General features: G+C 69.8%; 49 protein-coding genes, 3 tRNA genes and 3 pseudogenes (2 of these 55 only partly in view). 28 read left to right on the forward strand and 27 right to left on the reverse strand.

The window, feature by feature from the left end:
• On the forward strand, positions 1-28 hold the end of the coding sequence (locus IE096_RS29205) for a DUF2867 domain-containing protein (protein ID WP_189456804.1). Its footprint begins 575 nt before the window's first position; only the last 28 of its 603 coding nucleotides appear in the window; its start codon lies beyond the left edge, outside the window; the stop codon is at positions 26-28.
• A gap of 465 nt (positions 29-493) precedes the next feature.
• On the opposite strand, the gene IE096_RS29210 is transcribed toward IE096_RS29205, so the two are convergent.
• The gene (locus IE096_RS29210; RefSeq protein ID WP_229820691.1) at positions 494-1,123 is read right to left on the reverse strand and encodes a hypothetical protein; all 630 of its coding nucleotides are present in this window, start codon (positions 1,121-1,123) and stop codon (positions 494-496) included.
• 351 nt (positions 1,124-1,474) lie between these two features.
• Positions 1,475-2,497: a S1 family peptidase gene (locus IE096_RS29220; protein WP_308430392.1), complete on the reverse strand. Its 1,023-nt coding sequence runs from the start codon at positions 2,495-2,497 to the stop codon at positions 1,475-1,477.
• A 214-nt stretch (positions 2,498-2,711) separates the two neighbouring features.
• Between IE096_RS29220 and IE096_RS31930 the strand changes: the two genes are divergently transcribed.
• Complete coding sequence (locus tag IE096_RS31930; RefSeq protein WP_268248365.1) at positions 2,712-2,840, forward strand: hypothetical protein; 129 nt, start codon at positions 2,712-2,714, stop codon at positions 2,838-2,840.
• Positions 2,841-2,849: 9 nt separating this feature from the next.
• Here the strand turns inward: IE096_RS31930 and IE096_RS29225 are convergent.
• Together IE096_RS29225 and sigJ are read right to left on the reverse strand one after the other, a co-directional pair.
• A pseudogene (locus IE096_RS29225) lies at positions 2,850-3,460 on the reverse strand (IS5 family transposase); the annotation flags it as partial.
• 129 nt (positions 3,461-3,589) lie between these two features.
• Positions 3,590-4,513 (reverse strand): RNA polymerase sigma factor SigJ, encoded by a 924-nt coding sequence (sigJ, locus tag IE096_RS29230; RefSeq protein WP_189456808.1) that lies wholly within the window; start codon positions 4,511-4,513, stop codon positions 3,590-3,592.
• Positions 4,514-4,619: 106 nt separating this feature from the next.
• Here sigJ and IE096_RS29235 point away from each other — a divergent pair, with 106 nt between their 5' ends.
• Positions 4,620-5,012 (forward strand): hypothetical protein, encoded by a 393-nt coding sequence (locus tag IE096_RS29235; protein ID WP_189456810.1) that lies wholly within the window; start codon positions 4,620-4,622, stop codon positions 5,010-5,012.
• A 29-nt stretch (positions 5,013-5,041) separates the two neighbouring features.
• Here IE096_RS29235 and IE096_RS29240 read toward each other — a convergent pair whose 3' ends face one another.
• Positions 5,042-5,716, reverse strand: coding sequence for a TetR/AcrR family transcriptional regulator (locus IE096_RS29240; RefSeq protein WP_189456812.1), 675 nt, complete (start codon positions 5,714-5,716; stop codon positions 5,042-5,044).
• Between the two features lie 269 nt (positions 5,717-5,985).
• Here IE096_RS29240 and IE096_RS29245 point away from each other — a divergent pair, with 269 nt between their 5' ends.
• Positions 5,986-7,161 carry an MFS transporter gene (locus IE096_RS29245; RefSeq protein WP_229820692.1) on the forward strand — a complete coding sequence of 392 codons (1,176 nt, stop codon included), beginning with the start codon at positions 5,986-5,988 and terminating at the stop codon, positions 7,159-7,161.
• 72 nt (positions 7,162-7,233) lie between these two features.
• The gene (locus IE096_RS29250; RefSeq protein WP_189456816.1) at positions 7,234-7,713 is read left to right on the forward strand and encodes a hypothetical protein; all 480 of its coding nucleotides are present in this window, start codon (positions 7,234-7,236) and stop codon (positions 7,711-7,713) included.
• Between the two features lie 133 nt (positions 7,714-7,846).
• Here IE096_RS29250 and IE096_RS29255 read toward each other — a convergent pair.
• Both IE096_RS29255 and IE096_RS29260 read right to left on the reverse strand, forming a co-directional pair.
• Positions 7,847-7,935 (reverse strand) — tRNA-Ser (locus IE096_RS29255).
• A 110-nt stretch (positions 7,936-8,045) separates the two neighbouring features.
• A complete protein-coding gene (locus IE096_RS29260; RefSeq protein WP_189456817.1) occupies positions 8,046-8,873 on the reverse strand; it encodes an AfsR/SARP family transcriptional regulator in 828 nt (275 codons plus the stop codon).
• 704 nt (positions 8,874-9,577) lie between these two features.
• Here IE096_RS29260 and IE096_RS29265 point away from each other — a divergent pair.
• A tRNA-Ser gene (locus IE096_RS29265) sits at positions 9,578-9,666 on the forward strand.
• Between the two features lie 242 nt (positions 9,667-9,908).
• On the opposite strand, the gene IE096_RS29270 is transcribed toward IE096_RS29265, so the two are convergent.
• The 5 genes from IE096_RS29270 to IE096_RS29290 form a co-directional block, all read right to left on the reverse strand.
• A complete protein-coding gene (locus IE096_RS29270; RefSeq protein ID WP_229820693.1) occupies positions 9,909-11,582 on the reverse strand; it encodes a pyridoxal-dependent decarboxylase in 1,674 nt (557 codons plus the stop codon).
• A 132-nt stretch (positions 11,583-11,714) separates the two neighbouring features.
• Positions 11,715-12,692 carry a VlmB-like protein gene (locus tag IE096_RS29275; protein ID WP_189456818.1) on the reverse strand — a complete coding sequence of 326 codons (978 nt, stop codon included), beginning with the start codon at positions 12,690-12,692 and terminating at the stop codon, positions 11,715-11,717.
• A gap of 44 nt (positions 12,693-12,736) precedes the next feature.
• Positions 12,737-13,333: a flavin reductase family protein gene (locus IE096_RS29280; RefSeq protein ID WP_189456819.1), complete on the reverse strand. Its 597-nt coding sequence runs from the start codon at positions 13,331-13,333 to the stop codon at positions 12,737-12,739.
• Positions 13,330-13,821 (reverse strand): hypothetical protein, encoded by a 492-nt coding sequence (locus IE096_RS29285; protein ID WP_189456820.1) that lies wholly within the window; start codon positions 13,819-13,821, stop codon positions 13,330-13,332. Before IE096_RS29285 ends, IE096_RS29280 begins: the two co-directional genes overlap by 4 nt.
• A 43-nt stretch (positions 13,822-13,864) precedes the next feature.
• Complete coding sequence (locus IE096_RS29290; RefSeq protein ID WP_189456822.1) at positions 13,865-15,001, reverse strand: acyl-CoA dehydrogenase family protein; 1,137 nt, start codon at positions 14,999-15,001, stop codon at positions 13,865-13,867.
• A 306-nt stretch (positions 15,002-15,307) separates the two neighbouring features.
• On the opposite strand from IE096_RS29290, the gene IE096_RS29295 reads away from it, so the two are divergent.
• Both IE096_RS29295 and IE096_RS29300 read left to right on the forward strand, forming a co-directional pair.
• The gene (locus IE096_RS29295; RefSeq protein ID WP_189456824.1) at positions 15,308-16,321 is read left to right on the forward strand and encodes a bifunctional lysylphosphatidylglycerol flippase/synthetase MprF; all 1,014 of its coding nucleotides are present in this window, start codon (positions 15,308-15,310) and stop codon (positions 16,319-16,321) included.
• A 52-nt stretch (positions 16,322-16,373) separates the two neighbouring features.
• Positions 16,374-16,550 (forward strand): hypothetical protein, encoded by a 177-nt coding sequence (locus IE096_RS29300; protein WP_189456959.1) that lies wholly within the window; start codon positions 16,374-16,376, stop codon positions 16,548-16,550.
• A 71-nt stretch (positions 16,551-16,621) separates the two neighbouring features.
• Here IE096_RS29300 and serS read toward each other — a convergent pair whose 3' ends face one another.
• The 6 genes from serS to IE096_RS29330 all read right to left on the reverse strand — a co-directional run bounded on the left by serS (position 16,622) and on the right by IE096_RS29330 (position 21,495).
• A complete protein-coding gene (gene serS / locus IE096_RS29305; RefSeq protein ID WP_229820694.1) occupies positions 16,622-17,911 on the reverse strand; it encodes a serine--tRNA ligase in 1,290 nt (429 codons plus the stop codon).
• Positions 17,912-17,952: 41 nt separating this feature from the next.
• A complete protein-coding gene (locus IE096_RS29310) occupies positions 17,953-19,479 on the reverse strand; it encodes an MmgE/PrpD family protein (protein WP_189456827.1) in 1,527 nt (508 codons plus the stop codon).
• Positions 19,476-20,453 (reverse strand): diacylglycerol/lipid kinase family protein, encoded by a 978-nt coding sequence (locus tag IE096_RS29315; protein ID WP_229820695.1) that lies wholly within the window; start codon positions 20,451-20,453, stop codon positions 19,476-19,478. Before IE096_RS29315 ends, IE096_RS29310 begins: the two co-directional genes overlap by 4 nt.
• A gap of 59 nt (positions 20,454-20,512) precedes the next feature.
• Positions 20,513-20,603: transfer RNA gene (locus IE096_RS29320), tRNA-Asp, on the reverse strand.
• 123 nt (positions 20,604-20,726) lie between these two features.
• A complete protein-coding gene (locus IE096_RS29325) occupies positions 20,727-21,116 on the reverse strand; it encodes a cytochrome P450 (RefSeq protein WP_229820696.1) in 390 nt (129 codons plus the stop codon).
• 64 nt (positions 21,117-21,180) lie between these two features.
• Positions 21,181-21,495, reverse strand: a complete 315-nt coding sequence (locus IE096_RS29330; protein WP_189456829.1) for a DUF6545 domain-containing protein — start codon at positions 21,493-21,495, stop codon at positions 21,181-21,183.
• 24 nt (positions 21,496-21,519) lie between these two features.
• Here IE096_RS29330 and IE096_RS29335 point away from each other — a divergent pair, with 24 nt between their 5' ends.
• Positions 21,520-22,227: a hypothetical protein gene (locus tag IE096_RS29335; protein ID WP_189456831.1), complete on the forward strand. Its 708-nt coding sequence runs from the start codon at positions 21,520-21,522 to the stop codon at positions 22,225-22,227.
• 67 nt (positions 22,228-22,294) lie between these two features.
• On the opposite strand, the gene IE096_RS29340 is transcribed toward IE096_RS29335, so the two are convergent.
• Complete coding sequence (locus tag IE096_RS29340; protein ID WP_189456833.1) at positions 22,295-26,161, reverse strand: type I polyketide synthase; 3,867 nt, start codon at positions 26,159-26,161, stop codon at positions 22,295-22,297.
• A 243-nt stretch (positions 26,162-26,404) separates the two neighbouring features.
• Positions 26,405-26,497, reverse strand: a pseudogene (locus tag IE096_RS29345).
• 561 nt (positions 26,498-27,058) lie between these two features.
• Here IE096_RS29345 and IE096_RS29355 point away from each other — a divergent pair.
• From IE096_RS29355 to IE096_RS29375, 5 genes and pseudogenes are all read left to right on the forward strand, one after another.
• Positions 27,059-27,667, forward strand: coding sequence for an acyl-CoA dehydrogenase family protein (locus tag IE096_RS29355; protein ID WP_189456835.1), 609 nt, complete (start codon positions 27,059-27,061; stop codon positions 27,665-27,667).
• 72 nt (positions 27,668-27,739) lie between these two features.
• Positions 27,740-27,952, forward strand: coding sequence for a flavin reductase family protein (locus IE096_RS29360; protein ID WP_189456837.1), 213 nt, complete (start codon positions 27,740-27,742; stop codon positions 27,950-27,952).
• Positions 27,921-28,097 (forward strand): flavin reductase family protein, encoded by a 177-nt coding sequence (locus IE096_RS29365; RefSeq protein WP_229820704.1) that lies wholly within the window; start codon positions 27,921-27,923, stop codon positions 28,095-28,097. The genes IE096_RS29360 and IE096_RS29365 overlap by 32 nt, the downstream gene beginning before the upstream one ends.
• 150 nt (positions 28,098-28,247) lie before the next feature.
• Positions 28,248-28,493, forward strand: a complete 246-nt coding sequence (locus IE096_RS32215; protein ID WP_373298223.1) for a MarR family transcriptional regulator — start codon at positions 28,248-28,250, stop codon at positions 28,491-28,493.
• A gap of 373 nt (positions 28,494-28,866) precedes the next feature.
• Positions 28,867-28,959 (forward strand): annotated as a pseudogene (locus IE096_RS29375).
• A gap of 349 nt (positions 28,960-29,308) precedes the next feature.
• Here the strand turns inward: IE096_RS29375 and IE096_RS29380 are convergent.
• Positions 29,309-29,488, reverse strand: a complete 180-nt coding sequence (locus IE096_RS29380; RefSeq protein ID WP_189456838.1) for a hypothetical protein — start codon at positions 29,486-29,488, stop codon at positions 29,309-29,311.
• 1,014 nt (positions 29,489-30,502) lie between these two features.
• On the opposite strand from IE096_RS29380, the gene IE096_RS29385 reads away from it, so the two are divergent.
• From IE096_RS29385 to IE096_RS29430, 10 genes are all read left to right on the forward strand, one after another.
• Complete coding sequence (locus IE096_RS29385; protein WP_189456861.1) at positions 30,503-33,121, forward strand: DUF6603 domain-containing protein; 2,619 nt, start codon at positions 30,503-30,505, stop codon at positions 33,119-33,121.
• A gap of 7 nt (positions 33,122-33,128) precedes the next feature.
• A complete protein-coding gene (locus IE096_RS29390) occupies positions 33,129-35,330 on the forward strand; it encodes a hypothetical protein (protein WP_189456863.1) in 2,202 nt (733 codons plus the stop codon).
• Positions 35,327-38,770, forward strand: a complete 3,444-nt coding sequence (locus tag IE096_RS29395) for a hypothetical protein (RefSeq protein ID WP_189456865.1) — start codon at positions 35,327-35,329, stop codon at positions 38,768-38,770. Before IE096_RS29390 ends, IE096_RS29395 begins: the two co-directional genes overlap by 4 nt.
• Positions 38,771-38,816: 46 nt before the next feature.
• Positions 38,817-39,785, forward strand: a complete 969-nt coding sequence (locus IE096_RS29400; RefSeq protein ID WP_189456867.1) for a hypothetical protein — start codon at positions 38,817-38,819, stop codon at positions 39,783-39,785.
• A complete protein-coding gene (locus IE096_RS29405; protein ID WP_189456869.1) occupies positions 39,782-40,903 on the forward strand; it encodes a hypothetical protein in 1,122 nt (373 codons plus the stop codon). Before IE096_RS29400 ends, IE096_RS29405 begins: the two co-directional genes overlap by 4 nt.
• Before the next feature lie 32 nt (positions 40,904-40,935).
• On the forward strand, positions 40,936-42,699 hold the full coding sequence (locus tag IE096_RS29410; protein ID WP_189456871.1) for a hypothetical protein: 1,764 nt from the start codon (positions 40,936-40,938) through the stop codon (positions 42,697-42,699).
• Between the two features lie 130 nt (positions 42,700-42,829).
• On the forward strand, positions 42,830-45,715 hold the full coding sequence (locus tag IE096_RS29415) for a M91 family zinc metallopeptidase (protein WP_189456873.1): 2,886 nt from the start codon (positions 42,830-42,832) through the stop codon (positions 45,713-45,715).
• A gap of 393 nt (positions 45,716-46,108) precedes the next feature.
• Positions 46,109-46,531 carry a hypothetical protein gene (locus IE096_RS29420; RefSeq protein WP_189456875.1) on the forward strand — a complete coding sequence of 141 codons (423 nt, stop codon included), beginning with the start codon at positions 46,109-46,111 and terminating at the stop codon, positions 46,529-46,531.
• Positions 46,532-46,783: 252 nt separating this feature from the next.
• Positions 46,784-47,224: a hypothetical protein gene (locus IE096_RS29425; protein ID WP_189456877.1), complete on the forward strand. Its 441-nt coding sequence runs from the start codon at positions 46,784-46,786 to the stop codon at positions 47,222-47,224.
• Positions 47,225-47,621: 397 nt separating this feature from the next.
• Entirely contained in the window at positions 47,622-48,803 is a 1,182-nt protein-coding gene (locus tag IE096_RS29430; protein WP_189456879.1) for a cytochrome P450 family protein, read from the forward strand.
• A gap of 162 nt (positions 48,804-48,965) precedes the next feature.
• Here the strand turns inward: IE096_RS29430 and IE096_RS32220 are convergent, their stop codons facing one another.
• On the reverse strand, positions 48,966-49,346 hold the full coding sequence (locus IE096_RS32220) for a DUF6083 domain-containing protein (RefSeq protein ID WP_373298222.1): 381 nt from the start codon (positions 49,344-49,346) through the stop codon (positions 48,966-48,968).
• A 373-nt stretch (positions 49,347-49,719) separates the two neighbouring features.
• Entirely contained in the window at positions 49,720-50,313 is a 594-nt protein-coding gene (locus IE096_RS29435) for a PadR family transcriptional regulator (RefSeq protein WP_189456881.1), read from the reverse strand.
• A 147-nt stretch (positions 50,314-50,460) separates the two neighbouring features.
• On the opposite strand from IE096_RS29435, the gene IE096_RS29440 reads away from it, so the two are divergent.
• The 3 genes from IE096_RS29440 to IE096_RS29450 are packed head-to-tail and all read left to right on the forward strand — an operon-like array spanning position 50,461 to position 52,133.
• Positions 50,461-50,889 carry a nuclear transport factor 2 family protein gene (locus IE096_RS29440; protein ID WP_189456883.1) on the forward strand — a complete coding sequence of 143 codons (429 nt, stop codon included), beginning with the start codon at positions 50,461-50,463 and terminating at the stop codon, positions 50,887-50,889.
• Positions 50,886-51,053: an FAD-dependent oxidoreductase gene (locus tag IE096_RS29445; protein WP_229820697.1), complete on the forward strand. Its 168-nt coding sequence runs from the start codon at positions 50,886-50,888 to the stop codon at positions 51,051-51,053. The genes IE096_RS29440 and IE096_RS29445 overlap by 4 nt, the downstream gene beginning before the upstream one ends.
• Positions 51,054-51,092: 39 nt before the next feature.
• Positions 51,093-52,133 (forward strand): vWA domain-containing protein, encoded by a 1,041-nt coding sequence (locus tag IE096_RS29450; protein WP_189456890.1) that lies wholly within the window; start codon positions 51,093-51,095, stop codon positions 52,131-52,133.
• A gap of 72 nt (positions 52,134-52,205) precedes the next feature.
• Here IE096_RS29450 and IE096_RS29455 read toward each other — a convergent pair whose 3' ends face one another.
• The 3 genes from IE096_RS29455 to IE096_RS29465 form a co-directional block, all read right to left on the reverse strand.
• Positions 52,206-52,850 (reverse strand): hypothetical protein, encoded by a 645-nt coding sequence (locus tag IE096_RS29455; RefSeq protein WP_189456893.1) that lies wholly within the window; start codon positions 52,848-52,850, stop codon positions 52,206-52,208.
• A gap of 57 nt (positions 52,851-52,907) precedes the next feature.
• Complete coding sequence (locus IE096_RS29460) at positions 52,908-55,544, reverse strand: DUF6185 family protein (protein WP_189456895.1); 2,637 nt, start codon at positions 55,542-55,544, stop codon at positions 52,908-52,910.
• A 166-nt stretch (positions 55,545-55,710) separates the two neighbouring features.
• A complete protein-coding gene (locus tag IE096_RS29465) occupies positions 55,711-56,121 on the reverse strand; it encodes a hypothetical protein (protein ID WP_189456897.1) in 411 nt (136 codons plus the stop codon).
• A gap of 396 nt (positions 56,122-56,517) precedes the next feature.
• On the opposite strand from IE096_RS29465, the gene IE096_RS29470 reads away from it, so the two are divergent.
• Positions 56,518-57,357 carry a class I SAM-dependent methyltransferase gene (locus IE096_RS29470; protein ID WP_229820698.1) on the forward strand — a complete coding sequence of 280 codons (840 nt, stop codon included), beginning with the start codon at positions 56,518-56,520 and terminating at the stop codon, positions 57,355-57,357.
• Positions 57,358-57,437: 80 nt separating this feature from the next.
• Here the strand turns inward: IE096_RS29470 and IE096_RS29475 are convergent, their stop codons facing one another.
• Positions 57,438-57,671, reverse strand: the 3' end of a protein-coding gene (locus IE096_RS29475) for a 2'-5' RNA ligase family protein (RefSeq protein ID WP_229820699.1). The gene runs 327 nt beyond the window's last position; the window shows 234 of its 561 coding nt (coding positions 328-561); its start codon lies off the right edge, out of view; the stop codon is at positions 57,438-57,440.

The following is a 57,671-nucleotide window of genomic DNA, read 5'->3' on the forward strand; positions in this document are numbered from 1 at the left end:
GAACGCCGCCAGCCGGGTCGCGCGCTGACGCGGTGCCACTATGGCCTGTCCGGCGGGTCATAAGCGGAGTCAGAGGCGAATGGCAGCAACATTCACGGTACAGGTGCCGACGTGGCCCGCGAGCTCGAGACCGTCGCTGACCAACGCCGTTCGCAGCCGCTCGGTCCGCCGGTTGAACCGGCAGGTGAGCCCAGGTGCCTGCTCGGCGAACGCCTGGTGCGAACTGGAGCTCTCCGCGCGGGTGAACCGACGGGCCCGTGGTGGCACCACGATGTACTTGCCGGGCGCCGGCAGATCGCGGGGGAATCACAGGCGACGGACTCGACGGATTTCCAGATGTCCGGCTGGTTCGTCCCGGATGCGACGTCGATGGCTCTGGCCCTCCCTCGATCTCTATGCGAACTGCCTGGAGGAAGTCCCCGATGATGACGGTGCTCTGGCGCGTGAACGTGTCTGCGTATGCCACAGCGGCGCGGTGTGTGCGAGAACCGCCTCAAGGCCATCGAATGGGATAGGGGTGGGCGCGGGCAGCGTCGAAGAGGGGGTCGAGTGGGTCTCCCTCGTACCCGACGACGAGGCAGGCCGCAGCCACCAGTTCTCGGGAAAGCTCCATGAGCCGGGCCAGAGCCATCGTCTCGGATGGCAGTCCGGCCGGGTCGAAACCGAGTGCCCGGGCCACACGGTCGCGTCGCCGATCGAGGTCAGGCAGGTCCTCCCGGTCCTCGTCGGCGATTGCCCGGAGTTCTTCGGCTGTCCGACCGGGAGCGTCACGCCACCACGGCGCCACGAGACACAGCCGCACCAGCTCCGGGAGCCCGAGCGCGAGCGGGCCGGCCTCGCCGTCGAGGCTCACATATACCACTGGGCGTTCCTCGCCTCCCTCGTCTACGAAGCAGAACGCGTCCCCCGAAGCGGCCCGCGCGAACCGCTCCAGCCGGGCCCCGGAGGCGAGCCGGACCCCCTCCTCCAGCATGTGGGGAACCGGGTCCGTCACGTCCAGGTCTGCGACTCCGGCAAAGAACGCGACGGCCTCCTCGTCGGTTGCCAGGAGAGGCAGCGATGCCCCTGGGGCGTCCGGGCCGAAGGGTGCGCCAGGTCCGGCTGGTACGTTCGATACGTTCAAGCTGGAGCAAGCCGTCCGAGGCTGTCGACGGGCCAGCCCAGCCGGGCGGGATCGCCCTCGCCCGACACGCGGCGCGTATGCCTCCGGGCCGTGCGCGTAGGACCCGCAGGCGCCCCCAATGACGTCCGCGGCCGCGTACTCGGCGTGGCCGACGCGCCGGTTGGTGAGACCGACGGCCTCGTCGCCGGCTCTTTAAGACGTTGTTGCATCTGGCGGGTTCGTCAACCTTCGACCGTGATGATCAGGGAGCGTCTTGTCCCGGACGGGTTATGGGAGTTGTTCCAGCGGGTGGTGCCGGTGGCGCCGACACGTCCACAAGGCGGCGGGCGATGCTCTTGAGGCCTGTTCGGCTCAGGCGGCGTTGCGGGCCTTGCGGCGGTGTACGACGGCGGCCGGGCCGCCACCGGCGACGATCAGGGCGCTGGCCGCACCGGCGATCGCGGCGGTGTTGTCGTTGGTGCCGGTCTCGGCGAGTGCGGAGCTCTTGTCAGCCGTGCCGGTCGTGGCGGGGCTGGAGCCCTGGTCGGCGGCCGAAGGCGTGGTGGCCCGCGCGGGCGCGGGGGCGTTGGCCTTCATCGTCTTGGTGATCCAGTTCACGTAGGCGGGTGCGCTGGTGTAGAGGCCGGGGCCCTCGGAGCACGGCGCCTTCGGGGCGCCGGGCCCGGAGGTGACGCCGATCAGCTCCCAGCGGTCGCCCCGCCCCTTCTTGATCTGCGGTCCGCCGGAGTCGCCGAAGCAGGCCATGGACTTCGGCTTGGTGGTGATCGTGCACAGGCGCGTGCGGTCCGCGTAGCCGGGCGCGCATTCGGACTCGGCGCCCCTGCGGGTGTTCAGCTCCTGCAGCCGGTCGGGGAAGGTGAGTTTGGTGTCGCTGGTGGTACCGAAGCCCAGGAGCCGGGTGGGTGTGCCGGGCCGCCCGGGCTCGTCGGCGATCTTGATGGGCTTCTGGGTGACTGGGCGGTCCAGGCGTATCAGCGCGATGTCGTTCTTGTTGGCGGCCTTGTTGTCACCGTTGACGTAGCCGGGGTGGACGAAGGACCGGTCGATCTTGCGGACGGTGCCGCCGGACTTGCGGTGGTCGGTGCCGATGCGCACGATGCCGTCGAGTTCGATGCCCTCGACCGCGAGGCAGTGGGCCGCCGTCAGCACCCACTGCCGGTCGATCAGCGACGCCCCGCAGTTCCCGTCGATCAGCCCCTGCGACGGCGCCGACTCCGGGATGACCGCCATGAAGGGGTAACTCTCGCTGGAGTCCGACCCGTTGACGAGGGCTGTGGCGCTGCCAGCCATCACGGTGGTGCAGGCCGCGACGGCGAGGGCGCCGACGAAGGCAGTGCGGACGGTACGGCGGCCCAGGGGCTTGAAACTGAACACAGATGGTTCCCTTTTGCTTGGTGGATCTGTGCATTCAGCCTCGTCGTGCCGGGTCAGGCAGACCATCCGGGCAACGGGTCGGTCGGTCCTGTGGGCAGCCCTACCTGCGCACGGGGGAAACTCGGAGGCCGGAACAAGGAGAATCCGGCAGAGCACGGATCGGTGCCGGCATCTGCCGTGCTGCTACAACGAGTCCGGCATCGGGAACGCCAACGTGTCGCAGGTCGGTGAGCTGCGCGGTTACTGGGTTGCCAGCGGCGCCCAGTGGCATGAGCCGGAGCTGCGGCCGGCCGACTGGGATCTGCTGAAGCAGCTCGCCACCATTTCGCCCGGGTGGCGGTGATCCGGACCGTCAGGAGCACCCCGGCTTGGCGGGTCGGCGATAGCAGATGAGGGCGGCGGCAATGCCGGCGAAGGCTAGGAAGCGCTCGGCATTGCGCTCGTAGCGGCGATGCAGGCGGCGGAAGCCGCCCAGCCAGCTCACTGTGCGCTCGACGGTCCACCCGTGCCGGCCGAGGCGGGTGGAGGACTCTACCCCCCGGCGGGCGATGCGAGGCGTGATGTTGCGGGTGCGTAGCCATTTCCGCAGGTGATCGTAGTCGTAGCCCTTGTCGGCATGGAGCTTGGCAGGCCGGCGCCGCCGGGGACCTCCGCACGAGCGGATGGGCGGTATGCCGCGTACCAGGGGTTCGAGTCCGAGGCTGTCGTGGGTGTTCGCGGCGGAGATGCCGATGGAGAGGGGCAGACCGGTCCGCTCGGTAATCAAGTGGATCTTCGATCCGTTCTTTCCCCGATCGACAGGATTCGGGCCTGTCAGATCCCCCCTTTCATCGCGCGCATATTCACGGAGTCGATCGCGCACCGCGACCAGTCCAGATCGCCGCGCGAGCCCAGCTCGTCAAGCACCAGGCGGTGGAGCTTGCCCCATACCCGGGCCTGGCTCCACTCGGTGAAGTGCCGGTACACCGTCGGCCACGATGGACTGAACGTCTCCCCCGGTCCCCGTAGTGTCGTCGCCCGCCGCCTTGCGAACCCCGCCAGATCGCTGTCCTGGCCCGGCGGGAAGGCGGCCGGCCGCAAGTTGTGCAGCGGCTACAGCCGGCCGTGTCGTGTCCACGGCCCGAGCTTCTTCGGGCTGCGGATCGCCCAGATCCGGGTGACGCGGCCGTCGGAGACGTCGAACGAGGCTACGGTCATGACGACGCCGGCACGCTGGGCCACCAGGCCCGGCACACCGTTGACCGACCGCTCCAGGAGTTCGAGCCCCGGAGACTTGTCGGCAATGGCGATCATGTACTGGGCTATGCGCGCGCCGCCCTCGACGGGGCGCAGGACGGTGCCGACCATGCCGCCGCCGTCAGCGGTCATCACGGCGGCCGGATCGAGGAGGCCGACGAGGGCTGTGATGTCCCTGGCCTCCCATGCCTCTTTGACGTGCTTCACCACGTCGGCCTGACCGGTCGTCGTCATCGGAGCGCGCGCGACGCTCACTCGTCGCCGAGCGGAGGCCGCCAGTTGTTTGCAGGCCGCGGGTGTCCGGCCGAGAACGTCGGCGATCTCGGTGAACGGGTAGCGGAAGACATCGTGGAGAACGAACGCCACCCGCTCCGCGGGCGTCATCGACTCCAGGACGACGAGGAAGGCCATGGTCACCGATTCGTCCAGGACGATCTGGTCGGCGGGATCCGCAGGGCCGGTGGGGTCGACGTCGCCCGCATGGTTCCACTCGGTGCGGTCGGGCAGCGGCTCGGGCAGCCACGCGCCGACGTAGCGTTCACGGCGGACCCGCGCCGAGCCGAGCAGGTCCAGGCAGATGCGGCTGGTCACCGTCGTCAGCCAGGCGCCGGGAGACAGGATCTCCTCCCGCCGGCTTCGCGACAGCCCGTACCAGCGTGCAAAGGCATCTTGTACCGCGTCCTCGGCCTCGGTCACCGAACCGAGCAACCGGTAAGCGACATTGATCAGGTGACGTCGCTCGCCTGCTATCTCCTCTGCACTGCCTCCGGCAGTCCCCATACGTTCTTCCGCCCCCTCGCCTTACCTTTCGCAGGCCCGCGTCGTCGGGATGGTGAGACCTTATCGACCTACTGCCCGAAGGCAGGGCGGAAAAGGGGACTGCGACATGGCCACTCAGATGACGAAGACGGCGAGGGCGGCGAGGGCGGCGAACGCACGACGCAGCTCCTCGTTCCTGCGGATGGCGATCGCCCTGCAGACCCTGACCATCTTCCTTCAGGCAGTCTCTGCCGGGCTTCTGCTGACTTCCTCCTACGGAGAGACACTGCACAGTGTCGGAGCCCGGGTGATGTACGGGGCATCGATGTTGTACGTGTTCGCCGCGGTGCTGGCGTGGAAGTGGGGCGGCGGCTCGGCCCGGTCAATCTGGCACGCGTCAGGTTTTCTCGTGCTCGCTTCGGTTCAGGTCGTGCTCGGCATCGCGCATGTCCCGTCGGTCCATCTCCCCTTGGGCGTCTTGATGTTCGGCCTGAGTGTGCTGGCGCTGGTAAGACGCTGAGGTTCGATACGTGGCTGCCTGGGGTCGTCCTACGGGAAGGAAGTCCCGGTTTCCAGCACGGTGGGGTCGGCGGGGGCCTTCTGCCGGGGCAGCAGGCCGGGGCCGGGGTCTCCCAGGGCGCGGTGGGTGAGTTCCAGGACCATGGTGATGACCTTGTCGGCGTCGATGGCCTCGCGGGTGGAGATCAGGTCGTCGAGGAGGCCGTCCGTGGCGTGGTAGACCATGCGGAAGGCGGCGGCGGGGTCGGTGGCGTGGAAGGCTCCGGCGTGGGCGCCTCGGGCGACGAAGTCGCAGATGAGGTCGATGACGCGCTGGTTGGCCTGTTTGCAGATCTCCAGGGACTTGGCGTTGGCGGAGCCGTAGACGATGCGGTGCAGTTCGGCGTTGCGCACGGCGTGGTGGATGAGGGCGGTCAGGAGGCGGTCGATCGTGGGCCACCAGGCCGAGCCTTCGCCGAGGATGCTCTGGGTGGTGGTGACGATGGCATCGACGTAGCGCTCCCAGAGCGCTCCGAGGAGGTGGTCCTTGGAGTCGAAGTAGAGGTAGAACGTGCCTTTGCCGATGTCGGCGGCGTTGGTGAGGTCGGTGATGGTGGCTTGGTTGAAGCCGACGGTTCCGAAGACCTCCTCACCCGCACGCAGGATGTCCTCTCGGCGGTGGTCCTGGCTCTTGGTGACTCGCTTGCGTCGCGTGCGCGGTGTCATCGGCACACCTCCATCCGCTGTGCCCCATGAGGTTGGGACGATTTCGCCAGAACTATATCTGACCGACCGCCGGTCACACATGACTGACCGCTGGTCAGTGGTTGACTAGGCCCATCGATCCTGTTTGACTGACCGCCAGTCACTCAGGCGGATGCCTGCCGCCGAGCTGACCACCGGCCGGCCCAACCCCCGGGGCCGGCCGGGCATCATCACAGGTCACCCGCTCTCTTGAGGACGAGATGACAACGCAGCACGTCACACCCCCCGCAGTGGTACCCCAGCCGACCGGGAGCAGGGGGAGGTTCTGGGCCATCGCCTACACACTGCTGTTCTTACTCACCGGGACCAACGTCCCCACACCCCTCTACCGCGGCTTCCAGGAGCAGTTCGGCTTCTCGCCGCTGATGGTGACCCTGATCTTCGCGGTCTACGTGGCGGCCCTCGTCCCGTCCCTGCTGATCTTCGGGCCGCTCTCCGACGCCATCGGCCGGCGCAAGGTCCTGGTCCCGGCCGTGATCGTCGCCGCGCTCGGCTCCGCCGCCTTCGCCATGGCCACCAACGTCGCCTGGCTCTTCGGCGCCCGTCTGCTCCAGGGCCTCGCCGTCGGTGCGGCCTCCGGCGCGCTGACCGCCGCCCTCAACGAGGCCGAACCCACCGGCAACCGCCGCCGCGCCGCGCTGGTCTCCACCGTCGCCTCCGTCGGCGGCCTGGGCACCGGCCCCCTCCTCGCGGGCATCCTCGCCGAGTACGCGCCCGCGCCCTACAAGCTCCCGTTCATCGTCGAGATCATCCTGCTGGTGCCCGCGTTCATCGCCGTGCTGCTCCTGCCGGCCGCCCGCCCGGCCACCAAGTGGCGGCCCCGGCGCCCGTCGATCCCCCCGTCCGTGCGCGGCGTCTTCGGCACCAGCGGCACGGCCAGTTTCCTCGCCTTCACCGTCGTCGGGCTCTTCCTCGCCCTGGTGCCCACCTACGTCACCAAGCTCTCCGGCAGCACCAACCTCGCGCTCGCCGGCGGTGCCGTCACCCTCATGCTCGCCTGCTCCTGCCTCGCCCAGCTCCTCTCCTACGGCAAGCAGGCCCGCATCCTCCAGATCACCGGCCTCGCGCTCCTCGCCGGCGGCCTCGTCCTGCTCGCCGTCGCCGGAGGCATCTCCTCCCTGCCGCTGCTGCTCGTGGCCACCGTCATCGGCGGCGTCGGTCAGGGCATGGCCTTCCTCGGCAGCATCACCGAGGTCAACCGCACCGCTCCCCCGGACCGCCACGCCGACGTCATCTCCAGCTTCTACGTCGTGGTCTACCTCGGCGTCGGCGTACCCGTCATCGGCGTCGGCCTTCTCGCCCGCACCATCCCCCTCCTCCAGGCCGTTCAGTGGTTCTCCGCCGTTGTCGCCGTCCTCTGCCTCATCGACCTGATCGCTCTCTCCCGCCGCAAGCAGACCGCCTGACGACACGCATGCGGCCCCAGGCCGGTATCGATACCGGCTCACACGACTCCGAACTCCTGGAAGAGACAGCTGATGGACCTCACCGACCTCACCGACGCCTATCAAAGACTCGTCAAAGCGGCTGAAGGCATCACCGACGCCTCGCCGATCACGGACGCCGAGCGCGCTGACGTGGCATGGCTGCTGGCGCACATCGCTCTCAGCGATCGCGTCCTGACGACCGCGGCGCGCGAGCTGCTCGGCGGTGCTACCAGCGTCGTCGTCGACAACCAGCCCGCCATGGACACCCGGGCCATCGACGACCTGATCGCCGGCACGACCCACCTCCAGCGCATCGAGGTACTGCACCGCAACGCCGTGGAATTGATGGACCTGCTGGACCTGATGCCCAAGAGCGCCTGGAGCGCCGACGTCGAGCTGCGCATCCACGACCGCGACGGCCGTCATGTCTCGGACTCCCAGCTGACGTGGTCCGGCCTCATCGACATCCGCGCCAAGCAGAACATCCCCGGCCACGCCGTCCGGCTGGCCGAACTCGGCAATCGCGGGTGATCCCACCCGGCAGTGGGGCGACGCTCTCCGGCTTCGCCCCACTCCACCGCGCCACACAGAGAGTCCGGGTGGGTTCCCGACCCCTCTCCCGAGGACTGGGAACCCACCCGGACTGTCTGTATCGCCAACGCGGCGGAGAGGGCAGGATTCGAACCTGCGCGGGCCGGAGCCCGGCTGAGGTAGTACCTCGAGCCCCCGTTGGGCCACTTCGGGTACCTCTCCTTGTCGAGCCGTGGAACCACGAGTTGTGGGGGGTGCCAGTGGTTCCCCCGCCCGACCGCGGTCGGGCCGTCCGGCCCTCCCGCGTCATTCACTATGCCAACACTGTCTGATCAGCGGCTGACATGCAGCTGACGGCTGGACGTCGGACTCAGCGGCACCCCGCGGTGGGCCGGATCGACGCTGATGAGGACGGGATCCTGTTCGAGGACGGCCCGCTCGTACTCCCGCATGATCGGCGACGGCGTCAGTCCCAGGTCGTCGGACAATTGGTGCCGCAGGTCCTGGTAGACATCAAGAGCGTCCGCCTGGCGTCCGGAGCGGTACAGCGCGACCATCAACTGCTGCCGGAAGCGCTCCTTGTACGGGTGCTTGACGAGCAGCTCACGCAGTTCGGGGACGATGCGCTGGTGGTTGCCGTCCTCCAGCTCGCAGTCGAACAGCAGCTCCAGCGCGGAGAGGTAGGACTCCTCGTACAGACTGGCAGCCGCCTGCGCGATCGGCCCTCCTGTGAAACCGCCAAAGGCGGGACCTCCCCACAAGGCGAGCAGTCCGCGGGCTTCCCGGGCGATCTCGGCAGCCGGGCCTCGCTGGTGTCTCAGGCGCTCGAGCCCATTGAGGAAGGTGGCCACATCCAGCTCATTCTCTTCGACGATGAGCCGGTAGCCGGAGGGGTGGGTGATGAGCCTGGATACCGAGACCTCGGGCTCCAGGGCGGTCAGCTGCCGTCGCAGCCTGCTGACGTGGGCCTGCAAGGCGTTCTCGACCCGCTCCGGTGGGTTGCAGTCCCAGAGCTCGTCGATCAGCGTCTGGGTGGGTACCAGCTTGCTGGCATTGGCTAAGAAGGCCATCAGGAGAGACCTCTGCAGGGCTCCTTTGGGCCGCAGAGAGCCGACCGGCGAACCGATCTCGATGGCTCCCAGGATCCGGAAGTTCAGCATGATGCCTCCAGCGGCAAGAATCCGTGTGTGGGTATTCCGGCACGGTGGCATGAGCACCGTACGAACTCAGCGGGTCATGTCCGCTGAGCATCGACTGGTAGGGGGGTGGCCCGGCGCATACGTCATGCGCACGCCATGTGAACAAAAAGAGCGGAGCGGCTTCGGTCAAGCCTCGCTCGGTGGGAGAGGCGGCAAAGGATGAGCGGGCAGGGCACGGAAGTCCCCGCGGAATAGCCGGCGACCGAGAGATGGGGCCCGGGTATCCCCGCGAGCGGAGTCACGGGACCTGAACAGCGGCCCTTCGCGGTCGCGGCGTTTACAGGGTTCGGGCCGTCCCTGGCAGGACAGGCTGTGGCCGGCTCAACGCCGACGCCGCTCTCTTGTGCATCCCCCGCACCTCCGCGTCATATGACCGACCGCCGGTCATCGAATGGATAGTTGCATGGGCCGCACAGTCGGTCAAGCGAAAGAAGACCGCCCGTTCCGTTTCACACCGGGCCGGCGCCGTCGCCCGATCACTCATTCAACAAACGCCCTTGCAGGAAGCGGCAAAACGGCACAAGGCAGGGTGCTTGTCAGCTCGAAGTCAGCCAATGATCAGCGCGTGTTGGCATAGTGGGCGACGCGGCAAGGCCCCAACGGTCTGCTGCAGTTGAACAGGGATCATCGGGACTCCCCACCGCCGACGACCCCCGCTTCGACAAGGAGAGGTACCCGAAGTGGCCCAACGGGGGCTCGAGGTACTACCTCAGCCGGGCTCCGGCCCGCGCAGGTTCGAATCCTGCCCTCTCCGCTCCAGCGGTCGATACCACAATCGATACCGGTCCGGTTTATTCCGACCGGTATACGAATCCCGCCGCCCCACGCACTTTTCCGGCCTTGTTCCACTGCTGCGCCCATCCTGGATTCCGGGTGGGCGCATTGGCGGAACAAGGCCGGACCGCATACCCGTTCATGAGGCATTCCTGTGACACGTCCGTGCGTGGGTACAGCGGCGGCTCGCCGCCGTACCCACGCACGGTACGAGGTCAAGGATCAGGCGTCCGCGAAGGCTCCAGGCCGGCGGAGGTCCCGCAACAGGTCGTCGACCAGCTCCTCCGTGACGTGATTCATCGTGTAGAGGTGGACGTAGGGCCGCTCCTCGCCGTCGACGTGCAGGGTCTCCGAGGAGAGCGAGTACTTCCGGACGATGTCCGCGTTGGGCCGTCGGAACCGTACGGTCAGCGCCTGCGGGCTGCGGGCGACCCAGAGGTCGGCCGCCACTTCCTTCTGGAGGGCGAGAAGCCGGTCATGCACGTGACCGGCCATCCGCTGAGCGTGGACCGCCTTGCGTATCTGGTCGTCGTAGGAGTTCCTGGCGAGGTGGTCCCACAGGACGAGGGCCGACAGGCCGTTGCGGGATCCGGCGAACGTCGTGTCCGAGGAACCGATGTACTCCGCGGCCCTGGGCGGGATCATCTGCAGCCCCGTACGCGTCATGAACACACCGCACGGCCAGGGGGCACCCATCCACTTGTGGGCGCTCATGGTCAGGCTGTGGACCTCGGCGAGCCGGAAGTCGAAGACCGGAGGGGCCTGCTCGATCATGCCCGCGTCGCGGGCCATCTCCAGGAACGGGGCGTAGCCTGCTCCCAGGGCTCCGTCGACGTGGATCCAGTAGCCGGGGCGCAGGTCATAGGCGCTGTCCTGACCGCGACTGTGGTACACGCGGCGTTCGTCCAGGCCGTACTCGGCGCAGATCTCGCGAACGGTCCGGGCCGCCGTGGCGACGTCGTCGTAGGCACCCTTGAAGGTCGAGCCGTAGTTGAGGTTGACCAGGATCGGGTAGCCCTTGGCGGCGAAGAAGCGGACGAGCACGGCGAGCTTGTCCACGTCGATGGAGCCCGTGCCGTTCATGCCTCCGACCGAGGGCACCTCGGTAGGCCAGGGAGTTCCGGGGCCGAGCGGGTTCTCGTCCGGGTAGCGTGTGCTTCCCACTTCGTGGAAGGTGTCGATGCCCAGTACCCGTACTGCCTTGGTCAGGGAGTAGTGGGTGTCCTGGGAGAAGAAGGCCACGGGGTGGTAGGCGTGGGGGCTCTGGCCCTCCTGGCGGGCGGCCTGGGTGTAGACCGCGCCGGACGGGGACTGCGTGTCGGGGTCGACCTCGCGTCGCAGCAGCCTTCCGGACAGGAAGTCGCGGGCGTTCCACAGGCCGTAGAGGTTGCCCTCGCTCGATCCCATGGTGAGCAGGTAGCCCCAGTAGGAGTCGGGGTCATCGGCCCGGTGGGGCCACTTGGCGTTCCATAAGGAGGCGAAGTAGTCGAGGACGGCCCTCTCGAGGATCTTGGAGTTCGTGGTGAAGGCCCCCGACTGATAGGGGTCACCGACGTTGTTGATGTGCCGGTCGAGGTAGTGCCCGAGACGGTCCTTGAGACCGATGTCGTTGTTGATCTGGTAGCCGATGAAGTTCTCGGTCTGCCGGTCGATGTGGCTCCGGAAGAGAGCCTCTGCCTGTGCGTACTGTTCGGCGTCCAGACCGCCGGCGGGCAGCTGCACCTTGGCGTAGGGGATCTCGGGGACCTCGGGGTAGGAACGCCGGGGATCGTCCGCCGGGGCGGATACCCGGGGCATCTCCTCGAGGACGCGAAGGCGGCTGAACGTCTTCTGCCACGGGGTGTCCTCGGGGCCGAAGGGGAGATCGGGCATGGGGGTGTTAACTGAGGTCGTCACGGTGGGTGCCTTGTCTCTTCTCGAGTTTCTTCCCGTGAATCACCGCGCGCGGCGACGCGCTGCCGGCCGTGCGGCCGGCCCGGTCCGTCCCGGCTCCTGGCGGGCGGGAGGACCGGGCCGACGGGAACGGGGTCAGGTGAGCCGGAGGATCTCGATGGCCTCTTCGAGGCCCATGTAGACCAGGCGGGCGGCGGCCATCTTGTCCGTCCACTGCTCGGCGGTGGTGTAGCGCTCCTCGGCGGTGGTGTCGAGCAGGCGGCGGCCGGGCCACACCTCGTAGTCGCCGATCAGGTCGGCGTGCTGGTGCATGCCCTCCTGGAAGAGGTGCTCGCGCTCCATGATGTACTTCTTGTCCGGAATGGTGTCCCAGAGCTTCCGGCCCCGGACGATGATGTCCATCAGCTTCGAGCGGTACTCCGGGTGCTTCTGGAGGTACTCACGGACGATGGAGCTGCCCACGGTCAGGTGGCGGATCTCGTCGATCGCGGCGCCGCGGGCGATGGCGCTGGCGGCCGGGTCGATGAGGTTCCACTTGCGCTCGCTCAGCTCGGCCGCCGGCGCGAGCACGCCCTCGATGATGATCGTGAAGATGGCAACGCCACCGATGAAGTCGTCGTCGTCACGCACCGACTGGAGAGCGAACTCCAGGATCGGGTCGAGCACTTCGCGCTTGTAGCCCACGGTCAGCTTGGCGATGGTGTCGTGGAGATCGGCCTTGGGAACACCCATCTCGACCAGGTGATTGCGGAACACCATCGAGTGCCGCGCCTCGTCCATGAGCTGGGTGGCGAAGAAATCCATCTCGGGCAGGCCGGTGGCATGGGCGACGTAGTACGCCAGAGCACGGGTGCCCTCCGCTTCGGCGACCGAGCGGCACCCCAGTTCGAGTATCTGGGCGTCGCGCAGTGGGCCGTCCTTGCGCATGTGTTCAGGCGTCACTTCGTCGGCCGTGTGGCCGGTCGCCGCGCGATCGCGCAGAGTTCCTTGAGCCACGGCCTGGAACCAGTACGACAGGTCGCACTGCTCGGCTGTCAGGTCGAGGTTCATGGCGCCGTCGAGGAGCGAGGGAGCCTGGTCCCAGTCGGCCTCGGTGGGAATGGGGAGGGTCATGGCGTGGTGCTTCCTTTCAGAACGGGCGGGTGCGGTCGGGGTGTTCACTCCAGGCCTGCCGGGGCGCCGGGGGCGCGCCATCCCTGTCGCCGGACCACGTCGCGGAACTCGACGTCGTGGAGGTGGCCGGCGAAGTTGACCAGCGGTCGGCCGGGGGCCGCCTGGGCGTCGGTGGCAGTGGCGATCAGGAGGGTGTCGGCGTCTCCGACCTTGATCTGGTCGGTGAGCCGGCAGGTGAGCCGGGCCAGGCTGTCCTGGAGGACAGGGGCGCCGGAGGTGGGGTCCGCTTCCCATTTGATGAGGTCGAACTGACGGTGGCCCGGGGGCCGTTGGGGGTTGGCGAACCAGTCGGCCAACAGGGCCTGGCGTCCCGTCAGCACGTTGACGACGAACTGACGGCTCTGAGAGATCAGACTCGTCATGAGCGACTCGCGGCGCAGGCTGAACGACAGGGTCAGCGGGCGCTGTGAGACCACGCAGGCGGTGCTCACCGTGGCGGCGTGCACCGTGTCCTGGTGGGCCACGGTCAGTACGGCCACTCCGGTGACGAGCCGGCGTGAGACGTCGCGGATCAGTTGTTCCGCGGCTTCGGTCGTCTTGTCCGGTGCGGGTGCCGTACCGGTGGCCTGTGCGGGGCTCACTGTCCGGACTCCACGAGGCTGGAGGTGGTTCGGGCGTGGGCCCCGGGGGTGGCGAAGAGGTTCTGCGAGAGCTTGGCGAATTCCTCGTTCGCGACGGGCTCGAAGGGCAGGGCGAAGGGCTTCATGAAGTTGCCGAACACCCCTCGGTCGGCGCAGAGGTGGATCGGGATGACCAGTAGGGCCCATTCCCAGCCGCTGATCAGGACCCACAGTCCGATGACCAGTCCCTGGGTCAGGAGGCTGTGCATCGTGTTGTACAGCACGTAGTAGGTCTTCGAGATCCGTTTGTCCGGACTCTTGTGGTAGGCGATCGCCCCGGGTATGTAGCCGATGAGGTCGATGTAGACGAAGAGGATGATCGCCGGGAGCCATCGGACGTCGCCGATGTGGGCGATGAAGAATCCGAGGGAGACCGCGAGGCCCGCGAGGTATTCGGTCCGGTGCAGGCGAACGGTCGTCGGTGATTCGAATGAGTTGACTTGATCCATGGTGAGACCACCCGTCGGTGCGTGTCGTGGCGTGGCGCCGGGGTCAGATCTGCAGGGGCCCGCCGTTGAAGTACTCGACCAGGTGCGGGGAGGAACTGGTCCGGCCGGGCGGGTGGAACGCCAGGGGGTGAAGCGCGGAGGAGAGGTAGGCGACGTCGGAGGACTTGATGAAGGCGATGCCGCCGAGGAGCTCGACCGCCTGCTCGGCGATGGCCGCCAGTGTCTTCTGGACGGCGAAGCGCGTGGTCAGGCAGTTGGCGACGGCTTCCTCGCCGGCGAGCCCGTCACGCACGGCGCGGGCCAGGCCCTCGGTGAGGGAGACGGCCGACTCCAGCTGAATGCCCAGGGCGGCCCGGTCGGTGACGCTGCCGCGCTCGCGCTTCATGACCATCTCGGTCAGAGCGCTCGCCGCGCCCACGTAGGCGGAGGTGATCAGCATTTCGAACCAGACGAACGCCGCGGTCTGCAGGTCGTCGAGACGTTCGGGGTCGTCCGCCGTGCCGCGGATGACGAGGTGCTCGGGTACGTGCACGTTCTCCAGGCGGACCTCGTCGCTCTGGGAGGCCGCGAGGATGGGGCTGTCCCAGAAGGGGTGGACCGAGATGCCCTCGGAGTCCGCGGGGATGAGCAGGACTGCCAGCGAGGTGGTGCCGTCCTCGACGGGCAGGATGACGCTCGCGGTGAGGAGGTTCATGGAGTGCGAGAGGCTGCAGGGCTTCTTCGAGCCGTTGAGTACGAACCCGTCCTCGACAGCGGTGGCCGACACCGACGGATTGAGGATGTCCTGCTGAGTGCGGCCCTCGGCCCAGCCCGAGGCCAGCAGCAGCCCTTCCGGCGCGATGCGGGAGAGCAGTTCCACCTGTGACGGGCTGGGGGGAACGACCCGGTCGGCCAGGGCGAACAGCATGGCGGCCGTGAAGTTGTGCATCGTGGCCGCGGCGGCGAGCGAGGGTGAGCAGGAGCCGAGCGCGCGGGTGACACGCACGGCGTCCAGCGCGTCGGCTCCCAGCCCGCCGTAGGCGGCCGGCACCAGCAGGCCCGCTCCGCCCTGGGCCTTGAAGATCTCCAGGACCGGGCTTCCGGGAGCCTCCCTCTCGGCCAAGGGGATGTCCGAAAGTCCCTTGAGCAGCCCGGGGTGGAGACGGTCGGTCGTCTCACGTGCAAGATCGAGGGAGCGCATACGCGGAATCCTCCAGCATTCGTTTCGAAGAGCCGGTCAATCGGATGGAGCTTCGGTTCACATATTTCGCGGTGCGATCCTGGCATGGCGATCTGACCACCCGCTGACGCCTTCCTGACATAACTTTCGGAGCCACTTTTCGAAACGTCCTGCTGACATCGCGATGACACCGCGCTGACGCCCTTCAACGCATAGCGGAATCGCTATTGATGAAGTCTCGCCGCAGGCCGCACCATGGTTCTGCCCTGCCTCCCTGCGACGCTCCCGATCACGGAGTTGGTCACCATGAACCGAGGAGAGATTCTTATGAGCACACCCACTCGCGACGCGGCCGGCACAGTGTCGGCCGAATACGTTCTGACCGCCATACGCGAATACTCGCAATCCGAGAATCCGAGTTCGTTCCTGGCCGTCAACGAGGGGAACTCCTACTTCACGCTGCCGGACCGCCCCGGGGTCGTGGTCTACCGGCCTGCGGGAAGTCATCTGATCCAGTTCGGTGGACCGTTCGCTCCGGACGAGTCCTACGAGGACCTCCTGCTGGGTTTCCGCGCGTTCGCCCATGACAAGGGGCTGACCGTGAGCGCGATCCAGCTGCAGGAACGGGACGCCCGCATCTACGCGCGCCACGGCTTCACCGTCAACCAGGTGGGAGCGTCCTATGCCGTCGACCTCACTACCTTCACCCTGGCCGGCACGCGGTACATGCAGCTGCGCAACAAGATCTCACGGGCGCTGCGCAGTGGTCTGACCATCATTGAGGCCGATTACGAGCAGTGGGCGGAAGGTGTCCGCGAGATCGACCGGCTCTGGCTGCCGATCAAGGGGGAAGGCGCCCGTCCGCTGGAGTACCTCGTCGGGCAGACCGGGGGTGCCATGCAGGAGCACCGTCGGCTGTTCGTCGGCCATGTGGACGGGGAGCTGATCGGCTACGTGTCCTACTCCCCCGTGTACGGATCGAACCCCGGATGGATGCACGACCTGAGCCGGCGCCGTCCCGACAGCCCCGCGGGCGTCATGGAGGCGATCAACAAGGCCGCCATCGAAGTATTCCGTGGTGAGGGTGTGCCCTGGCTCCACTTCGGCTTCACCCCTTTCACCAGTCTGAGCGACGACCGGGAAGTGGAAGGCCACAGCCTGGGATTCAAGTGGCTGATGCACTACCTGTGGGAGAACCAGATCGTCTATCCCGCCTCGACTCAGCTCGCCTACAAGGAAAAGTGGAACCAGAGCCTGGTCCTCACCGAGTACGCCGCCTTCGACGGCAAAGCGAGCATCGACGGGTTCGTGAATGTCTGGCGGGCCGCGAACGCGATGTAACCGTACTCCCGCCGATACCGGACAGACATTTACCATCGATCAAGGAGACAGCATGTCAGGCGAGAACACCGCAGCCCCCACCGCGCTGGAAGCCGCGCAGCAGCGTACGGCGGATCTGTTCGTGCAGCTGTGCGGCGACCCCGACAACGCCGCGACAGCGGCCGCCGCGGACGAAGCGCTGCACAGGCTGGACGAGCTGCTCGCCGCCGCAGCCGAACGGTCCGCGTGAGAAGGGCCGTGTGAAAGCCTTGGGGGGCTGCCGCCATGATGGCGGCAGCCCCCCAAGGCTTTACGGCCTGGTCAGTCGCACGCGCCGTCCGGCCCGATCCGGCTGAAGCCCGCGTAGGGCACCAGGGCGGGGGGAACGATGACCGACCCATCGGCCTGCTGGTACTGCTCGAGGATGGCCACCATCGTCCGCCCGATGGGGAGACCGGAGCCGTTGAGCGTGGCCGGGTATTCCCGCCCGGCCCCCTGGCGCACCTGGATGCCGGCTCGGCGGGCCTGGAACGGGCCGCAGTCCGACACCGAGGAGATCTCACGGAAGGTGCCCTGGCTGGGCAGCCATACCTCCAGGTCATACGTGCGGCGGGCGGAGAAGCCGAGGTCGCCGGCGCGCAGCTCGATGACGCGGTAGTGCAGTCCCAAGCGCTTGAGGCATTCCTCGGCGTGGGAGAGCATCAGCTGAAGCTGGTCGGCGGCGTCCTGCTGGGTGCACAGCCGCACGAGCTCCACTTTGGCGAACTGGTGCAGCCGGATGAGGCCGCGAGTGTCCCTGCCGTAGGAGCCTGCTTCGGAGCGGAAGCAGGCCGTGTGAGCGGTCAGGGCCAGCGGCAGGTCGGCGGCGGGGAGGGTCTCGCCCCGGAAGAGGTTGACCAGGGGGACCTCGGCGGTGGGAATCAGGTAGAGGTCGCGGTCCTCGTCCACCTGTGTCCTGAACAGATCGGCCTCGAACTTCGGCAGTTGCCCGGTGCCGGTCATGGTCTCCCGCGTGACCAGGTGCGGGACGCTGTACTCGTGGTAGCCGTGTTCCCCGGTGTGCAGGTCGAGCAGGAAGGAGGCCAGTGCCCTCTCGAGACGGGCCCCGGCCCGCACGGTGACGGCGAAGCGTGTGCCGGAGAGCTTGCCGGCCCGCTCGAGGTCGAGGATTCCCGTGGTCGTCCCGAGTTCGACGTGGTCTCGGGGGGTGAAGTCGAAGCGCGGGGGCTGTCCCCAGCGTCGTACCTCGACGACGGGGTCGTCCGGGGTGCCATCGGGCACCTCGTCGAGCGGCGTGTTCGGGATGCCGAGCAGCACGTCTTTCAGCTCGGCGTCCAGCGTCCGCTGGGTGTGCTCGGCCTTGCGGATGCGTTCTTTGAGTTCGCGGGCCGCCTCGACTCCGCCGCGGCGGCTGTCCTCATCGGTGCCGGACCCGCGCAGCCGACGGGAGATCGTGTTGAGTTCTGCGCGCAGGTTGTCGCGGGTGGCGATGGCCTCCGCGCGCTCGCGGACGAGGGCGCTGAGGGCAGTGCGGTCGAGGGCGTAGCCCTTGCGTGCCAGGCGCTGCTGCGCCGCGTTGTCGGGCGCGAGCAGGGTGTGCGGATCGTGCACGTCGGAATTCCTCCTTCGGTGAGCGTTGGCGTGCCGTGCCCTCAGTCGGCCAGGGCCTTCTCGAGCAGGGGAGCCAGGTCCTCCGGCCGGAGCCGCTCCAGGGACGACCATCTTTCGGCGACGTCCTGGGGGCCTCCGGCCGCCAGGAACTTGTTCGTCACCAGGGCACGGTGCCGACCACGCAGATCAGGGCCGATGCCGCCGTGGGGGATGGACAGTTCGCGGCTGAACCGACGGCCGTCGTGCATGTGCACCTCGACGCGCGCCGGTGTCGGTTTCACGGCTTGGGTGAAGTCCTCGAGCGGTGGGCCCAACTCACCGACCAGTGCCGGCATGTCCGCCACGTCGCCGCCGCCGAAGTCCCTCAGCCACTGTGCGCTGCGCCGGCCGGCTTGGCGGATGGCCTCGCCCACGGGGGCGTCGCCGGTCATCAGGGCTTTGGTCATGGACTCGTTGTGGACCAGCCGGACCTTCGAGGCCAGGGTCCAGCGCTCGGACCGGTCCAGGGCCGGGGGGTAGAAGTCCTCGATGGCCAGGCGCCCTGTCAGCAGCGCTGTCGCCACGGGGTAGGGCGTGGTCAGCACCATCGCTCCGATGGGCGTGCGCGGCCCGTCGAGGTACGGCTGGGCCTTGCGTGCGGCGAAGACGGTGTAGAGGGAGCCTTCGACGACGATCTCTCGCACGTCGTCGGGTGTCCAGTCGCCCATCGCCGAGTGGAGTTCGGCCGCGCAGTCGATCGCGGCGTCAATGCCGGGTCCGCCGGGGTGCAGCTTGAAGGAGAGGGTCTCGGTGTGCCATCGATGGCCGAGCCCGGCGGTGACGGCCTCGGGCAGCGGGACGGTGGCGAACTTCGCGAGGAACCCGTCGGGATGCTCGACGATGTCGCCGGCGCCGGTGAGGCCGGCGGCTGCCGCGTCACAGGCGTCCATGGCCATGCGTACGGCCGCGGGGACGTGCAGGAGCCGGGCGTCGCTGGTCACGAAGCCGCGCATCAGGGTCCACGGTGGTGCGCTCAGGGCCAGGGAGAGGGCGTTGCGCCATTGTTCGCGGGGGGCGTTCTCACCGGCCAGGCGTCCGGCGACGGCGCCGACCAGGTGGGTGTGCAAGGCGGTCTGGCCACGGAACGGCCCCAGCGTGGCGGATGCGGTGATGCGGGACGCGCATTCATTGGCCACGATCACCGAGCGCAGGAGGTCGTGCCCGGAGAGCCGGAGGGCGTGGGCGAAGGCCAAGGGCACCGCCACGGTCGAGGGTGCCAGGTGGCCCGCGTAGGCGGTGTCGTCGAGGTTGAGCCATGCGCCCACGCCCGCGAGGATGCGCGCGGATTGTGCGGTGTCGCGCTGGAAGGGTGCGCCGAGCGCTCCTACGAGGCGTCGGCCCTCCTTTTGGCGTAGGCCTATCCGGATGGCCGCGAGCTGGGACAGGATCTGGCTCGCGGCGAACTCGACGACGCGCTGTGGCACCGTCTCCAGCCGCATGGTGCTGGCCCAGTCCGCCAGTTCCTCCAGTACGCCGCGTGGTCCGGGGTCGGTGGGTCCGGCCGGAATCCGGGGGTCCTCGGTGGTCATGCTTGGGCCTTTGCCTGCTGGGCGGCGACGAGAACGGGCAGTACGCGCGGCAGTACGTCGATCGTGAGGGAGGTGGCGTCGCCGGGGAGCACCTCGCCGTCGTGCTCGAAGCGCAGGGGCCGGCCGTCGGTGCGTTCCAGGGTGACGCGTTTGCCACGCTGGTAGGTGACGTGCTCCGAGGACACGTGGGCGCCGCCCTGACGCATGAGGTCGAGCGCGGCTCGTGCGGGGATCCCGGAGCCGATGACGCAGACGTCGAGCAGTCCGTCGTCCGGCACGGAGAACGGCATGGTCTCGTAGACGCCGGCGCGGTAACGTCCGCCGCCGACATTGACGAGGAGGGTGTCCCCGACGTGGACGGGGCGGCCGTCGACCAGGACGCGCCCGGGGTAGGGGGTGAAGCGGGTGAGGACCGAGTCGATGGCGGCCTGGTAGCGGGCCCGGCCGGCGACGGGGATGGTGAGGGCTTCGGCGGTGGCCTCGGCGAACAGTCCTGTGCTCGCGCCGAGAACGACCAGGCGGGAGGTTCCGGCGATCGTGGCGAGGTCATAGGCGCGCAGTTCGCTGCCTTCGCCGGTGAGGGCGGAGGCAAGGGCTGTCTGCCAGGGAACGTCCTGCCAGAAGTGCCGGTAGTTCGAATTGCCCGTGCCGCCGGGCAGGACGAGCAGCGCGGGCAGCGTGGCCCCGCTGTCGCGGGCCTCAAGCAGTCCGGTGACGACTTCGCGGGCGGTGCCGTCGCCTCCGATGGAGATGATCACGGCGGACGGTTGCCCGCTCGCGGTGATCGCGTGTTGCCGTGCCAGCTCCGTGGCGTGGCCGGGACACTCGGTCCACAGGGTCTCGGTGTGCCCCGCGTGGGAGCGGCAGATCTTCTCGATGTCGGAGAGCAGTTCCTGAGTGGTGGAGCCCGCTCTGGGGTTGGCGATCACGGTGACGCGACGGCCCGCTTCGGCCGGGATGCCGTGTGCGGTCAAGGCCTACTCCTGCCTGGCAAGGACGGATTTCGACGGCGGCAGGGGATGGCCCTGCGAGGCGGAGAGGGCAGGATTCGAACCTACGTGGGCTTTCGCCCGGCCGGCGTGACTGGCTGCCGGTCCCCGTTGGGCCGCTTCGGGTACCTCTCCCGGGCGGCCTGCCGCAGGGACCTCCGGTCCTGGGGCAGGGCGCCGCTGGGAAGAACTTTGCCCGAGGGCTCTGACCTGCTGCTGACAGGCAACTGACCGGAGGTGGGACGAGAAGGCGCCTGTTCAGCCCTGGCTGACGGTGATCGGCAGCTTCCTGAGGGCGTGCGACCTGAACGACGCCCTCCAGGAGGGGCCGTCTTCACGGACCGCCAGGCCGATGCGAGGGAATCGATTCAGCAGGGTGGCCAGCGCGACCTGCGTTTCCATCCTGGCCAGGGGCGCCCCGAGGCAATAGTGAATGCCGTGGCCGAGGGTGAGGTGCGCGTTGTCCTGGCGCCGGATGTCGAACTCGTCGGGTGCGGTGAAGCGTTCGGGGTCGCGGTTGGCCGAGCTCAAGGCCAGCATGAACGTGTCGCCGGCGGGGATCGTGACACCGCCGATCTGGATGTCCTCGGTCGGGAAGCGGCGGATGGCCAGTTGGTTGGCGCGGGTGAAAGGCAGGATTTCCTCCACCGCGGCAGGAGGAGCCCGGTGTCGGCGCGCAGCGCGGCCATCTGTTCGGGGTGGCGCAGCAGAATCAGCAGTCCGCTGCTGATGAGGCTGTGGGCAGTCCGCGGAAGGCCCGGGCCAGCCTGCGCTGGAAGTCGAGCTCGGCCACCAGGTCCGGTGGGTCTGTCACCCGGGGGGAGGTGATGTGGATGGCGGGCCTTCTGCCGCGGGCTTTGGCTCGCAGCGCGAAGGCGAGGTGAGCGGCCTCCATGGCAGCGGGAAGGTCCGCTTCGGGCACACCGGCCGCGACGGCCTGGCGGCTCGGTTTTCCGGCGCAGCCGATCAGGGAGCCGCTCGCCGTCGACTGGTACGCACGCGCACGCGCGAAGACCGGAGGCGGCACGACAGGCACGGCGTAGGACAGCCGGTGCCCCGACCGCCACAGGACCTCGAGACGGCGCTGGCACCAGTGGCGGACCTGTGGGCACGGCTGAAGCGCGCCACCACCCGGGCCGTGGTCGCCACCGCGGTACGCGAGGAACTCCTCCGCGTCGCAGGCGTGACGGACAGGGCACGAGCCGACCAGGTCCTGGCTGTCCGGCTCGCCCGACGTCTGGGCCAGCAGGGCGCGGCCCGGTCTGTCAACGACCCGGTCGGCTGGCTCCTCGCCCGTGGCCTGGCCCGCCGGCCCGGCTGCGGCGATCCACGCTGTGACGAGGGCGCTCGCCTGGACACGGGTGAGCCGTGCGCCATCTGCCGGTTCCTGGCCGGGGACCGGCGGGCACTGCGCAGGTACACGGCGGCTCAGGTCGCCGCCGAACGCCCCTGGGCGACAGCAGTGGAGCAACGAGCGGCATGTGAACGGCGCTTCCAGGCGATCGCCGCGTGGAACGTTACGCGCAGTGCCCTCGCCCGTGAGCGAGCCGAGGCCCGCCGCGCGGCCGGGCGGGCGAGCCTGGCGACCACGGCCCAGGTGAGGGGGGCACAGGTGCCGCCGGGCAACGCGCCCGCCGCACGTCAGGCCACGGCGGGGAACACCGAACCTCTGGGGTTCGTGGCACACGACACGTACGCGGTCGGCGCGGCGACGGCCCGTGCCGCGCTTCGTGCGGCACGGGCCGGGATGGGGAGCTGACGTGCCCCAGGTCTCGGCCTGTTGTCCGTGTGCGGCGCCACCGGCGCCGCACACGGATCACGCCTGGCTAGGCGAGGTGGGTCGCCGCGGCAGGGTCGTTCTCGGAGGCTTCGAGCAGCGATGCCACGTGGCCGGCGAGGCCATTGACCGAGGGGTAGTTCCACAAGGCCGTGATCGGCAGCCGGATGGCAAGGAGCTTCTCCAGCTTGCCGCACACCACGACGGACATCACGGAATCGAGGCCGAGCTCGGTGAGCGGCTGATCCCGGTCCAGCTCATCGAGGGGAATCTTCATCTCCCGCGCCATGCGGGAAGCGATCTCGTCGGCGATCCGCTCGGGGAGAATCTCCGGGGGCAGCTCGTGCCATGCCAGGCGTGCGTCCGTGCCGCCTTGGGAGACGTGCTCTTCGGCGTGTCCGGCCTCCGTCTGCGCGGTGGTGTCAGCAGGCGCGGCCCGGTCCCGCAGCGCGCCGAAACGGGTGCCGGGCAGCCAGGCGAGCAGGCGCCCTTGCTCGTCGCTGATCGTGATGTCCACGGTGTCCGTGTCCGGATCGACCAGATGGATGTCGACAATGCCGACCTCGGGCGCTTCCCCCACCACACGTACCTCACGGATGTGGGAAGGCATCCGGACGGTGGGCGGACCCCCGTAGATGATGGGGACCACGCCAAGAGCGGCGTCCAGCAGCGGAGCCCAGGTCACCTGGTCCCCGGATACCGCCGGGGCGTGGATGCGAGCGCGCACCACCGCGTCGCCGACCAGCAGTTCCTCCACCGTCCAGGGCCAGGCGATGCCTTCGACACCGATGGCGTCGAGACGCGACATCACGATCCCGGGGTCCGCGGCCGATACACCGTCCGGAGGCAGGACCTTGGCCATGGACGACGGAAACGCGGAAGCGTGGCCCCCCATGGTGGAGGCGTAGGTGTGCGTCAGCCAGTTGCCCGGCCCCTGGGAGGCGTCGACGGGGCGGGTACTGAGCCGCAGCGTGGAGTCGTCCTGGACGACCTGTACCTCGCGCGGAGTGGCCAGAGCGATGGGGAACCGCAGGTGCACGTCGAAAATGGCCTTGGCCGCACCCGGGCCCGCGGCGGTCTCCAGGAAGGTGTGGATGATCGACGATGCCGGGACGATGGATGTGCCGTGCAGCGCGTGCCCGCCGGGGAAGGGGCGGCTGGCGTCGTCCAGATAGGTGTTCCACAGGCGCAGCGGCCTGGAGGACGCCACGTCCACCGGTCGGCCGAGCAGGGCGTGTCCGGTGACGTCGTGCTGTTGTGTGCTGACAGCGGCAGCCGGCAGGACCGCGTCCAGCCAGTGCCGCCGGTGCTGCCATGCGATCGGAGGCAGTTCGGCGATTTCGGCCCCGGTGTACGCATGGGACCAGTCGGGCGCGGCGCCATGGCAGAACAGCGTCGCGGCATTGGTCAGGAGCGTCAGCAGTTCCGGCTTGTCGCGGCGCAGGGAGTGAGCGACGAGGGCGTCCGACGCCCCGAGGTGCGACAGGGTCTCATCGACCGAGTGGGCGACCACGGGGTGCGGGGACACCTCCAGAAACCGGTGGTGGCCGTCTTCGACGGCGGCGGTGACCGCTTCACGCAGTCGTACGGGGTTGCGCAGGTTCGCGGCCCAGTAGTCGGCATCGTGCTCGTCCCGCGCCCGGGGATCCTCCAGGGCCGTGGTGTACAGGGGGATGGCCGGAGTTCGCGGGCGGAGGCCCGCCAGGGCCTCCCGCAGGCCCTCGACCAGTGCGTCCATGTGAGAGCTGTGGAACGCCACATCGGAGTTGACCGGCCGGACCGGAACGCCGTCATCGGACCACTTCTTGACCATGTCGGCGATCTCCTCGGCGTCTCCGGAGACGACCGTCGAGGTGGGAGAGGAGGCGATGGCCGCGCTCACTCCGTCGCGGCCGTCGAGCCGCGCGGCCACCTCTTCGAACGGCAGCCCCACCATGGCCATGCCGCCCAGGCCCGCGACCTCTCGGAGAAGAACGGAACGACGGCAGCTGAGCCGGGCCCCGTCCTCCAGGCTCAGGGCTCCGGCGACCACAGCGGCCGCGATCTCGCCGACGGAATGACCGATCACGGCAGCCGGCCGATATCCGTACGAGCGCCACACTTCGGCCAGGGCGACCTGCATCGCGAAGATCATCGACTGGGCCCGGTCGACGGAGGTGAAGTCTCCCTCGACGATGGCCTGCCGGGCCGAGAAACCGAGCTCGTCAAGGAAGATGGGGTCGAGTTCGTCGATGACGGAGGTGAAGGGAGTGCTGTGGTCGAGCAGTCCCGCGCCCATGCCGGACCAGTGGGAGCCATGGCCTGAGAAGACCCATACCGGTGCCGTGTCCGATGTTGCCCTGCCCTCGACGACGCTGTCGGATGTCGTCTCCTCGCCGGAGGCGAAGGCACGCAATGCCGAGATCAGCATGCCGTGGTCCTTGGCCACGACCGCGGCACGGTGGCTCAGGTGCGACCGGCCCGCCGTGAGCGTACGGCCGACCGCCGACAGGGGAACCTCGGGATGCCGCTCGAGCCAGTCGGCCAGCCGCAGCGCATAAGCGGCCACACCCGCGCGGGAGCGGTAGGACAGGGGGAAGAGCCCCGGGGCACTCAGCTCATGGGGGTCGGGCTCGACCCTCCCGGGAGCCTCCTCCAGCACGATGTGCCCGATCGTCCCGCCGTAGCCGTACCCGGAGACCCCGGCACGTCGAGGATGCTCGCCGCGCGGCCACTTCCGGTGCTCCGTGACGAGCTCCAGCCCCCACTCGTCCCACGGGATGTCGGGGCTGGGGACGCTGGTCATCACGGTCGCCGCCATCTCGGCCTCGCGCAGCATCAAGGCGGCCTTGATGACGCCGGCCACTCCGGAGGCCGGCTCGGCGTGCCCGATGTTCGACTTCACCGACCCTATGCGGCACGGCTCATCGGCCGGACGGCCGAGGCCGAACACCGCGTGCAGGCCGGCAGCCTCCACCGGGTCGCCGAGCCGCGTACCCGTTCCGTGCGCCTCGATGTATCCGGCGGTGACCGGGTCCAGGCCGGCCTTCTGCCACGCCAGACGCAACAGATCGCGCTGGGCGTCCGGGTTGGGGGCCATGATCCCGCTGGTGTGGCCGTCCTGGGCGACGGCGGACCCCTTGATCACCGCATGGACGCGGTCTCCGTCGCGTCGAGCGTCGGACAGGCGCTTCAGGACGAGCACACCGCATCCCTCGGCCCGTCCGTATCCGTCGCCCTCCGCGTCGAAGGGCTTGCTGCGGCCGTCCGGGGACAGTGCTCCGGCCGCCTCCAGCGTCAGCGTGTAGGCGGGCGAGAGAATGATGTTCACGCCCCCTGCGAGCGCGAGCGACGTCTCGCCTGTCAGCAACGCCTGGCATGCCAGGTGGATGGCCACCAGGGAAGCGGAACATGCCGAGTCCAGCACGAAGCTGGGACCGTGGAGGTCCAGCACATGGGAGACCCGGTTGGCTATGCCGGTCAGCTGGGCACCGATGCCGGTCCACGGCTCGATCCTCGGCAGGTCTTCCAGGAGCCGCCGGCCGTAGTCGTCCGAGCAGGTTCCGATGTACACGCCCGCGTCGGAGCCGCCCACGGACCGAGGGGGCATACCCGCGTGCTCCAGGGCCTCCCACGCGACCTCGAGGACCAGACGCTGCTGTGGGTCCATGAACTCGGCCTCGCGCGGTGTGATGCCGAAGAACTCGGCGTCGAAACCGTCGACGTCACCGATGAAGTTGCCCGGCCGGTCCGCTTTCCGCAACGCCTCGGAGAACTCAGGATTGATCTTGGTGTAGGGCCGCCACCGGTCCTCAGGTGTCGGTTCGACCGCCACCTTGCCACCTACGAGGAAGTCCCAGAAGGTCTCCGGAGAGTTGATTCCGCCGGGGAACCGGCACCCCATTCCGACAATGGCGACCGAATCGTCGTTCCGCATATCACTCCTTGATCAGTAGTCAAGGCAGCGGTGGGATCGAGCGGAGGACGAGGGTTGCCAGGGGTCACAGAAGGGCACGGCCCGGAGGAAGGCGATGAGCTGCTTGCCGCCCGGCACGCCCCATGGCGCTCGGAGCCGCTGCCACAAAACGCGGAGAAAAACCATGGCTGTGGCCGCGTTCTTCTCCGCGTTCCCGGTGATGAGCCTGGTGTGCGGTGCACTGGTTCATTCAGGCTCGGTCATTGGCGGAGAGGGCAGGATTCGAACCTGCGCAGGCATAACCCGACCACGAGCTGTTCGCTCAGGTCCCCGATAAGCCACTCCGGGCACCTCTCCGTGACCCGAGGCGGTTACCCGCCCCGTTCACACACACCATGCTGGCAGAGCACTCTGACGCAGCACTGACAAGCCACTGACCATGACAGGCTTCAGCCGGCCGGCATCGTGGGCTTGACCGGGTGCGCGCGGTCGGAGGCAAGCGTGCCGACTGTGCCCCAGTAGGACGTGTCCACCTCCCGTATGACCACTGTTACGGCTTCACGGGGACACCGAGCGGCCTTCGCGCAGCCGACGCCCTCGGCTGGCTGCCGGGCCTCGCGCCAGGCAGCCGGGCCCGAGTACGCGTTTTGAACAACGGGGACCACGTGGTGTGCGAGGTCGACGAAGCCAGACGCGGCAGCGGTTCCTTCACCGTGCACTTCCTTCAGGCGGCCAACACCGCCCTGCGAGAGCTGCTTCTGACCAGAGCTCCCCGCGACACCCTGCTCACCCCGGCCGGTACCTACGAGGTCTCCCTCGTCGCGACAGGCAACCCCTACGTCTTCGTGGACGCCGCTGACCTCGGCCTCACCACACGCGAAGCCCTCTTCGCCGCCGGGGACAAAACCCTTCCGCCAGATGCTCGAGATCCGCCGGGCAGCCATCGAACCCCTGGGCTGGTCCAAGGACAGCGTCTTCCCCAAGATCGCGGCCGTCGGCGCCTACCAGCCCGGCCGTCTGGCCACGCGCGCCATCTCCGTACCCAGCTGGCACCCCACGCTCGCCCTGACCGGTGCCACCTGTCTCGCCGCCGCGACGACGATTCCCGGAACCGTTCCGGCACGCCTGCTCGCGCGGGCCAACGGCTCGCCGCAGCGGGCGATCGCGCGCACCGGCCGGCCGTCCGAAACGGTGCTCGACGCTCTTCGCTCCTCCGGCACCCTCGGCGCTGCGGTACCCGCCGAGTTCGGAGGGCTCGACGGCGATGCCCGCCTCACCAACCGCCTCGTCGAAGAGGTGGCCGCTCTCGACCCCTCTGTGGCGATCATCCTCTTCCAGCACTACGCCGTCAGCGCGCACCACTGGTCGGCCTACGAGGGATGGACCTTCACCGGGCGCCCGGACCTCACCGTGCGCCGCGGGGAGGTCATCTGGGACGGTCGCGAGGCCGCGATCTTCGGCAGCCCCCAGGGCACATGGCTCGATGCCCGGGTCGGCCGGCCGACCGGCCTGGCGGTCACGCGCTGAACCGGCGTCCTCTCCCCTCCCCCGCCCCGCGCCGCCGGCACGGGGCTTCCCTCGAAGCGCGAAAGGACCCGCGTGCCCGTCGACGGCTCAGACTTCACCCAGGCCCTGGCTCAGGTTCCCGGCCCGGTCACCATCGTCACCACACTCGACGGACAAGGAGCGCCATGGGGGTTCACCGCCAGCTCCTTCTGCTCCCTGTCGTTGTCCCCGCCCCTGATCCTGGTCTGCCTCGCGAAATCGTGGTCTGCCGGGCCTGCCGGATGCCACCGTCCGGCTTGCCTGTGACACCCACGCCGTGCTGGACGGCGGTGACCACAGCATCCTCATCGGCCGCGTGGAGGCCCTCGCCACCGAGAAGCAGACCTCGCTGATCTACTACAGGCGACAGTTCGCCAGCCCTCGACCGACCGTCCTCGAGGAGGCAGGGTGAGCTCCCCGAACCCCGGTCGACAGCCCCATCTCCGCGCAGTCACACCTACGCGCCCCCGAACCTCCTGGTATTTCGTCAGGCAGCCGAGCCGACGAGGTCTTCGGCCCGATCCACCGCATCGCGCGAGTCCTGGACAAGACAGTTGCCCAGATCCTCCACCGCTACGACTTCAGCTGCTCGGACGCCGCCGTCCTCAACGTCCTGCGTCGCGGCAAGCCCCCCTATGCGATGGCACCCAAACAGATCGCTGAAAGGCTGGCACTCACGTCAGGTGCCCTGACCCCCAGGATCGACCGGCTGGAAGAAGCCGGACTGATACGTCGCCTCCCCGTACTCACCGATCGTCGCCGCACCCGAGGTCCGGCTCACCGACGCCGGACGATCACGAACGGATGAGATCTCCGCCCAGGTCGGCGCCCTGCAGTCCTCCCTCCTGTCGACACTCCCCGACACTGCGGTAGAGCCATTGATCGACGCGCTCAGCACTCTCGACAAGGCGATACCGGCAACACGCTCAGGCCGGCTCCACAGGCCCCCTCCGGAAACCCTTGCTAACCGCAGCGGGGCGGCGTGCCCGGATTGGGCACGCCGCCCGTCGGCTGGCTGCGCTCGTACCGCCGCGGTGCTGGGCGGAAAGGCTCGCCAGCGTGCCAACGCCATTGGCTGTCCCGCTGTTTGTTGGTCAGCAGTCAGCAGTACGTCAGTGCTCTGTCAGGGAGGTCTGCCAACATGGTGTGTGTGAACGGGGCGGGTAACCGCCCCGGATCACGGAGAGGTGCCCGGAGTGGCTTATCGGGGACCTGAGCGAACAGCTCGTGGTCGGGTTATGCCTGCGCAGGTTCGAATCCTGCCCTCTCCGCCAACGGTCGGCCCCAAGCGAAGACGGCAGGGCACCTGCAGAGCGGGTGTGCGAGTGCGTATCGCAGCTCGCAGTGGACCTTCACGCGGCACCGGTGACACCGTGGCGATCGACGGCCTCGGACTGTCCGGGTGCTGGACGGCGACGACCAGCCGCAGCCGCCAAACCCGGGGCCGGACAAGCACGTCGAGCCACCCACGCCGGTCAAGCCGACGCCGCTGCCGCAGCGTCCGATTCGTAGACCGGCTCGGTCCCCTGCTCACGGAAGTCAACCGTGTCGGCCCGGACGAAGCGCACTCCTGGAACGCGACCACAGCGATCCGCAGCACGCTGGTGGTGCGTGGGGAAGCTCTCAACGGTCGGCGAGGGGGCGGGCGAGGGCGCCGTCACCCCTGCTGATGTCCAGGGCGAGCCGCCCGCCTCCCGGCCCCGTGTGGCGGTCGCGGACGGCGGTCTCGGAGTCGATGAGCTGACGGTACCGGCGCCCGGCGGCCCAGGGGTCTTCCCAGTAGGCAGTCGGATTCTCGATCATCAAGCCGGTTCTCCTTCAACGTGCGGCGGCCTGGGGGCGGGCGGGGCGACGGGGACGTGGTGCAGGGCCAGGTGCTGGAGGCCCCGGCGAGGAGGGCGGCGAGGGGCCGGGGGCCGTAGGTGATCCACTGGCCGATGGCCGGCATGCGCCCCTGCATGCCGGACTCGCACACAGCCTGTCGGATGCTGCGCTGGGTGGAGCCCTGCACGGTGGGGCACGCAAGCTGAACGAACAGACCTGCGTCGATGGCGGCCTACCCGGCGAAGCCGTCCGGACTCCGCTGTCCGCTGTCCGCCGCGGATCACGAGGGAGCTGCCCGGAAGGGCGAAGGTTTCGTTCTGGAGCCGATTCTGGAGTTCATCGGTGGGCATGGCTGTCGCGGGCACCTTCATGCCGTGACGCGGCGTGGGCGCAACCCCTTCAGCGCTCTTGGATCCGCGCGCGCATAGAGCGCGGGTAAGGGCCGACGGGCAGGTCGGACAGGAGGCGCCGGTGGCACGCGTCAAGGTTCCACCGAATCGCCGGTTGCCGTGGCGAGATCGCCTGCGATCGGCGGGTTCACCCTCGCCGAAGGGACGTATTGACGATAGCTCAGAAATCCCGTCGGGAAAATTCCGGCGACACCGCGGTGATGGCCGTACGAGCCGCCGGACCGGTCTCGGAGCGAGACCGACGAGCGAATGTGAAGCACACCACACACCATCAGTTGGCTTGCGGATCAAGCGTTCGCATAGATTTAAGGTGTTGGGTCATCACCCGCTTTGCGCACAGCAGGTCGCGATAATTCGGTCAACTATTGAACAAGATGATTCGGGTGAACCCTCAACTATGTTTGTTGATACGCGGAGTCAATGAGGCAGATCGAACTCACCTAGGCTGAACTCGCCGAGGCGATCGGCCTCGTGACGCACGGCCCCGGCCCTGAGACGGGAAACCTGCCGGGTATCCCGAGCGCTAAGTAATCGCCCTTTCCACTCCCCTCCGATTTCCCGTTCCCGGCCCGGAAGGTGCCTCTTGTTCGCCCTGATCGTCGATGCGCGACTCGCCGCCAAACTCAGCGACCTTCCCTTGGTCGGCGACCGCATCTCCCCTGACCACGACCTCGGCATCACCGGCGTCAAAGCCGTCATCGCCTCCGACGCCCTCACAGCCGATCAGGTGAAAGCACTCAACGAACAGATTTCCCGTCTGGACGGCACCCACCCGAGGTTTCCCGAGGAAACCCGCGGGCGTGCTCTGTTGGCCCTGGACTACGAGTGGGGAGGCGAAAAGCGCACCCCTTTGATGTTCCGCCTCGCCGCCGCGAAGCCCGCCAAGGACAACGAGAGTGAAGCCCCCGCGCCTGAGCTCCGCAACTCCACGCCGATTGCGGGAACGTGGGCGGCATCGGCGGCAGCTCCCCCGGCCGCAGCCGAAGACCCGGCCGCAGCCGAAGACCCGGCGGTTCCGGCCGCCGCGTGGGTCACCCTGGACCGTTCCTTCGGTCCGCTGTACTTGCGGCGCCTGGGCGCCAGCTACCAGGACGAGAAGATCTGGGTTCTCTGCGACGCCACGGTGCACGCCGGCCCCTTGGAGCTCGGCGTGGACGGGCTGGGGCTGGGCATTCCCCTGAACGGCAAGGACTTCACGCCCTCCGGCCGGCTCGACGGGCTGAGCCTGTCCTTTCGCAAGCCACCGCTGGAGATATCCGGCGCGTTTCTGAACAGGCCGGTCGCCGCCGACTCACCCTACGACCGGCTGATCGAGGGCAGCGCCCTGATCAAGACTCCGAGCGCCGGCTTCGGGGCGATCGGTGCCTATGGACACCTGAAGAGCGGAGCCCAGTCGCTGTTCCTGTACGCGGAGTTGGGCGCCGCTTTCGGAGGCCCGCCCGCTTTCAGGGTCACCGCGGTGAAGGCGGGTTTCGGTTACAACAGCAGCCTCCGCGTCCCCGCCATCGACCAGGTCGCCGGGTTCCCCCTGCTGCGCGGGCTCGCCGGTGCAGGTGAGGGCACGCCTCCCGAGCCCCTGGACGTGCTCAAGGAGCTGACCGAGGGCACCGACGGCGCTGCCGCCTGGGTCACCCCGCGCGAGGGCAGCACCTGGCTGGCCCTCGGCCTGAACGCGGACGTCTTCGAGATCGTCCATTGCAAGGCCCTGGCGTTCGCCGAGTTCGGCCCGGACGACCTGGTGGTGGGGCTGCTCGGCTCGGCCAAGGCCCAGTTCCCCGACCCGGAGAAGAAGCTGGGCGAGCCGTACGCCGGCGTCGAACTGGACATCTCCGCGGTCTACCGGCGCTCCGCCGACATGCTCGCCGTCGACGCCCGTCTCGCCTCGGACAGCTTCCTGCTCGACCGGTCCGTGCACCTGACCGGCGGGGCGGCGCTGCGCCTGTGGTTCGGCGGCAGCGAGCAGCCCGGCGACTTCGTCTTCACCATCGGCGGCTACCACCCGCGCTACGCCCCGCCCGCCCACTACCCGAAGGCGGACCCGGTCGGCGTCGACTGGACCTCCGGCTCCGAGCTGACGGTGAAGGGCACCAGCTACTTCGCGCTGACCCCCTCCGCCGTCATGGCCGGAGGCCGCCTGGACCTGCGGTACGACAGCTCGTGGGCCAAGGCGCGGATCGACGTCGGCTTCGACGCCCTGGTCGAGTGGGCGCCGTTCCACTACGAGGTGGACGTGTGGGCGGAGATCACCGCCCAGGTGTGGCTGCTGTTCGGCTGGAGCGGCGAGGCGTCGCTGGGCGCGCGACTGTCGGTGTGGGGCCCGTCGTTCGGCGGCACCGCACACGTGAAGGTGCTCGGTATCTCCATCCCGATCGACTTCGGCGAGCCCAAGGCCGGTCCGCCGCCCATCGGCTGGGAACAGTTCCGCACGCTGCTGCCGCGGCACCCGCTGACGCTCACGCCCGTCGAGGGGCTCCACCCCGACCACGCCACCGCGGCACGGCAGGCCGAACCGGACGGCGGCGGCTCCGGCGCGTGGACCGCCACCGCCGACGGCTTCGCCTTCACCGTCGCCAGCGCGTTCCCCGCCTCCGCGCTGAAGGTCAACGGCGTGGACGAGACGGGGGGCAGCCCCGCCGAGGCTGGGGACAGCCCCGCCAAGGTGCATATCCGTCCGATGGCCAAGACCGACCTCGACGTCACGCTCTCGGTCACGGTCGAGGAGGAGACCGACGACGGCCACTGGCGACAACTGCCCGCCGACCAGTGGCGGGACTGGATCGTCACCACGCAGCGCGCGCCGCGGCCGACCGCGCTGTGGGGCGCGGGGAAGGCCGACGACGCGCTCGGCGCGGACCCCTTCGTCCACGGCCTCGTCAGCGGGGCACGCATCGCCGTACCCGCGCCGCGTCTGCCCGAGGCTGCCGCGTCCAGCCGGAGCGGCCGCCTCGACCACACCCCGCTGGCCGAGGGAACCCTGCCGCTCGACCCGGGCGCGGCCCCCGTCGGGGTCCGCGGGGAGCGGGAGGAGACCGCAGGCACCGGCGCGCTGCTGGTCGACACGCCCGAGCAGACCGCGCTGCGGAAGGGCGCGCTCGCCGCCCTGGCCGCCGCCGGTTACCGGCTCGACGCCGCCCCGGAGCTCGACCGCTACGCCCGCGAAGCGGCCTTCTCCTCCCCGCCCCTGCGACTCGTCCACTCGTGAGGACCTCATGACCACGCACCCGACCGAGCAGTCCGCGCCGGCGGACGACACCCCCGTCGCCTTCTACGACCACCTGCTGCCCGGCATCGAGGCCGGCCGCTACCGGATCACCGTCGACCAGCGGCTTCCCGCCGAGCAGTTGCCGGGTGCCCGGCTCGACCCGGTGGAACAGATCGTCGACGTACGGGCCGCGCAGTTCCGTCTCGACCCCTCGTGGGTGCACGCCGTGTATCCGGCCGCGCACAGCCAGGGCCCCTTCCACGGCCTGCTCCCGCACATCACGCTCAACCCGACGGCCCTGCCATGGGAGCGCGAGCCCTTCACCGGCGGCGTCCAGAACCCCGCCCGGGCCCCCTGGCCTGCGCTGCTGCTGTTCGGTGAGGGCGAGCTGCCCGGCGACCCCAACGCCCTGGGCACCACCACCTCGCTGACCGTACGCGCACTCCTCGACGGCGACGCCGCGGTGTCCGGGCCCGCCCTGGACCGGGACGCCGTCGGCGCAGCCCAGCTCGACACCTCCTGTCAGGTCGTCGACGTACCGGGGGAACTGCTGGCACAGTTGCTCCCGCAGCCGTCCGACCTCGCCTTCCTCGCCCACGTCCGCACGGGCGGCGAGGACGCCGCGCCCGTCGAAGGCGGGGTCAGCCGGCCGGGCCAGGACGCGCACGCGGTCATCACCACCGCTCGTTTCCCCGGGGCGGGCCGGGGCCGGTACGTGGCCCACCTGGTCTCGCTGGAGGGCCACGCGCCGCCCGGGCCGCAGGCCGACAGCAAGCCCGTGCGCCTGGTGTCCCTGCACAGCTGGACGTTCACCTCGTGCCCCGAATCCGGCGACGGCTTCGGCCGGCTGGCCGGACGCTTCGTGCCGGGGAACGGCGAGCACAGCGCCGCCCCGCTGCGCCCTGCCCCTGCCGCGAACAGCGGGCTACCGGAGGAACTGGGCACCCTGCTGGAGCAGGGCATGGTCCCGATGACCCACATCACCGAGTCCGGCGAACGCGCCCTCGCGTGGTACAGCGGCCCGTTCCTGCCCCGCGTCGCGCCCGGGCTTCCCCGGCCGGCGGACGGCCACTTCCCCGACGCCGACGGTCTGCTGCTCCACGAGCCGCACACCGGCACCTTCGCCACCGGCTACGCCTGCGCCTGGAACGTGGGCCGCGCCCTGGCCCTGGCCGACCCCGGCTTCGCCACGACCCTGGTCCGCCTGCGCCACCAGGGCCGACTGCGCCGGGCGACCGACCGCCAGTACGCGACGTACCGCCGGCAGCTCTTCCTCAGCGCGCCGTCCGCGGGGCCGGTCCCCCGCACGGCCGCCCGCGCTGTCGCCCCGACGCCGCGCGAGCAGTTCGAGGAGCTGCTGCGCGGCGACGCCCTCGACGCGCTGGCCTCGACCCTCGGTATCCCCGAGGACGACGAGCCCCGCCCCCGGACCGTACGCGCCGCTCCCACCGCGTACCGCCTCGACGCACCGAAGCGCTCCTCCGCCCCGCGGTCGGCGTCGCCGGACGCACGGGAGGCGGCGGCATGGCTGGCCAAGCTGCGCACGCTCAGTGGGGTGCCGTTCGACTGCCTCGTGCCGGACCAGCGGATGCTCCCGCCCGAGAGCCTGCGCCTGTTCCACGTCGACCGCGGCTGGCTCGACGCCCTGCTCGACGGCGCGCGCAGCCTGGACCGGCACCCTGGCGCCGATGCCACGACCGATGCCGAACTGGACGACCTGCTCGACGGCCAGGGGCCCGTGCCCGCCGCCGGCCTGCTGCTGCGCTCGGCCCTCGTCCCGGGCTGGCCGACGCTGCGCGTCGAGGCCCGCGCCGCGTCCGGGACCACGCCGGTCGAGGTGATCCGTCGCGAGGCCCTGGGCGCCGACGTCCTGCTGATGCTCTTCGACCGCGTGCCCGACCGCCTGACGATCAGCGAACCTCACCAGGGGCTGCACTTCGGCGTCGACCACGAGGGGAACGTGGCCCTGCGCAGCCTGGCACCCGGCGAGGTCGGCCGGCCGCTGGGACGCTCGGTGCCCGTGGGCGCCGACCCGGCCCTGACCGTCACCACCCCCGTCGGGGCGCGGGTACTGGACGTCGGCAGGCTCGCGGCCCGTCTCGCCGAGGACGTCAAGCCCGGCTCCCCGCTCTCCCCCGCCGAGTTCGCCGTGCAACTGGTGCGCGCCCCCGAGCAGCTGACCCTCACCTTCGAAGGAACCACCCGATGAACACCGACCTCCTGGTCCCCGTCAGGCTCCGGGCCCTGGTCGTCAACGACCAGGTGCGCGCAAGGGACTCCTTCCTCCGCTGGCTGCCCAACTACCACCTGCTGGGCGTCCACCGCTCGCCGGAGCCGTCGCCCTACGCGAGCACGGACACGGCGTTCTCCCAGGAGGCGGGCAACGACGGCGTGCACCTGCACTGGGAGCTTCCGGCGGCGCTGCGCCGGGCGACCACGCCGGGTGGCGAGGTCACGCTGCCGCCCGCGCCGAACCGCTGGCTGGTCGTCCGGCACGCCCATACGGCCGCGGGTGAGTACACCGCCGCCGCGTGGGTCGTCGAGAGCGACTTCCTGGACAAGCGCACGGGCACCGTTCCCTATCTGCGCCCCGGCCGGGGCCATGTCACCCCGACCCGGATCGGCCGCCACACCGAGGCCGCGCGGTGGACGGAATCCGCGGCGGACCGGCCCACCTTCCTGACCGCGACCGGCCCGGGGACCCTGACCTTCGCCGCGTTCCAGCCGCACTGCCAGGACGTCTTCTCCTTCCACGACCCCCTGGCGCGGCTGCCCCGGCAGTTCGACCGTCTGGGCTACCAGGTCATCGGCTGGCACGCGGCGGGCTCCGACGACCCGCTCGCCGACCCGCGGGTGCGCGAGGCCCTCGAAGGCTCCCTGGGCTGGCAGGCGGACGGCACCCCGCCCCCGGGCACCCGTACCGTCTACACCGGCCGCGTCCACAGTGTGTCGCCCCAGTACGACCCCTCGGGCGAGCAGCGGCCCGACCCGACGGTGGCCGTCGCCGACAGCGCCCGCTCCGCGCTCACCGCCCTGACCGCCGGCAAGGCAGCCACCGACCCGACCCTCACCCTCGCGCCCGCGCTGCTCGACCAGCTCCAGAGCAACACCCTCGCCCGGGCTGACGAGCCGGACAACGCCCACCACCTCGCCGACATCCTGCTCGGCGCCGGCTTCGGCGAGGGCACGGCCTCGTACGCCTGGCACGCGGTACCGCCCAGCACCGCGGAGAAGCCCGTCTCCCCCGAGGACGAGCGCCGGGCCCGGTCCGTCGAGGCCGCCCTGAACGCCGCGCAGCACGCCTACGACCGGGCGGAGCGCGAGCTGGCCGGGCTGCGCCGGAGGCTGTACGGCATGTGGCGCCTCCAGGGCCTGCCCGTACTGCCGCGCGGCTACCACCACCAGCAGCTGACGCAGGAGCTCGACCCGGCGCGCGAGGGCAGCCTCGCGGCGCGCGTACGCACCGACCGGCAGGCGGTCGACCGCCTCCGGGCCGCCCTCCCCGGCGGAGAGACACCCGCTCTACTGGCGGAATCGGTTCGCCAGTATGCCCAGGGACACGGCCTGCCCACCGGCTGGGACCTCAAGCGCGTGGCCCCGGCCCCCTTCCACCGGGCCCTGGACCCCGCCGTCGTCCTGCAGGGCGCCGGCTCCATGCCCGTCTCGGACGACACGACGCTGCGCTGCCGGTTCGGCGACCAGACCGTGACGGCCGTACAACTCACCGGCAACTCAGTCGAGTTCGCCGCCGACCGGGCCGATCTCGCGTGCAACACGCTCGACCTCGGCACCGGCGAGCACACGGCCATGCCGGACTCCACCCGCGCCCTGCTGCGCGAGGCGTTCCTGCTCGACCCGAACAGCCGGGCGGACGCGGGCGCGGTGGCGATTCCGCGCTCCGGCATCGCCCCGGCCTTCGGGAACGAGCCCTGGGAGCAGCCGTGGCACCCTCTCCATCTGCTCTGGGAGATCGAGTACCACCCCCTCCCCCACGACCAGTGGGAGTTCGACGGCAACCGCTTCTCCTGCCCGCAACCCCGCCCCGAGGCCGCGCGCACCTACACCGGCCGGACGTTGCTCAGCGACCATCTGCCGAGAAGCCTGGCCGACCAGCTCCGGCAGTACGCACCCGACGATCCCGGACTCGCCCCGCACTGCGACGCATTGGCGGAGCGGGTGGCTCGTGGGGACGTGCTGTCCAGCTCGCTGGCGGGGCTGCGCGACATGCTCATCGGCCAGGACCCCGGCCAGGGCGTCCCGCCTCTGGGCGCGCCGCCGGAGCTGGCGGAGCTGATCGGTGACGCCTACCGCACCAGCCCCGACCCGGGCCCCCTGCCCGTGCCCTTCGAAGGCTGGCCGGACTCCGGCTTCCAGCAACTGCGCGCAGGCCAGTTCCGCTTCCTCAGGCTGACCCTGGTGGACTCCTTCGGGCGCGCCCTGGACGTCATCACCCCGGCGGGCACCGGCGGGGCGAGCGGTCTGCGGCACCCGGTGGTGGCCGACGCGCTGCGCCCGCAGCACGTCCCCGCGGCCCTGGCGACGACCCCGGAGCACGTCGTCCAGCTGCCGCCGCGCCTGCCGCAGTCCGCGCGTCTCGGGCTGGACCTCATGGACGCCGCCCGCGACACACACCAGGCCACCCACCTCAACGACGGGAATCCGCTCGCCGGATGGGTCGTCCCCAACCTGGTCGACGGCTCGCTCACGGCCTACGCGCCCGACGGCACCGCCCTCGGCCTGCTGCGCTGGGCGTACCGCATCGGCCGGCCGTCCCGGGAAGCGGTGTGGACGCCGCTGCCCGGTGCCGCTCCCGCCGACCTCGACGCGCTGCGCACCGCATTTCCCCACCTGCACGCGCTCGTCACCTGGTTCCAGGGCACCGGAACGGACGGCAGCCCGCTGCCGGCCGCGATGGATCTCCTGGAGACCTCCCTGGTGGACATCGTGCCCACCGCGGGCGCCGCCACGGCCGCGCTGGCCGGGCGTCCGCTGGCCCTCGTCCGCTGCCGCCTCCACCTGGACCTGGACGGACCACCGCCCACCGACCCCGGCTGGCAGCACATCTTCGACCACGAGCCGCCGCGGCCGGAGTTCACCGGCTACACATGGCCGGTGCGCCTGGGCGAGCGGCTGCGCATGGGCGACGGCCTGGTGGGCTACTTCGCCGACACCGACCCCGACGTGCTGCGCACCGTGGTCGCACCTGCCGACGCTCATCCGCGCATCGCCGCCATCGGCGACGGAACCCACCTGCGCGTCACGGCCGGAGCGGCCCAGCACCTGACCCTGCTCGTCGACCCCCACGCCCCCGTGCACGCCACCACCAACCTGCTGCCCACCACGGCACTGGAGATCCCCCACCGTTTCACCGACGGACCGCTGAACCGCATGCGCACCGTCCTGCGCACCGGGCCGCTGCTCACCTCGGCGGCGGCTTTCGCGGAGGGCACCGTCGCGCTGCCGGTGCGCACCGTCGACGACCAGACGTGGACCTGGGCCGAGCGCGCCGTCGACGGCGCCTGGGCGCACTTCGCCACCTCGGCCGCGAGCACCACTCCGCGCTGGAACGACCGGGCGCCGGTGCTCCGCTCCGGTCTGCTCACCTCCGGCAGCCCGCTCCCGTCGGCCGACGTCGCCACGCCCGAGTAGCCGCCACGTCCGAGTAACTCCCGCAAGCACCCAAGGAAACTCCACCATGAACGCGACCTCCGGCGGCACCAGCCGCCTGACCTACGGCCTGGCCACCGTCCCGGCTCCCCTGGCCACCGACCGTCCGGCCCACATCGACATCGTCGTGTCCAACTCGGGCACCGAGGCCGTCCTGTGCAAGCAGATCCTCGTCGAGATCCCCACCGGCGACCTCGCCCAGGACCTCGTACCCGCTGGTCACCGCGTCCTCCCCACCGTCGAACCGGGCGACCAGTGGACCACCGACGAGATCGAAAGCGGCGTCCTCCTCACCCTGCCCCAGGACGAGATGGCGGCCTTCACCGCCGGCGGCACGCCGCTCACCGTCCGGCCCGCCAGCGGCGAGTCCGTCTCCCTCACCACGCACGGACTCCTCCTGCGTCTGAAGGACTTCAAGGCCAACGGTCTCGCGGGCACCGCCCTGCTGCGCGTCCGGGAAACCGTCAGCGTCGACAACGGCCAGACCTGGGAGACCAATCAGGTGATCCTCCCGCTCGCCAAGTACCCCCCGGCCGAGGCCCTCACGGCCGACGTGGTCGGCGACCTCGTCCTCCGCGAGGCCGATGCCAACGGCAACCCCGGTTCCACCCCGGTCACTCTGCTCGCGCCGGGCCAGAAGGCCGTCCTCACCTGGACGGCACCGTCCGACGCCGACTGCGACATCTACTTCGACGGCCGACACGCCGGGCCCCTCAACGGCCAGGACAAGTGGCGGTTCCCTGTCACCGGCCTCACCCGCGACACCCACTTCCACGTGCGGGTGACGCTGAAGCGATCCGGCGACACGATCACGCACCACCTCTCGACGGCCGTCGCCGTCGCGGAGCCCGTCTTCGAGCGACTGACCGTGACGGGCGACCTCACCGTCGGCAAGGACATGAACGTCACCGGCGCCGTCGAGGCGACCGGCGACATCACGACGGACGCGCGGTTCCTGGACCCCCAGGGCACGCCGCTGCGGGGGAAGCTGGCATGACCGGCAACATCACCATCGGCGGACGCCTCAAGGTCACCGGAGACATCACGGCCGGCGGCCACCTGAGAATCCACAACCCGGAGGCGGGCAGCCGGGACTTCGTCTACGACGGCACGGACGCGACGCGGACGTTCACCGTCCCCGCCCGCGTCACCATCCTGTCGCTGCGTCTCCAGGGCGCCGGGGGCTGGGACGCCGACGGGGTGAGCGGGGGCAAGGGCGCCGATATCCAGGCCCTGCTCCACGTCACCCCGGGGGATGTCATCCGCGTCCGCGTCGCCCGTGACGGGGCCACGGCGGCCTCCGCGCAGGTCTTCCACCACGACACGCTGATCGCGGGCGCGGGCAGCGGGGGCGACGCGGGCGCGGCAGGCGGCCGGGGTGGCGACGGGAAGACCGGTGACAACGGAGCCAAGGGCACGAACGCCGGCTTCGCCCATGGCGGTGCCGGCGGCGCCGGAGGGAACGGGGGCGGTGGTGGCACCGGTGGAGACGCCGGACTCGTCACCGTCGCCGGCGCTCCCGTCGCCGACGGCCGGCCGGGCGGCCCGGGGTCGGAGGGAGACGACGGCAAGACCGGCTCCGGCGGCGGCAACGGCTGGCAGTGGGGTGCGTACAACCCCGGCATCGGCGGCGACGGAGGAGGCGGGGGAACGACCTCCGGCGTCGGCAAAGGCGGTACCGGCGATTCCGACGCCGGTAACGGAGGTGACGGAAGCGGTCAGCGGGGCGGTACCGGGGGATCCGGGTCGGGGAGCGGAATCAACGCCGGCGGTGCCGGCAGCTCGGGCGGCGACGGCGGTTCCGGGGGCCGGGGAGGCCGGGCCGGTGCCAACGGCAGTACGCGTTCCCGGGGAGCCAACGGAGACGCGGGGCGGTCCGGTTTCGGTGGAGGCGGTGGTGGCGGCGGGAGCTGGGGTGGTGGCGCGATCTGGTTCTCCGGCGGCGGTGCCGGAGGGGGTGGTGGCGGCGGCGCCGGAGGCCAGGGAGGCCACGGCGGTACCGGCGGCGACAGCTACTTCGACGCGCGCAAGGCCACGCTCGTCTCCGCCGACGTGAACAACACCGGCGCCGCGAAGGTCACCATCGCGTGGGGAAACCATGTGTTCCCCGCGTGAAGTCGAAAGCACAGAGAAGGCGGGATTCGGCAATGCCATTGTCCGTTGAGGAAATCGCCGAGAGGGCACGGAACGGGATCCTGCGGCTCACGGCCGAGGAGTTCACCGACCCCGCGGTCCGTGGCGCGTTCTCCGCTTACCTCGGCTCTCCCGAGCTGAATTTCTCGGATGCGGAATTCATAGCGGAGAGCATGACGGTCCGGGGGCGCTGCGTCGTGCCCGCCCTCGGGGCGGAGCCGTGCCCGGCCGTGGCGGAGTTCCTGGCCGACGCCTCGGGCAGGACGGTCGTGGGGTTCGTCCTGGTCGTGGACGCCCCGAAGTGGCGGCTGTCCGAGCCCTTTCCCGCGCACGACCTGAGCCCGCTTCAGGCCCTGGGGGCACAGTCGCCCGTCGTGGTGCTCGACGCCACTCCCCCTACGGGCAAGACGGCGAACCCTACTGGCGAGACGGCGGAGCGGGAGCGGACGCCCGTCGTCGCGGGTGCCCGGTGGGAGCTGCCCGGGCTCGACGAGCCGGTGCTGTTCCTCGCCTCCGAGCACGAGGGCACGTTCACGGTGTCCGCCCGCTTCCCCGACGGGCTCACCCTGCCGTCCCTGCGGTACGTCGCGGACCTGCCGGGCTGCACGGGCGCGGACGCCGTCACCGACCACTTCCCCGCGGAGTGGCAGGGGCTCCTCGCCTCGGCACTTCCCGCGCTCCACGAAGTCACCGTCTCGTACACCCCCGGGGACGGGCGGGTGACCGGAGAACTCGACGTCGGCCTGGCAGACGAATGGCCGCTGCTGGCGGGCGTGACGCTCAGTCACGTCCGTGCGCGGATCGCCCTGGACTCCGCCGCCCGGCAGAACGGCTGGGGAGGGCTGTCGGTCGAGCTGAGCGCGCACCTGTCCGTGGGCGGACTGGAGAGTGCCGTCACGGTCGACCTGCCCGCCTTGACGGCGCACGGCGAACTCGCCGACGGCAGCGGTCTCTTTGAGCACGCCGCCCCCGACCTCGGCAAGAACGGCCTGGGACGGCTCTCCTTCCTGTGCGACCTCCGGGAAGGCGCCTTCGTCGTCGCGGGAGAGCTCCTGAGCCCCCTGGAGATCGCGGGCGTACGGATCGAGGAGCAGACGGTCCTGGTGTCCGGCGGCGGGGACCGGGAGCTCGAGGTCGCCCTGGCGGGCACGCTCGTCGTGGGCGGGACCCGGATCGGGGTGAAGGCCGCCAGGAGCGCCCAAGGCTGGGGGCTCACCGTGGAGGCGGACCGCATCGCCTTCCGCGACATCAGCGCCTGGACCGAGCAGGCCATGGGCAGCGGCCTGCCCGCCTCGCTGGCGGAGCTGACGTTGCGGGAGCTGTGCTTCGAGGTCGTCCCCACGCCCTCCGGCCGGCTGTTCGCGGCGGCCGGATCCGCCGAGTTCCCGCTGCCCGCAGGACTGCGGGCCCGCGCCCATCTCACGGCGCGGATCAGCACCGGGGACGGCCCGTCCGACGTCGAGGCCACCGGCTCCCTCCTCCTCGGCGGCCCGGAGTCGTCGCTGATGGAGCTGGACCTCGTGGCGGACAAGGATCCCGACGCGACGAGCTGGACCGCGACCTGGGCCGCCCAGGAAGGCATCACGCTCGGGGAGGCACTCGCACCGCTGCTGCCCGCGACGTGCTCGCCGACGGCGGGGCTGCCGAACCTGCTGCCCGCCGTCGAGAAGATCTCGCTGCGGTACACCGCGCCGACGACGGCCGGCGCCGCCGCCTCCCTGGTCCTGACCACCGACACCCGTCAGCAGGCGCGAGCCGTGCTGGTCGTCACGGACTGAGTCGTCATGGGCTGAAGTCCCTGCGGATTGAAGTTCCGCCGCGGGCTGAAGTCCTCACGGATTGAAGTCCCGCGCGGACTCGCCGAAAGCCCCGAAGCTCAGTAAGCCCCCGAAAGGAAACACCCCCTTCATGCGTCGCCTCACAGGGCTCGACCCTGCCCGTCTGACACCACCGCAGCCGGTCCGGGCGGCCGCGGAGTCGCCCATCGAGATCGCCTGGCTCGGTGGCAAGCCCCTCCCCCTCACCGTGATACGGCCCGGCATCGCCGTGTGCCCCGACCCGGACGTGCTCGACATACGTGACGACACCTCCAACCCCGAGCCCGGCCTCGAGCTGGACGCCGAGGACTACGCAGCGGAGATCGACTTCCTGCTCCGGCGGATCGAGTCCTCCGAGGCGGGCAGGCGCCTCGTCGAGTTCCTGGGCCACGCCAGGCCGCTGCCCGACCCGGACGGCACCTACGGCGGGCCGGAGGACTGGGACGAGGGCATCAGCACACGGGTCCTGTGCCGCCACAACGGCTCCCGGAAGAGCGGCCGGACGCCGAAGCAGCGGGACCTCGCGGGGATCAACGTCATCATCACTCAGGCCACGGACGGCAAGCCCGCCCAGTGGTCGCTGAACTCCAGGCTCAAGGGACCGCTCTACAACGGCCGGGGCGTGTACTCCGTCGTGTCCTTCCACCCCCGGGTGCTGCTGCTCTCCGACGACGTCGCCACGGCCCCCGAGGTGACCCTCGCGCACGAGCTGATCCACGCCGCACACGCCCTGGCCGGGACCATGGACGACACGGGTCACGACGACAACGAACGCGCCAGGGTCGTGCAGGCCGCGCTGGCCGAGACCGAGCGGCTGTTCCGCGAGAGGTACGGCAACGGCTCCGCGGTCAGCCTCAAGGACCCGGGCGCGGTGATCGTACGCGACACCGGCAGGCCCGAGACGTGCCAGGAGCGCGAGACGTTCTACAAGGCGACGCTCAGCGAGCTGTCCCTGCGCTACCTCAACCCGCTCCCGGTCGCGGAGACGGAGCAGGGGCTGGTCGTGCTGCGCGGCATGAACTGGGAGGAGATCCGCACCCACGGCAGCGACGTGGCCCTGGAGTGGATCGACGGCGTGGTGGAGCGGCACAAGGGCCGGCGGATCTCGCCCTCCTCGGCCGAAGTACGAGCGGAGCGGGTGGCCTTCGACCACCACGCCCGCGCGGTCGTGCGCGCCGGCCGGCGGGACGCCGACGGCCTCGCCGCCCTGCGCGACGCCGCCGCCACCTGGCAGCAGCGCACGCGCGTGCGCGGGGTCACCGAGGTCGCCATCGCCCGCGACCTGGGGTTCCGGCACCGCATCGCGTACGTCGCGCTGACGAGGGAGGAGCACGTGCACCACTTGGCCGTGCCCCGCAAACGGATCCCCCACCACCTCTTCGCCGGCGCGAGCAGCTTCGTGTACAGGCGCGACGTCTCCTCCTTGAACGCGCTGGCAACGTTCCTGAGCACCGTCGACCAGGCCGCCGCGTTCCAGGTGTGGGACCACCGGGACAAGATCGGCGCCGCCCGCCTGGAGCAGGGCTACCTGGTCGAGCAGCGCGCGTGCCATCGCAGCCCGGGGAATCCGGTCGAGACCTCCCGGCCCCAGTGGACGAGCTCCGACAGCCTGCCCGAGGAGCAGCGGAAGCAGGCCGGGGTGATCGTCAACCGGGCGCGGCCCAGAACACCGGCCACCGGCAGGACGCCCTGGGAGCCGATCACCGACGTGTACGCGGGACAGGCGGTCGGCAGTCCCCGCCCCGTCAAGGACGGCGTGGGCTTCGTCGCCATGGTCCCGGCCAAGGTCGACGACCACGGGAAGCTGCTCACCCTGGCACGTCGCTACCGCGACGAGGCCACCGCGACCCGGCAGGGGTGCGGGCTCGTCATCGGGCTCAACGAGGGCTACCCGTACGGTGAAAGCGATGCCGAACGCGCGAAACGCGTCGCCCGGCAGCGGCGGATCATCGACGACTTCACCAAGGCCTGGCGGCAGGAGAAAGTCGATTTCCCGGTCGCCGTCCTTTCCTTCCTCTGGTGCGCGCCCAAGGGCAAGGCGGCTCTCGGCGATCAGAAGACCATCCCCTACGGCGCCATACGGCAGACCATCGCCGGGAGCGAGCGGGCGCAGGCGTTCGTGAAGGCGCTGTACGCCGTCGGCGGCGAGGGATGCGAGCGGGTCTACTTCCACACCGGTGACGCCGATGTGATCTCGCTCAGGACTCCGGAGGGCAGGCCGTTGTTCGACGCGGCGGCGGCCCGGCTGGAGAAGGAAAACTGGCCCGACCTGTTCAGCGGGGGCTACCGCCTCCCCGAGGGTGACGATCCGCGTGTGGACATCGCCACCGCGATGGACCGGGACGTCCGCGTCGCGATGGCGAAGGCCGACCCCAGGACCGTCTATTTCCCGGAGCCCAACACGTTCATCAAGCTCCTGGACGGCCTCACCCGCCTGGAGGACGGCGTCACCTTCGGCACGGGTGACCAGGAAGGAGATGCCCTGGCGAAGTCTCTCGGGACGGCCCGCGGCGAGGACAAGGACAACAAGGTGAGGGTGTTCGCCCCCGACTGCTCCGTCGTCACCGACGGCGAAAGGCTCGTCAAGGCCATCCTGAACACGCCCGGAACAGGCCCCGTCCGCGACCGCGTCGTCGCGCTCCGCCAGTCCTACACGCAGAGCCATGCCCGCCGTGAGGAGTGGCGCAAGCGTGTTCTCGACTTCTACCAAGTGGAGGCTGCTGTGGCGCTGGGCCTGTCGAAACTCGTCTTCGACGTTCCGGACGACACCAAGCTGGCAGAACTCGCCGGAATGGAGACGGAGTCGTTCAAGCAGTACCTCACCAAGGACAGAGGGGTGGAGCTCTTGAAGAGCATCAAGGATCAGAACCTCGGTGCCCCTCTCCGGGCCCAGCCCTTGCTCGGCGCAATCATCAACGGCACCCACCAGGCCCTGCTGCGCAACTACGTCGACGCGTATCGTCGGCTCCCACACTGAGCGTTGCGGCGGCGTCCGGCCAGCGGGCGACCCGGTCCAAGTGGTGGTCGACTTGCGGCGGCTCGGAACCGAAGCATTCCGCTTCCGCTGAGAGGCCGGACGTGCGCCGTCCATAGCGGTCAACTGTCTCGCGCCCTCAATCGGGGCTACGACGCTCGAAGTCTGGAGGCAGCAATCATGCTCAAGCGCCGAAAGGCCCGCGCGAAGACCATCGCGTTGTGCGTCTGCTATCCGTGTTGGTCCTCGGTGCAGAGGCATCGACCGCGTCCGCCACGGGCGGCGCTCGAGCCGGGCTACTGACCGGCAGTCTGGGCCGGCGCTCCAGACGACAGCGGACGTGCCGGCCCGGAAATCTGCTGGCCGGCCCTCTGGGGCCCGCCTACGGTTGGTGCCATGACCAGCCTTCCCTTCCCTATCTCCGGTGTGTGCGTCCGCGTGAAAAAGAATGTGGGTGCCTGCGGGCCCTACGCACACATTGTCGCGGACTTCGAACCACCCGGTGCGGGCGCGGAGAAGCTGGAGCTCCTCACCACCCTGCCTTCCAGCAAGCTGCCCCCTGAGTTCTTGCCGGCGCTTCGCGAGGGTCTGCTGGAAGGCCTGGACGGAATCGCCGCCAGCGTTTTGATCACGGACGGCACTTGCCATCCAGTGGACTCCTCCGAACTCGGATACCGCATCGCCGGTGAACAAGCGGGCCGAGCCGCACGCATCGGCGCCGGGCTGCTGCCGAAGGAAGCCGCCGAGGGGCTGCGCTGGGCGACCTGGCCCGGTATGCCACGACCCAAGCCCAAGGCAGGGGAACGCCCGCAGATGTAGCGGTGACGCCAGTAGTGTTGGAAGACGGCGTCCGTGTCACACGTCTCACGGCCGTCAAGGCGCGCCACATGCGTCCGGCCCGTCACGGGAAGCAGCAGATCGACAAAAGGACGCCTTGGTCCGAAACCTCATGCCGCCAAGGCATGATGCGCACCGCCGCCATACCTCCCGTGAACCAGGCCATTGGCTGCTGCCAGTACCGGCGGCAGGGCTGCAAACTCTGGATCCAGGGCGAAGGCCTAGGCTGACCGGATGCCGACTGTCCCTTCCTTCGACGCCGCGCGTGATGCGGACACCTCGCCACGTCCCGTTCCTCCCAGTGTGACGCGCCAGGCCCTGTTGGTGCCGGTCACCACTGTCCTGGGAGTGCTCGTCGCCGGGTACGCGCTGATGGTGGAGGGGCATCGCATGGACCAGTCCGTACCCTGCAAAGCCGTCCGGGCGCCCGTTGCGCTGACCGAGTATGTCGCGGCGTGGGCCGGTCTTGCCCTCGGCGTGACAGCCGTTGCGGCATGCGTCCTGGCAGCGTTCACCATTCGCCGACGCTGTGCGACAGGCTTGTGGGCGACGAAACCGGGCCTGCTCGCGTACGTGAGCGTGTGGCTCAACATCGCGGCCATCCCGTTCGAGCTGCTGGTCCTCCTGATGGCCCACCGACCTGCCGGTGTCTGGGGCGGCGGCGACTGCGGCTAGATTCCCGCAGGCGCAGCGCCCCCCCACGTTGCGAGCACTTGCGATCGTCCCGGACAAGGAATCGGCACGCTTGGGTCGCCGGGCCTGATTGCCAGGTACATGCGCTGCCCACCCTTGCGGTCTTGGCGAACGGCTGCCAACCGCTGCCACGCCGGCCTGTCCATCGCGTGCGCAAGCCACCATGGAAGCGGCCGTCCTCCAAGACGCCGTCAGGGCCAAGCGCCGAAGTCTGAGATCGCACGACGATATCGCCCGGCTCACCCCGGGACCGATAGCGAGAGGGCAACCTTGGAGCCGAGACCGATCGGGTGCCGCTCGTCGCCCAGGCATATACCAACAGCGGCGTCGTGCGCCCGACCGCAACCGAGACGGCCCGGAGAAGGAAGCAGTTACCACCATGAGCAACCCGCTGTCGTGCCCGGAGTTCTTCCAGCACCCCTACCCTTTCTACGACGAACTGCGCTCGGCAGCCCCTGTCAAACAGGTGACCACCGGGTCCGGAGGCAGGGCCAGCTACCTCGTGACCGGCTACGCCGAAGCGAAGGCGGCTTTCACCGAGCCGGGACTGTCCAAGGACACCGCCCGGTTCTTCGCCGACCGTCCCTCCGGCCGCAACCTCCACCCCGCGGTCGCCCACACCATGCTCGCCACCGACCCGCCCGAGCACACCCGGCTGCGCCGCCTGGTGACCAAAGCCTTCACCACCGGCGCCGTCACCCGCTTGCGCCCGTACATCCGGCACACAGCCGACCACCTCCTCGACGGCCTCCCGGAAGACGGGGAAGCCGACCTTGTCGCCGGTCTCGCCGTGCCACTGCCGGTCACGGTGATCTGCCAGCTGCTCGGCGTCCCCGAGGCCGACCGAGCCCAGGTGCGCGTCTGGTCGAACGACCTCTTCGCAGCCGGACAGCCCCAGCGGATCGATGAAGCCTCCCACGCCATCGCCGGCTACATGACCGACCTCATCGAGGCCAAGCGCCGGTCCCCGGACGACAGCCTCCTGGACCACCTGATCGCCGTCCGGGACGAAGGCGAAAAGCTCAGCGAGGACGAGCTCGTATCCCTTGCCATCCTCCTGCTCGTCGCCGGCCACGAGACCACCACGAACTTCATCGGCAACTCCATCCTGGCGCTCCTCCAGCACCCGGGACTCCTCGATCGCGTACGAACTGAACCCGGCGAACTCAGCACCCTGCTGGACGAGCTGTTGCGCTACGACTCGCCGGTCGGCATCGCAGCCTTCCGCTACAGCACCCGAGCGATCACTCTCGGCGGGACCGAGATCCCCGCCGGCGTGCCCGTGCTCATCTCGCCGGGAGCGGCCAACCGGGACCCCGCTCAATACCCGGCTCCCGATCGCCCTGACGCCGACCGTGACGCCAGGGGCCATCTGGCCTTCGGCCATGGAATCCACCGTTGCCTGGGCGCGTCTCTCGCCCTGGCCGAGGCGGAGATCGCCCTCGGTGGACTCCTGGCCCGGTTCCCAGGACTCCGCCTCGCGGTGGCACCCGAAGAACTTCGGTGGCGGCGAACGCGACTCATGCGGGGACTGGAATCCCTGCCGGTGCTCACGCGCTAGGGGATGCTCGTAAGCGGCCGAACGCCGCCTACCGCTCGCCGTCCGAGCCCGGCTTGTCCACCCTTCCGGTGTGCGTGTGCGTCGGCGGTGGTGGAGACGTGGCCTGCTTGGAGCTGAGCCGAGGAGAGACCGGGCATTTTCGGACGCCCGGTTTCGGGCACGTCATTCGTAGGGCAGTCCGTCGCGGGCTCGGTTACGCGCCCAGAGCACGACGCGGATGTCCGACCAGTGGCCGGAGGGCTCCTGTCGGCTGCACACGAGCTGATGGGCGAGCCGGCATTCGTTGCTTGGCGGGTCGATCCCTTGACCGTTGAGGACGAGACCGTCCGGCGTGGAGAACCATCGGCGACCGGCAGGGACGACGTCGGTTGGCCAAGGATCGGGGTCGAGGAGGAGCCAACGTCCGTCTGTGGTTTGGCGGAGGTCTTGCGTGTGGCCGCAGTCGGTGCAGTCGGGTGTGGCCGGCGGGCAGGCCGTGATGCCCTCCTCGAATGCCTGGAGTTCGTCGACGTACCCGTCGGATGGATTGTCGTTTGGCCCCATTCCCTGCAGATTGCCGGGCTGTGGCGCCCTTGGTGAGTGGCCCGGTCAGCCGTTTGCGTCGGTGGCGAGGTTTCGGGTGGGCCCGTGGACGGCTTGGGAGTCGATGAGCTGCTCAGTCGCGTGCAGAGTTGGCGGCTGGTATCGCGGTCTTGTGCGAGGGCTCCCGGCCGCAGGCGACGGCAGCGAACTGCCCCAGGAGTACGGGAGGCGCTTGGTCACGCCTCCTGGGCGGGCCCGGCACGTGGGGGCGTGAGGTGTGGGCGCTTGGCGGTGCGGCCGTCGCCCGAGGAGCGACCGCGCAGGCAACTGCGTGCCGGGCATGGCAGGGCCTCTGTTTCGGCGAGTCGGCGCGGGAAGGGTGGGTTCCGGAGCATCACGTCCGTGATGCGGCGCGCTCCCCATCGCGCGTCGCTTGCGCGCGCCGTTCGAGGATGCGGAGCGCGGTCTCGCCCCACTGGATGTTCTCCTTCTCGAAGGCCATGCCGCGCAGCAGCGTCAGGTACGGCCCGACACGCTCGGCCCGCGCGCAGTGCTCGTCCTCCGTGCGCCCCTTCAGGAGACGTTCCTTGAGTCGTTCGTAGCGGGCGAGCTTGGCCGCGGCCCACTCCATGCGCTCGGTGATCGCCGCCCGTACGGCCTCGATGTCGCCCACGTCCGCGCACTGCACCTTGACCAGGAGCTCGTCGCGGATCGTCGTCGGCTTGCCCGGCGGTTCGGCGACATAGGCGCGCACAGCCTCCATTCCGGCCTCGGTGAGCGAGAAGAGCCGCTTGTTCGGCCGGCGCTCCTGCTCGACGACCCGGGCGGAGATGAGCCCCTCGCTCTCCATGCGTTCGAGCTCCCGGTAGAGCTGCTGAGGGGCGGCCATCCAGAAGTTCGCGACGGAGGCGTCGAAGCCCTTGGCCAGGTCGTAGCCGGACGCCTCGCCTTCGAGGAGGGCGGCCATCACCGCGTTGCGCAATGCCATGAGAGCAACGTATCGCATCGTTGACTATTCATCGATGTGAGTATTCGGCCGTTGTTCGCCGTCTCGCCCGCAGGGGTGGACAACCGGCGCGGCGCGCCGCCATAGTCTCCGACGCACCTACTCAATAAATTGACTAGAGGTGAAGCTGTGCACCCGTTCCGCAAGGCCGTCGAGAACCGCGACGAGGCCGCCATCGAAGCCCTCCTCGCCGAGAACGTCCTCTTCACCAGCCCTGTCGTCTTCAAGCCGTACGCGGGCAAAGCGATCACCGCGGCGATCCTGCGCGGAGTGATGCGGGTCTTCGAGGACTTCGTCTACGTGCGGGAGATCGCGAACCCCGACGGCCGCGACCACGCCCTCGTCTTCACCGCGACCGTCGACGGCAAGCGGATCCAAGGCTGCGACTTCCTCCACTTCGACGAGGAGGGGAAGATCGACGACTTCACCGTCATGGTCCGCCCGCTGTCCGCCGCCAAGGCGCTCGCCGAGGCCATGGGCGCCCAGTTCGACCGGATCGCCCACGAGGCCGGGCAGGCCGCGGGGGCCACCGGGTCCGGAGAGGAGGCCCGGTCGTGAGCGACGTCGACGCCGTCGTCATCGGGGCCGGTAACGCCGGCCTCACCGCCGCCGCCACCCTCCAGCGCGCCGGGGTCCGCACCCTGCTCGTCGAACGGCACAACGTGCCGGGCGTGGACCTTCGTCCGGCTTGGGAGCCGGGGCCGATTGTCAGTGGTGGGTGAGACGGTAGGACCATCGAGTCGGAACGAGGGGGAGCCGTCATGGCCGGAAACCAGAACTACATCAATCACGTTGCTCTTGTGCTGGATGCCAGTTCGTCGATGTCGCACCTGAGCCGCAAGGTCGTCGAAGTCGCCGACCAGCAGATCGCCTACCTTGCCCGCCGGTCGAGGGAGCTGGACCAGGAAACCCGCGTCACGGTGTACGTCTTCGCCGACAAGGTGGAGTGCGTCATCTACGACAAGGACGTGCTGCGGATGCCGTCGCTCAAGGAGCTGTACCGGGTCGGTGGAATGACGGCTCTGCTGGCCGCCGCGCTGAAGTCACAGCGGGAGCTGGCGCAGACGGCGCAGTTGTACGGCGACCACAGCTTCCTGACGTTCGTGCTCACCGACGGGCAGGAGAACGCGAGTCATCACTGCCCGGACGCCCCTGCCAGGGATCCGCGTGAGCTGGCCGAGGCCGTGGCCAAGATGATCGAGACGCAGGAGGACAACTGGACGCTGGCCGTCCTGGTGCCGGACCAGATGGGCAGGCGCGAGGCCATGCGGTGCGGTTTCCCGAAGGACAACATCGCCATCTGGGACGCCACGAGCACGCAGGGCCTGGAGGAGGCCGGGCAGGTCATCCAGCAGGCCACCGAGAAATTCATGGTGGGTCGTACCCGGGGCATCCGGGGATCGCGGGCGGTGTTCTCCACGGGCGCGGAGGCGGTCAACAAGGACACCATCGAGGCGGCCGGCCTCACCCCCGTGGATCCGTCGGGGTACCAGCTGATTCCGGTGGCCCGTGACGCGGCGATTCGGGAGTGGGTCATCGAATCCGGGCACACCTACCGTACCGGTGGTGCGTTCTACCAGCTGAGCAAGTCGGAGAAGATCCAGGCGCGGAAGCAGATCGCGGTGCTGGAGAAGACGACGGACCGGGTGTACACGGGGCCCGAGGCCCGGGCCCTGCTCGGCCTGCCCGACATGGAAGTCCGCGTCAAGCCCGACCACAACGACGACTTCACCATCTTCGTGCAGAGCACCAGCGTGAACCGCAAGCTCGTATCCAACACGCGGCTGCTGCTGATGCTCTGACGCCTCGGGGAACCCTGGCCGCTGCTCGACGGCAACCGCGCCGTCTTGGCCACCGGTGTGCCCGCTACAGGCCTACTTCTTCGCGGCCTTGGCCGCCTCGTCCCCCGCCGTGGCTGTGGCGCGCTTGCCGTCCTGGACCTGCTGCAGGCGCTTGAGCGTGGCGGTCAGCATGTCCTGGACGCCGGTGGTGTCGCCACCGGTGCCCTGGATCTTCACCCGGATGTTGACGGTGCCGGAGCGGGTGAAACCGTTGACCGAGTTCTCGCTCAGGCCCGGGTTCACGACGAACACCGTCTCCTCCCCCACCGTCTTCTTGGGAGCCTGTTCCTTGCTCTGCTCCGTGCCCTTCCAATCGGTGTAGGCGCTCTTGGCGTTCTCGGAGGCGTCGAACAGGCAGATGTCCACGTCCATCATGTTGTCGGTGGAGCCGTTGTACATGAATGACGCGCTGCCGCCCCGCACCCAGCCCTTGGGTGAAGCGTCCTTCTTCGACTCCGTGCAGTACTGCCCCTCCGACGTCACGTGCTTGCCCTTGTAGGGCTCCCAGCCGGGGAGCACCTCGCCGGGGCCGGGGAGAGCCTGGGTTATCTCACCCTGCTCGAACTGCTTGGTGAGGGGTTTGCCCGGCTCGTCGCCGGAGTCCGAGGAGCAGCCGGTGAGCGCGGCCAGGCTGAGGAACGCTGTGAGGGTGGTGACGGTGATACGCGTGCGTGACATGGACACATCTTACGGACGGTGATCGATGAGAAGATCAACCGGATCCGGACCGAGGGGTTACTTCAGGGATCTCGACTCGGGGCCGACGAAGAACCTCAGGATGGTCAGCACCGCGACCAGCTGAACCAGTACGTAGGCGATCTGCGCGGAGAAACTCCTCATCTGATAGATCGACAGCAGCAGTTGGATGCGGCTGGGCCACAGGCGGCGTTCCGAACGGAAGGTGTCCAGGTCCATGGCGAGGCCGGTGAGGGTGAGTACCAGGAGCATGAGGCAGACACCGAAGGCCACGTTGCCGACGCCCTGGTTGGTGATGAGGTTGCCCAGGCTGCCCAGGCCGATCAGCAGGGCGTAGGCGATCACCAGGCCCAGGGCGCGGGCCGGGCCGCGGCGGCCGGGGAGCAGCCGCCAGAGGGCTCCCAGTACCAGGCCCGCGCCCGCCCAGGTCAGTTCCCAGGAGACGAAGGCCCACACCATCTCGGGGGCGCCGAAGAAGTACTGCTTCTGGCGCATCCACACCTGCTCCGGCGCATAGGAGGCCCAGACGAGGACGACGCTGCCGGGCAGGCCGAAGACGGCTGCCAGGAGGGCGGCCCGCCGGGCGTTGTCCCACCACCTGGCGTACGGCCCCCAGCTCAGGGCGACGTCCACGACCGTGACCTCGCCGGGCAGCCACAAGCGAGGGGAGCCTCGGGTCCCGCCCTGGGGCCGCCAGTGGTGCAGGCGGCTCATTTCCTTCTCCACCGCGTGTCTGCCACCGGGGGCGTCCGGGTGCTGGGCCGGGTCCATGCCGCGCAGGAGACCGATCAGTTCCCGGTAGCGGCGGGCACGCGCGATGAGGTCGTTGAGACCGGTCTCGCTGATCGATTCGCCCAGTGCCGGGGCGCGGGAGCAGCCCTCGAAGTGCTGGGTGAGGACGGCTCGTCGCTGCCCGACCGCCAGCAGCCCGTACAGCGCGGCGAGGTCCAGCACCAGCCAGAGGCTGGCGAGCAGCTGGCTGCCGGCGTAGGAGCCCTGACGCCAGGCCACCACGACGGCGAAGAAGACGGCCAGCAGGAGCCGGTCCAGTTTGGTGGGGCTCGCGTACGGCATGCGTGGCGCGAGGTCCCGGGCCCTGAGCAGGGCCACGATGGCGATGCCGGTCAGCGCCCAGGTGTGGGAGTAGAACCAGGCGGGGAGCTCGGCGGTGTAGGACACCAGGTCCTTGCTGAGGAAGGTGCGGTAGCGCGCCCGGTAGTCCGGGGCGCCCTGGTCGCTGAGCCAGCTGACCCGCTTCCAGTGGCGTTCACTCGCCCACACCGCCCAGCCCAGGAACAGCAGGGTGATGGCAGTGAGGCAGGTTCCTGTGCTGCGTAGCCGCCAGGGGGAGGCGTGGGGTCGGAGCAGACCGCCGTGGTGGGCCAGCAGGCGGGCCCACAGCGCCAGTCCGGCGAGCCACAGCCAGAGCATGGCCGCGGCCATCACCAGGAGGGCGGGGACGTCCGTCGCGGCGGGCGGTCCCTTGAGGGCGACGAGTTGCGGGGGCAGGCCGAACAGGGGCGGCGCGGCGGCCACCAGCCCTCCGACCAGGGTCAGCACGGTGGCGGCCGCCAGTACGGTATTCCTGGGGCGGGCGGTGACGACGAGGGTCCAGGCGGCGAGGAAGCCGACGAGGGCGGGCCAGCGGAATTCGTACCCCAGCCAGGCCGGCGCGATCTTCAGCGCCCTGGCGCTGTCGAGGACCATCTTGTACAGGAGGAGGACCAGCACGCCGAGCACGGCCTTGAGCAGGCCCCAGCGCAACAGGGCAGCGCTGCTGCCGTCCTGGAGGGCGGTGGTCTCCGAGCCGGCGGGCCAGCGGCGGGCCTGGAGGGCCGCGAAGACGATGATGCCCGCGGCGCCCAGCCACCAGGTGGTCATCCCGGCCGCGTTGGCCACCAGCCACGGCTCGCTGCTCGAGCTCGTCGCCACCCAGGCGCGCTGCCATGGGGGGACCAGTTGGACCGTCACCGTGGAACCCTGTGGCCCGGGTGGCCCCAGGTTGCGCCACAGCAAGTTCGCGCTGTCCGCCTGCGCCGGCCGGGGCGTCACCTGTGAGGTGGCCAGACCGCCCAGCTCGATCCGTACGTCGTCCCAGTGCGCGCCCGCCAGCGCCGGGGGCGGCACGAGCGAGAGGGTCCACAGCTCGGGCCGCACACCGATCGCCCATGGCCCGATCCGGGACTGCCCGCCCTTGTTGAACTGGAAGAGGGTGTCGTAGCGCACCTTGACCCAGGACGCCTCGGTGACCACCTGTGGGCTGTGCGGGCGGAACTCGTCAGGACGCATGACGTCCCTCGGGTCCCGCAGCAGGCAGCGCATCGCTTGCTGGTGGGCGGCGGAATTCTCGCTCAGCAGCAGGTCGTTGGCGTGCGTCCAGGAGATGGGGGCCCGGATGGTCATCGTCGCGATGGCCGCGGCCACGGACTGGGAGCGGTTGTCGATCCGCAGCGTGGCCTCTGTGCGGGCGGTGGCGAGCTGGTCGGCGTGGCACTCAGCGGTGGCGGGGCCGGGGGCGGCGGGGGCTTCCCCATGGGGGGTCGTGGGGGCCTCGGTGTGGACCTCGCTGTGGGGGGCCGCACGGGCCTCGGGGCGAGCTTCCGCGCGGGCTTCGGAGCGGACCTCCGTACGGGCCTCGGCTCGGGCTTCCGCGCGGACCTCCGTACGGGCGTCCACGCGGGCCTCCGCGCCGGCTTCCGCTCGGGCGGGAGGGGCGCCTGACCACACCAGGCAGGCCAGCAGCAGTGCCGTACACCGCCCCGCCCGGCGGGCCACGGCGGTCATCGCCGCCGACGGCCGTCCGGGCACCGGCCCGGGCGGCCGGCAGGAGCGGTGGGCGACCTCACCGCTGCGTGCTCTTCTTCCCCGGGCATCCACTGATCGGGCTGCACTGCAGCACCACCTGGCAGACGTGGCTCTCGACGTCGGCGCCACCGGTGCTCCGGGATGCCTTCGCCTTGCCCGACGCCTTCGCGAAGCGCCACTGGGAAGGCCTGGTGTGCGTGGTCGTGGCGGCCTTCTCCACTCTGACCTGCAGGGTGCGCGCGTCGAGGTCGTGGGTCTCGACCAGCACTTCGTCAGGAGCGAGGCGGAAGTGGTCGTGCAGCAGGCACAGGCCGAACCGGTCGAGATTGCCATGCTTGTCCAGCACCGCCACGAGGTCGCGCACGAAGGCGCCATCCTGCGGGCCCAGCCCTTCGGCCTCCTCGAACGAGGGAAGCACTCGACTCGCGACTTCGGCCTGTTTACCCATGATTGGCCTCCTTGGCGGCACGGTGTTCTTGATGGCAGTAATACGCGGGATTTAGCGTAATCATGCATATATATGCCTGCAATCCGGAGAGTGCCCGGGGCTGGTCCGACGACCGCTGCCCCGGTGTTCCACGGGGCCGTGGGCCCGATGGCCGTCGTCCCGATGGTCGTCACCCTGATGGCTTGCGAACCGACGGCAGTGGGCCGCCGGCTGTCGGCCGAGAGGGAACGGCAGGCTCTGCAAGCCATTGACGACGAAGACTCCAGGCGGCGGCGCGGGGACCGGCCGGCGGCAGGCGGACACCCGCTCGTTCGCGTCATTAGACTGCGACCCGCTCCCCTGCCACATATCTGATGCGTGAAGGGCGATACGCCCTGCCCCGAGGAGGCACCGGAATTGATACGCGAGCCCGAGCGCGAACAGCGGCCGATCCCACCCGCGGTGCAGGAGGCCTACGGAGCGGACGACCTCGGCACCAAACCCATATTCGCCGGAGGATTCATCAACTTCGGCCACTGGCAGGCCATCGACATCGGCTCCGGCCTCTCCCACGAGGACCGCGTCCGCAGCCAGCAGGACATGTACCGGCACATCCTGAACGCCCTGCCGCCCACCGAGCAGCGGCGGGCGCTGGAGGTCGGCTCCGGCACCGGGGCCGGTACCGCGCTGGCGCTCCAGGAGTACGGCTTCGCGCAGCTCACCGGCTTGGACATCCACCCACGACAGATCGAGCGAGCGCGGCAGTCCAACTCCCGTCTCCTTGCGGAACGGCCGGAGCACCTCGGCTTCGTCGAGGGCGCGGCCGAGAGCATGCCCTTCGATGACGAGGAGTTCGACTTCCTCTACAGCGTCGAAGCCGCCCAGCACTTCAGCGACCTGACCGCCTTCGGGCGTGAAACGGCCCGTGTGCTGCGGCCCGGCGGGCACGCGGTGATCGCCAGCTTCTTCACCACCGACGACACACCCGGCCACGCCGAACGCCTCGCCGAACTCCTCGACTGCTACGCCAACGGCCTCGACCTCGCCCACCCCGTCACCCATGTCGTCGACGCCCTCGCCCGGGCCGGACTCACACAGACCCGAGCCACATCGATCGGACCAGCCGTATGGCAGGGCTGGGACCGCTGGATCAACCACGTCTCAGGACCCGACGCGTGGCCCCGTAACTTCCTCCGCGTCCATGAGGAAGGCATCCTCGACTACTACGTCATCACAGCCACCCGTCCTGCGGACTGAACAACCGTCACACCGCTCCCCCGCAGAACCGCCCCCCGGGGCGGCCTCCGGCAGCCCCCGGCTCGCGCGGCCCGTGCCTTCTAGTAATCCTGCTGGTGATCCTGTGTCCGGCGGACCTCGCCCGTACCCAGCCTGATCACAGCACGCGGCCGCATCGGCCCCTCACCGCGCCGGGAGAGCAGGACCACCTCCTCGACCACCGCGGACATTCCACCGAGCCGGACGGCACACTCGGCGGCCAACCGCCGCGGGTCCCGGGTGCGGCCGAGCGACAGGTGCGGGGTGAAGCGGCCACCACGACCGCGACACAGCGG

It is taken from the genome of Streptomyces abikoensis (genome assembly GCF_014648775.1).
In the GTDB taxonomy this organism is placed as follows: domain Bacteria; phylum Actinomycetota; class Actinomycetes; order Streptomycetales; family Streptomycetaceae; genus Streptomyces; species Streptomyces abikoensis.

What these genes read in the sequence shown, in the direction of transcription:
- sigJ (WP_189456808.1), bottom strand. Translation starts at nt 4,513, where the DNA reads ATGGGGACTGCCGGAGGCAGTGCAGAGGAGATAGCAGGCGAGCGACGT.
- IE096_RS29235 (WP_189456810.1), top strand. Translation starts at nt 4,620, where the DNA reads ATGGCCACTCAGATGACGAAGACGGCGAGGGCGGCGAGGGCGGCGAAC.
- IE096_RS29240 (WP_189456812.1), bottom strand. Translation starts at nt 5,716, where the DNA reads ATGACACCGCGCACGCGACGCAAGCGAGTCACCAAGAGCCAGGACCAC.
- IE096_RS29250 (WP_189456816.1), top strand. Translation starts at nt 7,234, where the DNA reads ATGGACCTCACCGACCTCACCGACGCCTATCAAAGACTCGTCAAAGCG.
- IE096_RS29260 (WP_189456817.1), bottom strand. Translation starts at nt 8,873, where the DNA reads ATGCTGAACTTCCGGATCCTGGGAGCCATCGAGATCGGTTCGCCGGTC.
- IE096_RS29275 (WP_189456818.1), bottom strand. Translation starts at nt 12,692, where the DNA reads ATGACCCTCCCCATTCCCACCGAGGCCGACTGGGACCAGGCTCCCTCG.
- IE096_RS29285 (WP_189456820.1), bottom strand. Translation starts at nt 13,821, where the DNA reads ATGGATCAAGTCAACTCATTCGAATCACCGACGACCGTTCGCCTGCAC.
- IE096_RS29290 (WP_189456822.1), bottom strand. Translation starts at nt 15,001, where the DNA reads ATGCGCTCCCTCGATCTTGCACGTGAGACGACCGACCGTCTCCACCCC.
- IE096_RS29295 (WP_189456824.1), top strand. Translation starts at nt 15,308, where the DNA reads ATGAGCACACCCACTCGCGACGCGGCCGGCACAGTGTCGGCCGAATAC.
- IE096_RS29300 (WP_189456959.1), top strand. Translation starts at nt 16,374, where the DNA reads ATGTCAGGCGAGAACACCGCAGCCCCCACCGCGCTGGAAGCCGCGCAG.
- IE096_RS29310 (WP_189456827.1), bottom strand. Translation starts at nt 19,479, where the DNA reads ATGACCACCGAGGACCCCCGGATTCCGGCCGGACCCACCGACCCCGGA.
- IE096_RS29340 (WP_189456833.1), bottom strand. Translation starts at nt 26,161, where the DNA reads ATGCGGAACGACGATTCGGTCGCCATTGTCGGAATGGGGTGCCGGTTC.
- IE096_RS29355 (WP_189456835.1), top strand. Translation starts at nt 27,059, where the DNA reads ATGCTCGAGATCCGCCGGGCAGCCATCGAACCCCTGGGCTGGTCCAAG.
- IE096_RS29380 (WP_189456838.1), bottom strand. Translation starts at nt 29,488, where the DNA reads ATGATCGAGAATCCGACTGCCTACTGGGAAGACCCCTGGGCCGCCGGG.
- IE096_RS29390 (WP_189456863.1), top strand. Translation starts at nt 33,129, where the DNA reads ATGACCACGCACCCGACCGAGCAGTCCGCGCCGGCGGACGACACCCCC.
- IE096_RS29395 (WP_189456865.1), top strand. Translation starts at nt 35,327, where the DNA reads ATGAACACCGACCTCCTGGTCCCCGTCAGGCTCCGGGCCCTGGTCGTC.
- IE096_RS29400 (WP_189456867.1), top strand. Translation starts at nt 38,817, where the DNA reads ATGAACGCGACCTCCGGCGGCACCAGCCGCCTGACCTACGGCCTGGCC.
- IE096_RS29405 (WP_189456869.1), top strand. Translation starts at nt 39,782, where the DNA reads ATGACCGGCAACATCACCATCGGCGGACGCCTCAAGGTCACCGGAGAC.
- IE096_RS29410 (WP_189456871.1), top strand. Translation starts at nt 40,936, where the DNA reads ATGCCATTGTCCGTTGAGGAAATCGCCGAGAGGGCACGGAACGGGATC.
- IE096_RS29415 (WP_189456873.1), top strand. Translation starts at nt 42,830, where the DNA reads ATGCGTCGCCTCACAGGGCTCGACCCTGCCCGTCTGACACCACCGCAG.
- IE096_RS29420 (WP_189456875.1), top strand. Translation starts at nt 46,109, where the DNA reads ATGACCAGCCTTCCCTTCCCTATCTCCGGTGTGTGCGTCCGCGTGAAA.
- IE096_RS29425 (WP_189456877.1), top strand. Translation starts at nt 46,784, where the DNA reads ATGCCGACTGTCCCTTCCTTCGACGCCGCGCGTGATGCGGACACCTCG.
- IE096_RS29430 (WP_189456879.1), top strand. Translation starts at nt 47,622, where the DNA reads ATGAGCAACCCGCTGTCGTGCCCGGAGTTCTTCCAGCACCCCTACCCT.
- IE096_RS32220 (WP_373298222.1), bottom strand. Translation starts at nt 49,346, where the DNA reads ATGGGGCCAAACGACAATCCATCCGACGGGTACGTCGACGAACTCCAG.
- IE096_RS29435 (WP_189456881.1), bottom strand. Translation starts at nt 50,313, where the DNA reads ATGGCATTGCGCAACGCGGTGATGGCCGCCCTCCTCGAAGGCGAGGCG.
- IE096_RS29450 (WP_189456890.1), top strand. Translation starts at nt 51,093, where the DNA reads ATGGCCGGAAACCAGAACTACATCAATCACGTTGCTCTTGTGCTGGAT.
- IE096_RS29455 (WP_189456893.1), bottom strand. Translation starts at nt 52,850, where the DNA reads ATGTCACGCACGCGTATCACCGTCACCACCCTCACAGCGTTCCTCAGC.
- IE096_RS29465 (WP_189456897.1), bottom strand. Translation starts at nt 56,121, where the DNA reads ATGGGTAAACAGGCCGAAGTCGCGAGTCGAGTGCTTCCCTCGTTCGAG.